Source organism: Streptomyces sp. NPDC029526 (genome assembly GCF_040637405.1).
In the GTDB taxonomy this organism is placed as follows: Bacteria; Actinomycetota; Actinomycetes; order Streptomycetales; family Streptomycetaceae; genus Streptomyces.
The window spans coordinates 1-57,671 of record NZ_JBEZWE010000007.1; the positions used below are offsets into that span (position 1 = coordinate 1).

At 72.8% G+C, this 57,671-nt stretch carries 44 protein-coding genes, 1 tRNA gene and 1 rRNA gene (1 of these 46 running past the window's edge); 31 read left to right on the forward strand and 15 right to left on the reverse strand.

The genetic code is table 11. The features are described from left to right. From rrf to AB0F01_RS17740, 3 genes are all read left to right on the forward strand, one after another. Positions 1-92, forward strand: a 5S ribosomal RNA gene (gene rrf, locus AB0F01_RS17730); the annotation flags it as partial. 114 nt (positions 93-206) lie between these two features. After that, positions 207-869 (forward strand): DegT/DnrJ/EryC1/StrS family aminotransferase, encoded by a 663-nt coding sequence (locus AB0F01_RS17735; protein WP_362096630.1) that lies wholly within the window; start codon positions 207-209, stop codon positions 867-869. A gap of 109 nt (positions 870-978) precedes the next feature. Beyond that, positions 979-1,051: transfer RNA gene (locus AB0F01_RS17740), tRNA-Thr, on the forward strand. A 165-nt stretch (positions 1,052-1,216) separates the two neighbouring features. Here AB0F01_RS17740 and AB0F01_RS17745 read toward each other — a convergent pair. Continuing rightward, complete coding sequence (locus AB0F01_RS17745; protein ID WP_362096072.1) at positions 1,217-3,970, reverse strand: SpoIIE family protein phosphatase; 2,754 nt, start codon at positions 3,968-3,970, stop codon at positions 1,217-1,219. A 413-nt stretch (positions 3,971-4,383) separates the two neighbouring features. Between AB0F01_RS17745 and AB0F01_RS17750 the strand changes: the two genes are divergently transcribed. The 10 genes from AB0F01_RS17750 (at position 4,384) to AB0F01_RS17795 (ending at position 19,395) form a co-directional block, all read left to right on the forward strand. Beyond that, a complete protein-coding gene (locus tag AB0F01_RS17750) occupies positions 4,384-9,846 on the forward strand; it encodes a HAMP domain-containing protein (protein ID WP_362096075.1) in 5,463 nt (1,820 codons plus the stop codon). Positions 9,847-10,185: 339 nt separating this feature from the next. Beyond that, complete coding sequence (locus tag AB0F01_RS17755) at positions 10,186-10,863, forward strand: response regulator (RefSeq protein WP_362096078.1); 678 nt, start codon at positions 10,186-10,188, stop codon at positions 10,861-10,863. 182 nt (positions 10,864-11,045) lie between these two features. Beyond that, a complete protein-coding gene (locus tag AB0F01_RS17760; protein ID WP_362096081.1) occupies positions 11,046-13,793 on the forward strand; it encodes a DNA translocase FtsK in 2,748 nt (915 codons plus the stop codon). 251 nt (positions 13,794-14,044) lie between these two features. Continuing rightward, entirely contained in the window at positions 14,045-14,872 is an 828-nt protein-coding gene (locus AB0F01_RS17765; protein ID WP_362096083.1) for a helix-turn-helix domain-containing protein, read from the forward strand. 93 nt (positions 14,873-14,965) lie between these two features. Then, positions 14,966-16,441, forward strand: coding sequence for a 30S ribosomal protein S12 methylthiotransferase RimO (gene rimO, locus AB0F01_RS17770; RefSeq protein WP_362096086.1), 1,476 nt, complete (start codon positions 14,966-14,968; stop codon positions 16,439-16,441). Then, positions 16,438-17,277, forward strand: coding sequence for a CDP-diacylglycerol--glycerol-3-phosphate 3-phosphatidyltransferase (gene pgsA / locus AB0F01_RS17775; protein ID WP_362096089.1), 840 nt, complete (start codon positions 16,438-16,440; stop codon positions 17,275-17,277). Before rimO ends, pgsA begins: the two co-directional genes overlap by 4 nt. Further along, a complete protein-coding gene (locus AB0F01_RS17780; RefSeq protein WP_362096092.1) occupies positions 17,274-17,819 on the forward strand; it encodes a CinA family protein in 546 nt (181 codons plus the stop codon). Before pgsA ends, AB0F01_RS17780 begins: the two co-directional genes overlap by 4 nt. Before the next feature lie 109 nt (positions 17,820-17,928). Beyond that, positions 17,929-18,309 (forward strand): helix-turn-helix transcriptional regulator, encoded by a 381-nt coding sequence (locus AB0F01_RS17785; protein ID WP_164347000.1) that lies wholly within the window; start codon positions 17,929-17,931, stop codon positions 18,307-18,309. Between the two features lie 197 nt (positions 18,310-18,506). After that, positions 18,507-18,977, forward strand: a complete 471-nt coding sequence (locus AB0F01_RS17790; protein ID WP_362096633.1) for a DNA starvation/stationary phase protection protein — start codon at positions 18,507-18,509, stop codon at positions 18,975-18,977. 100 nt (positions 18,978-19,077) lie between these two features. Further along, positions 19,078-19,395: a hypothetical protein gene (locus AB0F01_RS17795; RefSeq protein ID WP_362096095.1), complete on the forward strand. Its 318-nt coding sequence runs from the start codon at positions 19,078-19,080 to the stop codon at positions 19,393-19,395. Positions 19,396-19,664: 269 nt separating this feature from the next. On the opposite strand, the gene AB0F01_RS17800 is transcribed toward AB0F01_RS17795, so the two are convergent. After that, entirely contained in the window at positions 19,665-20,465 is an 801-nt protein-coding gene (locus AB0F01_RS17800) for a DNA-formamidopyrimidine glycosylase family protein (protein WP_362096098.1), read from the reverse strand. A gap of 40 nt (positions 20,466-20,505) precedes the next feature. Then, positions 20,506-25,413, reverse strand: a complete 4,908-nt coding sequence (locus AB0F01_RS17805; protein ID WP_362096101.1) for an ATP-dependent helicase — start codon at positions 25,411-25,413, stop codon at positions 20,506-20,508. A gap of 168 nt (positions 25,414-25,581) precedes the next feature. Between AB0F01_RS17805 and AB0F01_RS17810 the strand changes: the two genes are divergently transcribed. From AB0F01_RS17810 to AB0F01_RS17820, 3 genes are read left to right on the forward strand one after another with little or no spacing between them, the layout of a single operon-like run. After that, on the forward strand, positions 25,582-26,556 hold the full coding sequence (locus AB0F01_RS17810; RefSeq protein ID WP_362096104.1) for an AraC family transcriptional regulator: 975 nt from the start codon (positions 25,582-25,584) through the stop codon (positions 26,554-26,556). Further along, positions 26,529-27,314 carry an AzlC family ABC transporter permease gene (locus AB0F01_RS17815; protein ID WP_362096107.1) on the forward strand — a complete coding sequence of 262 codons (786 nt, stop codon included), beginning with the start codon at positions 26,529-26,531 and terminating at the stop codon, positions 27,312-27,314. The genes AB0F01_RS17810 and AB0F01_RS17815 overlap by 28 nt, the downstream gene beginning before the upstream one ends. Next, positions 27,311-27,622: an AzlD domain-containing protein gene (locus tag AB0F01_RS17820; RefSeq protein WP_362096109.1), complete on the forward strand. Its 312-nt coding sequence runs from the start codon at positions 27,311-27,313 to the stop codon at positions 27,620-27,622. The genes AB0F01_RS17815 and AB0F01_RS17820 overlap by 4 nt, the downstream gene beginning before the upstream one ends. 244 nt (positions 27,623-27,866) lie before the next feature. Here the strand turns inward: AB0F01_RS17820 and AB0F01_RS17825 are convergent, their stop codons facing one another. Then, the gene (locus AB0F01_RS17825; RefSeq protein ID WP_362096111.1) at positions 27,867-28,826 is read right to left on the reverse strand and encodes a hypothetical protein; all 960 of its coding nucleotides are present in this window, start codon (positions 28,824-28,826) and stop codon (positions 27,867-27,869) included. A 79-nt stretch (positions 28,827-28,905) separates the two neighbouring features. Here AB0F01_RS17825 and AB0F01_RS17830 point away from each other — a divergent pair, with 79 nt between their 5' ends. The 4 genes from AB0F01_RS17830 to recX all read left to right on the forward strand — a co-directional run bounded on the left by AB0F01_RS17830 (position 28,906) and on the right by recX (position 33,043). Beyond that, positions 28,906-29,100 carry a DUF3046 domain-containing protein gene (locus tag AB0F01_RS17830; protein WP_362096114.1) on the forward strand — a complete coding sequence of 65 codons (195 nt, stop codon included), beginning with the start codon at positions 28,906-28,908 and terminating at the stop codon, positions 29,098-29,100. 185 nt (positions 29,101-29,285) lie between these two features. Continuing rightward, on the forward strand, positions 29,286-30,455 hold the full coding sequence (locus AB0F01_RS17835) for an AI-2E family transporter (protein WP_362096636.1): 1,170 nt from the start codon (positions 29,286-29,288) through the stop codon (positions 30,453-30,455). A gap of 593 nt (positions 30,456-31,048) precedes the next feature. Next, positions 31,049-32,170: a recombinase RecA gene (gene recA / locus AB0F01_RS17840; RefSeq protein WP_362096116.1), complete on the forward strand. Its 1,122-nt coding sequence runs from the start codon at positions 31,049-31,051 to the stop codon at positions 32,168-32,170. Between the two features lie 3 nt (positions 32,171-32,173). Beyond that, positions 32,174-33,043, forward strand: coding sequence for a recombination regulator RecX (recX, locus tag AB0F01_RS17845; protein WP_362096118.1), 870 nt, complete (start codon positions 32,174-32,176; stop codon positions 33,041-33,043). Positions 33,044-33,272: 229 nt separating this feature from the next. On the opposite strand, the gene AB0F01_RS17850 is transcribed toward recX, so the two are convergent. The 8 genes from AB0F01_RS17850 to AB0F01_RS17885 form a co-directional block, all read right to left on the reverse strand. Further along, on the reverse strand, positions 33,273-33,683 hold the full coding sequence (locus tag AB0F01_RS17850; RefSeq protein WP_362096639.1) for a rhodanese-like domain-containing protein: 411 nt from the start codon (positions 33,681-33,683) through the stop codon (positions 33,273-33,275). 38 nt (positions 33,684-33,721) lie between these two features. Then, positions 33,722-34,435, reverse strand: coding sequence for a cysteine dioxygenase (locus AB0F01_RS17855; RefSeq protein ID WP_362096121.1), 714 nt, complete (start codon positions 34,433-34,435; stop codon positions 33,722-33,724). Between the two features lie 88 nt (positions 34,436-34,523). Next, entirely contained in the window at positions 34,524-34,667 is a 144-nt protein-coding gene (locus AB0F01_RS17860) for a putative leader peptide (RefSeq protein ID WP_362096124.1), read from the reverse strand. Positions 34,668-34,989: 322 nt separating this feature from the next. Continuing rightward, complete coding sequence (locus tag AB0F01_RS17865) at positions 34,990-36,636, reverse strand: FAD-dependent monooxygenase (RefSeq protein ID WP_362096127.1); 1,647 nt, start codon at positions 36,634-36,636, stop codon at positions 34,990-34,992. 253 nt (positions 36,637-36,889) lie between these two features. Next, a complete protein-coding gene (locus AB0F01_RS17870) occupies positions 36,890-37,801 on the reverse strand; it encodes an amino acid ABC transporter permease (RefSeq protein WP_362096129.1) in 912 nt (303 codons plus the stop codon). After that, positions 37,798-38,475, reverse strand: coding sequence for an amino acid ABC transporter permease (locus tag AB0F01_RS17875; RefSeq protein ID WP_362096132.1), 678 nt, complete (start codon positions 38,473-38,475; stop codon positions 37,798-37,800). Before AB0F01_RS17875 ends, AB0F01_RS17870 begins: the two co-directional genes overlap by 4 nt. A gap of 132 nt (positions 38,476-38,607) precedes the next feature. After that, the gene (locus AB0F01_RS17880; protein ID WP_362096134.1) at positions 38,608-39,456 is read right to left on the reverse strand and encodes a glutamate ABC transporter substrate-binding protein; all 849 of its coding nucleotides are present in this window, start codon (positions 39,454-39,456) and stop codon (positions 38,608-38,610) included. Positions 39,457-39,539: 83 nt separating this feature from the next. Next, a complete protein-coding gene (locus tag AB0F01_RS17885) occupies positions 39,540-40,316 on the reverse strand; it encodes an amino acid ABC transporter ATP-binding protein (RefSeq protein WP_362096137.1) in 777 nt (258 codons plus the stop codon). A 286-nt stretch (positions 40,317-40,602) separates the two neighbouring features. On the opposite strand from AB0F01_RS17885, the gene AB0F01_RS17890 reads away from it, so the two are divergent. After that, positions 40,603-41,289, forward strand: coding sequence for a response regulator transcription factor (locus AB0F01_RS17890; RefSeq protein WP_362096139.1), 687 nt, complete (start codon positions 40,603-40,605; stop codon positions 41,287-41,289). Between the two features lie 9 nt (positions 41,290-41,298). Continuing rightward, entirely contained in the window at positions 41,299-42,735 is a 1,437-nt protein-coding gene (locus tag AB0F01_RS17895) for a HAMP domain-containing sensor histidine kinase (RefSeq protein WP_362096141.1), read from the forward strand. On the opposite strand, the gene AB0F01_RS17900 is transcribed toward AB0F01_RS17895, so the two are convergent. Continuing rightward, positions 42,714-43,709 carry a TAXI family TRAP transporter solute-binding subunit gene (locus AB0F01_RS17900; RefSeq protein ID WP_362096144.1) on the reverse strand — a complete coding sequence of 332 codons (996 nt, stop codon included), beginning with the start codon at positions 43,707-43,709 and terminating at the stop codon, positions 42,714-42,716. The two genes, AB0F01_RS17895 and AB0F01_RS17900, sit on opposite strands and share 22 nt — an antisense overlap. Before the next feature lie 351 nt (positions 43,710-44,060). Here AB0F01_RS17900 and AB0F01_RS17905 point away from each other — a divergent pair, with 351 nt between their 5' ends. The 4 genes from AB0F01_RS17905 (at position 44,061) to AB0F01_RS17920 (ending at position 49,835) form a co-directional block, all read left to right on the forward strand. Continuing rightward, on the forward strand, positions 44,061-46,037 hold the full coding sequence (locus tag AB0F01_RS17905; RefSeq protein WP_362096146.1) for a cellulase family glycosylhydrolase: 1,977 nt from the start codon (positions 44,061-44,063) through the stop codon (positions 46,035-46,037). 118 nt (positions 46,038-46,155) lie between these two features. Next, entirely contained in the window at positions 46,156-47,133 is a 978-nt protein-coding gene (locus AB0F01_RS17910) for an NAD(P)H-binding protein (protein WP_362096149.1), read from the forward strand. Positions 47,134-47,364: 231 nt separating this feature from the next. Continuing rightward, entirely contained in the window at positions 47,365-48,891 is a 1,527-nt protein-coding gene (gene miaB / locus AB0F01_RS17915; protein WP_362096152.1) for a tRNA (N6-isopentenyl adenosine(37)-C2)-methylthiotransferase MiaB, read from the forward strand. A 191-nt stretch (positions 48,892-49,082) separates the two neighbouring features. Continuing rightward, on the forward strand, positions 49,083-49,835 hold the full coding sequence (locus tag AB0F01_RS17920) for a class III extradiol dioxygenase subunit B-like domain-containing protein (protein WP_362096155.1): 753 nt from the start codon (positions 49,083-49,085) through the stop codon (positions 49,833-49,835). 325 nt (positions 49,836-50,160) lie between these two features. Here the strand turns inward: AB0F01_RS17920 and AB0F01_RS17925 are convergent, their stop codons facing one another. After that, positions 50,161-50,433, reverse strand: coding sequence for an antitoxin (locus AB0F01_RS17925; protein WP_362096158.1), 273 nt, complete (start codon positions 50,431-50,433; stop codon positions 50,161-50,163). Between the two features lie 23 nt (positions 50,434-50,456). Beyond that, a complete protein-coding gene (locus tag AB0F01_RS17930; protein ID WP_362096160.1) occupies positions 50,457-50,792 on the reverse strand; it encodes a hypothetical protein in 336 nt (111 codons plus the stop codon). Positions 50,793-50,931: 139 nt separating this feature from the next. On the opposite strand from AB0F01_RS17930, the gene miaA reads away from it, so the two are divergent. The 5 genes from miaA to AB0F01_RS17955 all read left to right on the forward strand — a co-directional run. Beyond that, positions 50,932-51,870 carry a tRNA (adenosine(37)-N6)-dimethylallyltransferase MiaA gene (miaA, locus tag AB0F01_RS17935; protein ID WP_362096162.1) on the forward strand — a complete coding sequence of 313 codons (939 nt, stop codon included), beginning with the start codon at positions 50,932-50,934 and terminating at the stop codon, positions 51,868-51,870. 108 nt (positions 51,871-51,978) lie between these two features. Next, positions 51,979-52,482 carry a hypothetical protein gene (locus AB0F01_RS17940; RefSeq protein ID WP_362096642.1) on the forward strand — a complete coding sequence of 168 codons (504 nt, stop codon included), beginning with the start codon at positions 51,979-51,981 and terminating at the stop codon, positions 52,480-52,482. A 53-nt stretch (positions 52,483-52,535) separates the two neighbouring features. Next, positions 52,536-53,414: a diaminopimelate epimerase gene (gene dapF / locus AB0F01_RS17945; RefSeq protein WP_362096165.1), complete on the forward strand. Its 879-nt coding sequence runs from the start codon at positions 52,536-52,538 to the stop codon at positions 53,412-53,414. Between the two features lie 291 nt (positions 53,415-53,705). Further along, positions 53,706-55,922, forward strand: coding sequence for an HD domain-containing protein (locus AB0F01_RS17950; RefSeq protein ID WP_362096168.1), 2,217 nt, complete (start codon positions 53,706-53,708; stop codon positions 55,920-55,922). Between the two features lie 410 nt (positions 55,923-56,332). Beyond that, a protein-coding gene (locus AB0F01_RS17955; RefSeq protein ID WP_362096170.1) for a M1 family metallopeptidase crosses the window boundary here: on the forward strand, positions 56,333-57,671 show its 5' portion. 188 nt of this gene lie beyond the right edge of the window; 1,339 of the gene's 1,527 nt are visible here — the first part of the coding sequence; the start codon lies at positions 56,333-56,335; its stop codon lies off the right edge, out of view.

Genomic DNA, 57,671 nt, shown 5'->3' on the forward strand with positions numbered 1-57,671 from the left:
CGCCCGGTTACATTCCGAACCCGGAAGCTAAGCCTTACAGCGCCGATGGTACTGCAGGGGGGACCCTGTGGGAGAGTAGGACGCCGCCGAACAATACGTGACAGGGTTGGACCCGAAACTTCGGTTTCGGGTCCAACCCTTTTTTGTTGCCTGTCACTTGGAGTTCACGTCGCCCGACGAGCATCCGCCTCATGGGTATTGCCGCACTGCTCAGAGCCGCCGGCGTCGGTATCGGTGACGAGGTCGTCGTACCGGCCTTCGGGAACGTGGAGATCGCCGAGGCCGTGACCGCGATCGGCGCGATGCCGGTGTTCGCCGACATAGATCCGGTGACGTACGGACTGTCCCCGGCTGCCGTGGCGGACGCCCTGACTGCCAGGAGCGCCGCCGTGGTTGCCGTGCACCGCTTCGGCAGGCCCGCCGACCTGGCGCGACTGCGGACCGTCGGGGAGCGGCACGGGCTGTTCGTCCTCGAGCACCACGAGGGCTGTGCGCCACAGCACGACATAGCCAAGCGCCGTGAACGAGCCGCCTGGCTCGACGCCAGACTCAGGGGCGTGGCGACACCGGACGGAGCTGCAGGGCACACCTATGAGCAGTACGTCGTCCGAGTGCCCGGCAACGGCCGGCCCGACCGGGACGCCTTTGCACGTGCCGTACGGGCCAGGGGTGTCGAGTGTTCGGTGCCCGTCAGGACACCCGTGCACCGGCTGCCCGGGTTCCGCCGGTGCGTGTCCCTGCCCGAGACCGAGCGGGCCGCCGACGAGACGCTGGCGCTTCCGGTGCACGCGGCGCTCACCAAGCGGGACATGCAACGCATGGCCTCCGCGTGCAACGCTCTCGGCGGACTCCTCCAGCCAGCTTCCTGAAGCCTCAAAAGGCCGGTCCGAAGGCTGGCCCGAATGCTGGTTGGGAGCACGGTCCCGTTCGGGGTATGATCTATTCCGTTGCCGCGGGGAACAGCCCGGCCGGTAACAGGCCCCTATAGCTCAGTCGGTAGAGCGTCTCCATGGTAAGGAGAAGGTCAACGGTTCGATTCCGTTTGGGGGCTCGGACGAAAGGCCCCGCCCAGATTCGGGCGGGGCCTTTCTCATGTCCGTGACCGTGAGCGCGAGCCGGCTCGCCACGGTCCGCTCCGGGCCCGGTGGAACGACACGGGGTGCGGGACCGGCGCTGCGACGCGGGGGAGCGCCGGAGGTCCTGCGCCTTCCGGCTCTCAGTCCGTGTGCAGCCCCGGAACGCGCATCGCGAGGATCGCCATGTCGTCAGAGGGGGCGTCCGAGGCGAAGCGCTCCACGGCACGCATGATGCGGGCCGCGACGGCACCGGCGGTGAGGCCCGTACACGTCGTCAGGACGTCGGCGAGTCCGTCGTCGCCCAGCATCCGGGAGCCCTCCCGGCGTTCGGTGACCCCGTCCGTGACGCAGAGCAGGACGTCGCCCGGATCGAGGACGACCGTCTGCTCGTAGAGCTCCAGGTCCTCCAGCACCCCGAGGAGCGGCTGGGGTTCGGCGGCCGGTTCCACGGTGCCGTCCTGCCGCAGGCGCAGCGGGAGCGGGTGGCCGGCGCAGACGACCTTCAGTTCGGCGCTGCCGTCCTCCTGGGGGCGCAACTCGCCGTAGAGGAGCGTGAGGAAGCGGCTGCGGGCGCCCTCGTCGAGGATCGCGGAGTTGAGCCGCTCCAGGACGGCCGGGCCGCTGAGGCCCTCGCGGGCGAGCAGGCGCAGGGCATGCCGGGCGAGACCGGTGACCGCCGCCGCGTTGGGCCCCGTGCCGCAGACATCGCCGATGGCGAACCCGTAGGCACCGTCGCTGATCGGGAACAGGTCGTAGAAGTCGCCGCCGACCTCGTTGCCCTCGCCGGCCGCGCGGTAGATGACCTCGACCTCGACGCCGTCCACCAGCGGGAGTTCCGGCGGGAGCAGGCTGCGCTGGAGCGACTGGCTGATCGCGGTCCGCTCCGAGTAGAGCCGGGCGTTGTCCAGCGCCAGGGCGGCCCTGCGGGAGAGGTCCTCGGCGAGTTCCAGGATCTCCTGGCGGAAGTGTTCGTCGGTGGGCTTGCCGAGGGTCAGTATGCCGATGACCCGGTTGCGGGCGACCAGCGGCAGCACGACGATCTCCCCGCCGACCGCGGAGGCGGTGGCGAGGGTGGGGCCGATGCCCGGGGTGACGCGGTGGTCGGGGCCGCTCAGGCCGAGGCTGCGCATGGAGGTGCGCAGGGCCGCCTGGTGGGCCACCTCACCGGGGGCCGACCACACGCGGGCGCCGGGCGTGGGCACCGGGTCGGGCGGGGGGATCTTCGACAGCAGGGACTTGATGCCGTCGATCTGCTCCTCGTCCTCGTGCAGGACGTAGGACAGGTACGGCTCGGAGGACTGGTCGGCGATCGTGTAGACGGCGCACCAGGTGGCGAGGGTGGGCACCGTCATCTGGGCCATGAGGGCCAGGGTCTGGTCCCGGTCGAGGGTGCCGGCGAGCAGGTCGGACGCCTCGACGAGGAAGCTCAGGGAGCCGCGGCGCAGCCGTTCCAGTTCGCCCAGCCGGGCGGACTCGACGGCGAGGGCGATCCGGTCGGCCGCGAACTGCAGGCGCAGCGCCTCTTCGTTGGAGTAGCGGCCGGGTGCCTCGGCGGCGACCCCGAGGGAACCGGTGAGGCGGCCCTCGACCTTGAGCGGGACGGTGACGACGGAGCGCATGCCGGTGCCGTTGAGGAGGGGGACCGGGCCGTGGACGGCGGTCAGGTCGTCGTGGACGGCGGGCATGCGGGCGGAGCCGTAGCGGCCGGGGCCGGCTTCGACGGGTACGCGGGCGAAGCGCTGGCGGGCGGAGGGCAGGCCGGTGGAGGCGCGGACCTCCAGTTCCGTCTCGTCGTCGGTGGCGAGCAGCAGGAAGGCGGCGTCGCCGTCGAGCATGTCACGGGCGCGTTCGACCGTGCGCTGGAGGAGGCCGTCGAGGTCGTCGGGGGCGGGGGAGCCGATGAAGACCTCGAACGGGTCGGTGTTCTGGCCTTCGCCGGAGGAGCCGGCGCCGTCGGAGGACGGGGAGCGCAGCGGTGTCTGGAGGACCGCGCGTTCGTGGTCCCGGACGAGCAGGCACACGGTGGAGGGCTCGCCGTCGGTGTCGCGGACGCGCAGGTGGGAGGCGTACACGGGCAGGACGCGGCCGTGGGCGCCGCGGATGCCGTAGCTGCCCTCCCAGCGGGAGAGCTGGAGTGCCTCGGCGATGCCGGTGCCGGTGCCGGGGGTGTGCGGCCAGGCCGCGAGGTCGGTGAGGGGCTTGCCGGTGACCTGCTCGGCCGGGTAGCCGAAGAGTTCCTCCGCGTCCTCGTTCCAGGAGGTGATCGTGCCGGCCCGGTCGATCTGCAGCACCGCGACCCGGACCCGTCCGTCGGCGAGGGGCAGCAGGTCGGGCGGCAGGGCGGGTCCGGCCGCGCGGGTGCCGACGGGGCGTTCCGGGAGGTCCAGCTGGAACCAGACGGTCTTGTGGGCGGGGGTGTACTCCACGCCCCAGCGGGAGGCCAGGGCCGCGCACAGCTGGAGGCCGCGCCCGCCCTCCCGGTCGAGACTGCCCATGGTGGCGAGGGAGCCCTGGACGGGGACCTCGCGTTCCGGATACCGGTCGGCGACCTCGATGCGGACGCCGTCGTCCCCGCGCAGGCAGAGCAGGTCGGCGGAGGTGCCGGCGTGCACCACGGCGTTGGTCACCAGTTCGCTGGTGAGAACGACGGCGTCGTCGACGATGTCCCCGAAGCCCCAGCCCTGCAGGGTGTCGCGGACGAAGGCGCGGGCGCCGGCGACCGAGCGCCCGACGGGCTCGAAGGTGGCGGCCGCGCGCGCGGTGATCACAGAACTCCTCGACCGGTTCTCGACGGGCATGACTCCGTGGCCGACCGGCTCCTGCCGCTGTCGCGGCAGCTCACCCTTCGGCTGTGGCTCCGGGGGGTGTTCCCCCGGGATCAGTCCGGTGGTCATTGGTGCGGCCGCCCCTCCGATGCCCGCTCGTCTTCGTCCACCGCCCAGGCCGGACGGACCGGCGCGGCTGGACAGCCGCATGCAAGGTTACTTACCTTCGCGGGTCAAGCGGATGCCGGTCTGCTGTGTTTTCGTCCGGAGGCGTCTGCCGTCCGGGGTTGTGTGCGGACGGTGTGCGAAGCTGCCGAACTGTTATGGCCTGGTTCGGTGGGGGTGAAACACTGGGCAGGCTAGTCGTGAAGGTCCGGGCAGGCGGAGGGGGCTCCGTCCCGGATGGGCAGCAGCCCGTCGGGGGCCGCCCCGCGGTGCCGGGCGGACATCGCAGTAGTACAGAAATGCGCAGTAGTAACCGGTGCACCGTGCGGTGATACCGGGGCACAGCGTTAACGGTCTACCCCTGCGGGAGGGACACAGTGGAGTCTGGCGCAGCGACGCGGAGCACGAAGACGCGCGCGAAGGGCGGACCGTCCTCCAGTGGACCGGGCAAGAAGCGGTCCGGGACCACCGTGGTGGACACCGCGGCCCTGAACCGGCTCCTGGTGGCTCTGGTGGCGATGCGCGACGGCAATTTCCGCAAGCGGCTCACGGTGTCCGGCGACGGCGTGATGTCGGAGATCGCGGCGGTCTTCAACGAGGTGGCCGACCGCAATCTGCACCTGACGGGTGAGCTCGCCCGGGTGCGGCGGATGGTCGGGCGTGAGGGCAAGCTCACGGAGCGGCTGGAGACGGGGGCCTGCGAGGGCTCCTGGGCGACGGCGATCGACCACTCGAACGCGCTGGTGGACGACCTGGTGCGCCCGGTGTCCGAGGTGAGCCGGGTGCTGTCGGCGGTGGCCGAGGGCGATCTGTCGCCGCGGATGGAGCTGCGGACGCAGGCGCAGGACGGCAGCGGTCATCCGCTGCGCGGGGAGTTCCTGAAGGTCGCCCGGACCGTGAACAACCTCGTCGACCAGCTGTCGACGTTCACCGACGAGGTCACGCGGGTGGCCAGCGAGGTGGGCACCGAGGGCAAGCTGGGCGGTCAGGCGCGGGTGCGCGGCATGTCCGGCTCGTGGAAGGACCTGACGGACTCGGTCAACACCATGGCGGAGCGGCTGACCGCACAGGTGCGGGACATCGCCCTGGTGACGACGGCGGTCGCGCGCGGTGATCTGTCGCGCAAGGTGACCGTGCACGTCGAGGGCGAGATGCTGGAGCTGAAGAACACCGTCAACACGATGGTGGACCAGCTCTCCGCGTTCTCCTCCGAGGTGACCCGGGTGGCCCGCGAGGTGGGTACCGAGGGCGCGCTGGGCGGTCAGGCGCAGGTGCCCGGGGTGGACGGGGTGTGGAAGGAACTCACCGATTCGGTGAACACCATGGCCGGGAACCTGACGGCCCAGGTGCGGGGGATCGCCGAGGTGACGACGGCGGTCGCCAACGGTGACCTGTCCCGGAAGGTGACCGTTCCGGCCCGGGGCGAGGTGGCCCAGCTCGCCGAGACGATCAACCAGATGACCGAGACGCTGCGGATCTTCGCGGACGAGGTCACGCGGGTCGCCAACGAGGTCGGGGCCGAGGGGCGGCTGGGCGGCCAGGCGAACGTGCCGGGCGCGGCGGGGACGTGGAAGGACCTGACGGACTCCGTCAACACGGTGTTCCGGAACCTCACCACGCAGGTGCGGGACATCGCCGCGGTGACGACGGCGGTCGCCAACGGTGACCTGTCGCAGAAGGTCACGGTGGACGTGGCCGGCGAGATGCTGGAGCTGAAGAACACCGTCAACACGATGGTGGACCAGCTGTCGTCCTTCGGTGCCGAGGTCACGCGGGTGGCGCGGGAGATCGGCGTGGAGGGTGAGCTGGGCGGGCAGGCCCAGGTGCCGGGCGCGGCGGGGACGTGGAAGGACCTGACGGACTCCGTCAACACGGCGTTCCGCAACCTCACCGGACAGGTGAGGAACATCGCGCAGGTGACGACGGCGGTCGCCAACGGTGACCTGTCGCAGAAGGTCACGGTCGACGTCTCCGGCGAGATGCTCCAGCTGAAGAACACCGTGAACACGATGGTGGACCAGCTGTCGTCCTTCGCGGACCAGGTCACCAGGATGGCCAGGGACGTGGGGACCGAGGGCCGGCTGGGCGGTCAGGCCCGGGTCGACGGCGTCTCGGGCACCTGGAAGGAACTGACCGACTCCGTCAACTCGATGGCGGGCAACCTGACCTCCCAGGTGCGCAACATCGCGCAGGTGACGACGGCCGTCGCGCGCGGTGACCTGTCGCAGAAGATCGACGTGGACGCGCGCGGGGAGATCCTGGAGCTGAAGAACACCATCAACACGATGGTGGACCAGCTGTCGTCGTTCGCCGACCAGGTCACGCGGGTGGCCCGGGAGGTGGGCACGGAGGGCCGTCTCGGCGGTCAGGCGCAGGTGCCCGGGGTCGCCGGGGTGTGGCGGGACCTGACGGACTCGGTGAATGGCATGGCGTCGAACCTGACCGGCCAGGTGCGCAACATCGCGCAGGTGGCGACGGCGGTGGCGCGCGGTGACCTGTCGCAGAAGATCACCGTGGACGCGCGCGGGGAGATCCTGGAGCTCAAGAACACCCTGAACACGATGGTGGACCAGCTGTCGTCGTTCGCGGAGGAGGTCACCCGGGTGGCCCGGGAGGTGGGCACCGAGGGCATTCTCGGTGGCCAGGCCGAGGTGCAGGGGGTCTCCGGCACCTGGAAGGACCTCACGCAGTCGGTGAACGGCATGGCGAACAACCTGACCCTGCAGGTGCGCAACATCGCCGAGGTCACCACCGCGGTCGCCAAGGGCGACCTCTCCAAGAAGATCACCGTCGACGCCAAGGGCGAGATCCTCGAGCTGGTCACCACCGTGAACACGATGGTCGACCAGCTGTCGTCGTTCGCCGAGCAGGTGACCCGGGTGGCCCGCGAGGTGGGCACCGAGGGCATCCTGGGCGGTCAGGCGCACGTGCCGGGTGTGACGGGCATCTGGAAGGACCTCAGCGACAACGTCAACCTGATGGCGAAGAACCTCACCACTCAGGTGCGGAACATCTCCCAGGTGTCGGCCGCGGTCGCCAACGGTGACCTGACGCGGCAGGTGAGCATCGAGGCGCGCGGTGAGGTGGCGCAGCTCGCCGACACCATCAACATCATGGTGAAGACGCTGAGCGCGTTCGCCGAGCAGGTCACCAAGGTGGCGCGCGAGGTGGGCACGGACGGCATCCTGGGTGGTCAGGCGCACGTCCCGGGGGTGGCCGGCACCTGGAAGGACCTCACCGAGTCCGTGAACCAGATGGCGTCGAACCTGACCGGTCAGGTCCGCAACATCGCGATGGTGACCACCGCCATCGCCAAGGGCGACCTGACCAAGAAGATCGACATCGACGCGCGCGGTGAGATCCTGGAGCTGAAGACCACCATCAACACCATGGTGGACCAGCTGTCCTCCTTCGCCGAGGAGGTGACCCGGGTGGCCCGTGAGGTGGGCACCGAGGGTCAGCTCGGCGGCCAGGCGCGGGTGCGGGACGTGGACGGCACCTGGCGCGACCTGACGGAGTCGGTGAACGAGATGGCCGGGAACCTGACCCGGCAGGTGCGGGCCATCGCGCGGGTGGCGACCGCGGTGACCCGGGGCGATCTGAACCTGAAGATCGACGTGGACGCGTCCGGGGAGATCCAGGAGCTCCAGGACTACATCAACAAGATGATCGCCAACCTGCGCGACACCACGATCGCCAACAAGGAGCAGGACTGGCTCAAGGGCAACCTCGCCCGGATCTCCGCGCTGATGCAGGGCCGCCGGGACCTGGAGGACGTGGCCTCGCTGATCATGAGCGAGCTGACGCCGGTGGTCTCCGCGCAGCACGGCGCGTTCTTCCTGGCGATGCCGCTGGTGGACGGCGAGGACCTGCACTCCGCCGACGACGACCAGTTCGAGTTGCGGATGCTCGGTTCGTACGGGTACTCCATGGGCTCCATGCCGACGTCGTTCCGTCCGGGTGAGGGGCTGGTCGGCACGGCGGCCACGGAGAAGCGCACGATCCTCGTGGAGAACGCGCCCAGCGGCTACCTGAAGATCTCCTCGGGGCTCGGGGAGGCGCCGCCCGCGCAGGTGATCGTGCTGCCGGTGCTGTTCGAGGGGCAGGTGCTCGGCGTCGTCGAGCTGGCCTCCTTCACGCCGTTCACGCACATCCAGAAGGACTTCCTCAACCAGATCGCCGAGATGATCGCGACCAGCGTCAACACCATTTCGGTCAACACCAAGACGGAGCGGCTGCTGCGCCAGTCGCAGGAGCTGACCGAGCAACTGCGGGAGCGTTCGGCGGAGTTGGAGCAGCGGCAGAAGGCGCTCCAGGCGTCCAACGCCGAACTGGAGGAGAAGGCCGAGCTGCTGGCCCGGCAGAACCGCGACATCGAGGTGAAGAACACCGAGATCGAGGAGGCGCGCCAGGTCCTGGAGGAGCGTGCGGAACAGCTCGCGGTGTCGATGCGCTACAAGAGCGAGTTCCTGGCCAACATGTCGCACGAGCTGCGCACCCCGCTCAACTCGCTGCTGATCCTGGCCAAGCTGCTCGCCGACAACGCCGAGGGCAACCTCTCGCCGAAGCAGGTGGAGTTCGCCGAGACCATCCACGGGGCCGGTTCCGACCTGCTCCAGCTCATCAACGACATCCTCGACCTGTCGAAGGTCGAGGCGGGCAAGATGGACGTCTCGCCGACCCGGATCGCGCTCGTCCAGCTGGTCGACTACGTGGAGGCCACCTTCCGGCCGTTGACCGCGGAGAAGGGCCTGGACCTGTCCGTGCGGGTGTCCCCGGAGCTGCCGGCCACCCTGCACACCGACGAGCAGCGGCTGTTGCAGGTGCTGCGCAACCTGCTGTCGAACGCGGTGAAGTTCACCGATTCCGGGTCGGTGGAGCTGGTCATCCGGCCCGCGCGTGACGACGTCCCGCAGCGGATCCGGGAGCAGTTGCTGGAGACCGGGTCGCTGACCGATCCGCACGCCGACCTGATCGCGTTCTCGGTGACCGACACGGGCATCGGCATCGCGGCGAGCAAGATGCGGGTCATCTTCGAGGCGTTCAAGCAGGCGGACGGCACGACCAGCCGGAAGTACGGCGGGACGGGGCTCGGGCTGTCGATCTCCCGGGAGATCGCGCAGCTGCTCGGCGGTGAGATCCACGCGCAGAGCGAGCCGGGCCGCGGCTCCACCTTCACGCTGTACCTGCCGCTGCACCCCGGTGAGCTGCCGCCCAACGGCTACCAGCACGCGCTGCCCGCCCTGGAGGCCGGTGAGCCGGTGACGTCGCCGGGCCCGGAGGCGGCGGCCGACGCGCCGGGCGGGACCGTGGTGCGCCCGGATCCGGCGGAGGCCCCGGCCGCGCTGTTCCGGCGGCGCCGCCGCAACACGCCGGCGCTGGAGTCGTCGGCTCCCGAGCCGCAGCCGGAGCAGTGGGCGGGCGTGGAGCAGGAGCCGGCGCCCCGGCCGTCGCGGGGCATCCGCTTCGGCGGGCAGAAGGTGCTGATCGTCGACGACGACATCCGCAACGTGTTCGCGCTGACCAGCGTGCTGGAGCAGCACGGCCTGTCGGTGCTGTACGCGGAGAACGGCCGGGAGGGCATCGAGGTGCTGGAGCAGCACGACGACGTGGCGGTCGTGCTGATGGACATCATGATGCCGGAGATGGACGGCTACGCGACCACCACCGCGATCCGGCGGATGCCGCAGTTCGCGGGGCTGCCGATCATCGCGCTGACGGCGAAGGCGATGAAGGGCGACCGGGAGAAGGCGATCGAGTCGGGTGCCTCGGACTACGTGACGAAGCCGGTCGACCCCGACCACCTGCTGTCGGTGATGGAGCAGTGGATGGGGAGCTGAGCGCGGGCGGGCCGGCGGTGCCGGGGCGGTGGGGCCGTCGGCCGTGCGGTGTGCGACCGTGGGGGAGGCGCCGGTGTGCGTTCCGCAGCCGCCCACGCGGTGTGCGGGAAGCCGTGTAGAAGGGCCCGATCCGGGGAACCTTCTGGTCTCCCGCCGCGTTTCCGGTGTGTGCACAGTGACATCACGGTGACAGGGTGTGGCGACGGGCGGGGTGCGGCTACGATGACCGGCACAAGGACGGGCGGCGCAAGGGAGCCGTCCCTCGGGGTGGCACCTGCCGGTGCCGTCCCAGGTCCTGCGAGTAGGGGAGGCCCCACGCCGGGGCGAGGAGGGCGGGCCATGGTGCAGAAGGCCAAGATCCTCCTGGTCGATGACCGGCCGGAGAATCTGCTGGCGCTGGAGGCGATCCTTTCGGCGCTCGATCAGACGCTGGTGCGGGCATCGTCCGGGGAGGAAGCGCTCAAGGCGCTGCTCACGGACGATTTCGCGGTCATTCTGCTGGACGTCCAGATGCCGGGCATGGACGGGTTCGAGACCGCGGCGCACATCAAGCGACGGGAGCGGACCCGGGACATCCCGATCATCTTCCTGACGGCGATCAACCACGGGCCCCATCACACCTTCCGCGGCTACGCGGCGGGGGCGGTCGACTACATCTCCAAGCCGTTCGACCCGTGGGTGCTGCGTGCGAAGGTGTCGGTCTTCGTCGAGCTGTACATGAAGAACTGCCAGCTGCGCGAGCAGGCGGCCCTGCTGCGGCTGCAGTTGGAGGGCGACGAGAAGAACGCCGACCGCCCGAAGGAGCCGGCGGGTCTGCTCGCCGAGCTCTCGGCGCGGCTCGCCGCCGTCGAGGAGCAGGCCGAGGCGCTCACCAAGCAGCTCAACGACGAGGCGACGGACGCCGCCGCGGTGGCCACGGCCGCGCACCTGGAGCGGAAGCTCACAGGGCTGCGGCGCGCCCTCGACGCGCTGGAGCCGGGCGCCGGAAACGCCTCCTCCGTCTCCTCGCAGAACTGAACCGGGGGCGCGGGCCGCACAACCACCGCCGTGCGCGCAGGCGTTGCGCGTCCCGCGGGCCCTGCCGGGCCTGACGCGCCGTCAACCGCCGCGTCACCTTCACGCCCCAACAGGTGCGACACGAACGGGTGAAGCAGTGGGCACACGTGTCCCCGGGCGTCTCCGGCGGTAACCTCACACCCATGGCCTCACGTCCCTCCGCAGCCAAGAAGCCGCCCGCGAAGAAGGCGGCCGCTTCCGCGAAGGCTCCGGCGAAGAAGGCCGCGGCCAAGAAGGCCCCCGCGAAGAAGGCGCCCGCGCGCAAGGCTCCGGCGAAGAAGCCCGCCCCCGCCCCGAACCCGACCAACGGTGTCTACCGCCTCGTCCGCGCGATCTGGCTCGGCCTGGCGCACGCCGTCGGTGCTGTGTTCCGCGGCATAGGGACGGGCGCCAGGAACCTCGACCCGGCCCACCGCAAGGACGGGCTGGCCCTGCTGCTGCTCGCCATCGCCCTGATCGTCGCCGCCGGCACCTGGGCCGACCTGGAGGGGCCGGTCGGCGACCTGCTGGAGATCCTGGTGACCGGCGCCTTCGGCCGGCTCGACCTGCTGGTCCCGATCCTGGTGACGGTCATCGCCGTGCGCCTCATCCGGCACCCGGAGAAGCCGGAGGCCAACGGCCGGATCGTGATCGGCCTGTCGGCTCTCGTCATCGGCGTCCTCGGCCAGATCCACATCGGGTGCGGATCGCCCGCCCGCAGCGAGGGCATGCAGGCCATACGGGACGCAGGCGGCCTCATCGGCTGGGCGGCGGCCACGCCCCTGTCGTCCACCATGACCGATGTCCTCGCCGTCCCCCTGCTGGTGCTGCTCACGGTGTTCGGGCTGCTCGTGGTCACCGCCACCCCCGTCAACGCCATCCCGCAGCGGCTGCGGCTGCTCGGCGTGAAGCTGGGCCTGGTGAACGACCCCGAGCCGGAGGACTTCGGCGAGGACGACCAGCGCTACGAGGAGCAGTGGCGCGAGGCGCTGCCCGCGAGCCGCCGCAGGCGGGGACCCGCCCCCGAGGGTCCCGACGCGTACGACCCCGACGCGGCCCAGCAGCAGGCGCTGACCCGGCGCCGGGGCCGCACCCGCCGGTCCGCGGTGCCGCAGCCCGACATGGACCGTCCCCAGGACGCCGTCGACGTGGCCGCCGCGGCGGCCGCCGCCCTCGACGGCGCCGTGCTGCACGGCATGCCGCCCTCCCCGGTCGTCGCCGACCTCACCCAGGGCGTGCGCGTCGGGGACGCCGAGCCCACCACCCCGACGCCCGTTCCGGCCGCCCGGCCGCAGCAGGACGCCTCCCGTCCCGGGAAGGCCCAGCAGGAGCCGAAGGCCGACCGGCCGCCGGCCGGTGTGCTGGACATGACCAAGGCGCCGCCCGCCGAGCCCCGGGACCTGCCCGCCCGCGCCGAGCAGCTCCAGCTCTCCGGCGACATCACCTACGCGCTGCCCTCCCTCGACCTGCTGACCCGGGGTGGGCCCGGCAAGTCGCGCAGCGCGGCCAACGACGCCATAGTGGACGCGCTGCGCAAGGTGTTCACCGAGTTCAAGGTGGACGCCGCCGTCACCGGATTCACCCGCGGCCCCACGGTCACCCGCTACGTCGTCGAACTGGGCCCGGCCGTCAAGGTCGAGCGGGTCACCGCCCTCACCAAGAACATCGCCTACGCCGTCGCCAGCCCCGACGTGCGGATCATCAGCCCCATCCCCGGCAAGTCCGCGGTCGGCATCGAGATCCCCAACACCGACCGCGAGATGGTGAACCTGGGCGACGTGCTGCGGCTCGCGGAGTCCGCCGAGGACGACGACCCGATGCTGGTGGCCTTCGGCAAGGACGTCGAGGGCGGGTACGTGATGGACTCGCTGGCGAAGATGCCGCACATGCTGGTGGCCGGCGCCACCGGCTCCGGCAAGTCGTCCTGCATCAACTGTCTGATCACCTCGATCATGATGCGGGCGACCCCGGAGGACGTCCGCATGATCCTCGTCGACCCCAAGCGCGTCGAGCTGACCGCCTACGAGGGCATCCCGCACCTGATCACGCCGATCATCACCAACCCCAAGCGGGCGGCCGAGGCGCTGCAGTGGGTCGTGCGCGAGATGGACCTGCGCTACGACGACCTCGCGGCCTACGGCTACCGGCACATCGACGACTTCAACCGCGCGGTCCGCGAGGGCAAGGTCAAGCCGCCCGAGGGCAGCGAGCGAGAACTGCAGCCCTACCCGTACCTGCTGGTGATCGTGGACGAGCTGGCCGACCTGATGATGGTCGCCCCGCGGGACGTCGAGGACGCCATCGTGCGCATCACGCAGCTCGCGCGGGCGGCCGGCATCCACCTGGTGCTCGCCACCCAGCGGCCCTCCGTCGACGTCGTCACCGGCCTGATCAAGGCGAACGTGCCCTCGCGGCTCGCGTTCGCCACCTCCTCCCTCGCCGACTCGCGCGTCATCCTCGACCAGCCCGGCGCCGAGAAGCTGATCGGCAAGGGCGACGGACTGTTCCTGCCGATGGGGGCCAACAAGCCGACCCGGCTGCAGGGCGCCTTCGTCACCGAGGAGGAGGTCTCGGCCGTCGTCCAGCACTGCAAGGACCAGATGGCGCCCGTCTTCCGGGAGGACGTCGTCGTCGGGACCAAGCAGAAGAAGGAGATCGACGAGGACATCGGCGACGACCTCGACCTGCTGTGCCAGGCGGCGGAACTGGTGGTCTCCACCCAGTTCGGGTCGACGTCCATGCTCCAGCGCAAGCTGCGCGTCGGCTTCGCCAAGGCCGGCCGGCTCATGGACCTCATGGAGTCCCGGAACATCGTCGGACCGAGCGAAGGCTCCAAGGCTCGTGACGTTCTTGTGAAGCCTGACGAGCTGGATGGCGTGCTCGCGCTGATCCGGGGGGAGTCTGAAGGGTAGGCAGACGGACCACGGTCGTCACCCCGGCACGGCCGGGTGGAGGATCGTGACTCACCCGTAAGGGATCCGTGAGCAACCGTTTCCCTGTGACGTACGTCAAGTTGAGGGAAGAACCAACAGCAGGAGCGCCGTCGGGATGTCGGGCCATTCCGATGGCGTACAAAGTCCGACCGCCCGGTTGCCCCACCCTCTCGTACCCCTCCTAGACTGAACCTCCAGCACAGGCGGCTACACGCTCGAAAGGCGCCCCCGTGTCCATCGGCAACTCCCCTGAAGACGAGCGTCCGTTCGAAGACGTATCCGAGGAAGCCCGCCCCTCCGTCGGCCGTGCCCTGCAGCAGGCCCGCATCGCCGCCGGGCTCACCGTCGACGACGTCAGCACCGCCACCCGCGTGCGGATCGCCATCGTGCACGCCATCGAGGCGGACGACTTCGCGCCCTGCGGCGGCGACGTCTACGCCCGCGGGCACATCCGGACCCTGGCCCGCGCCGTCGGCCTCGACCCGGCTCCGCTGATCGCACAGTTCGAGAGCGAGCACGGTGCGCCGTCGGCGCCGACCCCCGCCGCCCCGTTGTTCGAGGCGGAACGCATCCGTCCCGAGCGCCGGGGACCCAACTGGACCGCCGCCATGGTCGCCGCGATCGTCGCGGTGATCGGCTTCGTCGGCTTCACCATGGTCGGCGGCGACGACGGCGGCAAGGCCGACGTGGCGGACGACACCACGCCCAGCACCTCGCCCTCGCCCACCCCCAAGTCCAAGAAGCCCGCCGCTCCCGAGCCCGAACCCTCCGACAGCGCGATCGCCGCCGCGCCCCAGGACAAGGTGACGGTCCGGGTCAGCGCCACCGACGGACGCAGCTGGATCTCCGCCAAGGACCACAACGGCCGGCTGCTCTTCGACGGCCTGCTCAAGCAGGGCGATTCCAAGACGTTCCAGGACAGTTCGAAGATCAACCTGGTGCTCGGCGACGCCGGTGCGATCGACCTGTTCGTCAACGGCAAGAAGATCGAGGACGACTTCCAGCCGGGCGCCGTGGAGCGCCTGACCTACACCAAGGGCGACCCCCAGGCCGGATAGCCGGCCCGGGGGAGCGCCCCGCCGACGGACCCGGCCGGCAGCGGCCAACCCCGTCGGCGGGGGGCGACGCCGGGACGAAGTAGTCTTGAGCCCATGCCTGAACGCCGTACCGTCGCACTCGTCACCCTTGGCTGCGCCCGTAACGAGGTGGACTCGGAGGAGCTCGCAGGCCGTTTGGAGGCGGACGGCTGGCAGCTCGTGGAGAACGCCGAGGCCGCCGACGTCGCGGTCGTGAACACCTGTGGCTTCGTCGAGGCGGCCAAGAAGGACTCCGTCGACGCCCTCCTGGAGGCCAACGACCTCAAGGGCCACGGGAGAACGCAGGCCGTCGTCGCGGTGGGCTGCATGGCCGAGCGATACGGCAAGGAACTCGCCGACGCCCTCCCCGAGGCGGACGGCGTGCTCGGCTTCGACGACTACGCCGACATCTCCGACCGCCTCCAGACCATCCTGAACGGCGGCATCCACGCCTCCCACACCCCGCGCGACCGGCGCAAGCTGCTGCCGATCAGCCCGGCCGAGCGGCAGGACTCCGCCGCCGCCGTCGCGCTCCCGGGCCACGCACCGGCCGACCTCCCCGACGGCCTCGCGCCCGCTTCTGGCCCCCGGGCGCCCCTGCGCCGCCGGCTGGACGGGGCACCGGTGGCCTCGGTGAAGCTCGCGTCGGGCTGCGACCGGCGCTGCTCCTTCTGCGCCATCCCCTCCTTCCGCGGCTCCTTCATCTCCCGCCGCCCCAGCGACGTGCTCAACGAGACCCGCTGGCTGGCCGAGCAGGGCGTGAAGGAGATCATGCTGGTCTCCGAGAACAACACCTCCTACGGCAAGGACCTCGGCGACATCCGCCTGCTGGAGTCGCTGCTGCCCGAGCTGGCGGAGGTCGACGGCCTGGAGCGGGTGCGGGTCAGCTACCTCCAGCCCGCCGAGATGCGCCCGGGGCTGATCGACGTGCTGACCTCCACCCCGAAGGTCGCCCCCTACTTCGACCTGTCCTTCCAGCACTCCGCGCCCGGCGTGCTGCGCGCCATGCGCCGCTTCGGTGACACCGACCGCTTCCTGGAGCTGCTCGACACCATCCGGAGCAAGGCGCCCCAGGCGGGCGTGCGCTCCAACTTCATCGTCGGCTTCCCCGGCGAGTCCGCGGCCGACCTGGCCGAGCTGGAGCGTTTCCTCAACCACGCGCGCCTGGACGCCATCGGCGTCTTCGGCTACTCCGACGAGGAAGGCACCGAGGCGGCGACGTACGACCGCAAGCTGGACGAGGACGTCGTCGCCGAGCGGCTCGCGCGGGTCTCCCGGCTGGCCGAGGAACTGGTCTCGCAGCGCGCCGAGGAGCGCGTCGGCGAGACCGTGCACGTGCTGGTGGAGTCCGTCGACGAGGAGGAGGGTGTGTACGGCCGTGCCGCGCACCAGGCTCCGGAGACGGACGGCCAGGTGCTGCTCACGAGCGGCGAGGGTGTGCGGGTCGGCCGTATGGTCGAGGCGAAGGTGGTGGGCACCGAGGGTGTCGACCTGGTGGCCGAGCCGCTGTTCCAGGGCTCGCTCGCACACATCGAGGAGGCGGGCAGATGACGGGCGCCCCGGCATCCGCGGCAGGCGGCCCCTCCGGCGCGAGGAGGCCGGCGGCGGCGAATGCCGCCCCGGGAGCGGTCCCGGGGCCGGTGGCCGGACGTCCGGTGGCCCGCAGGGCCGGGGACGCGGCACCGGGGACCGACCGGCTGCCGGGCGGCGGGGCGAGCGCCTCCGGCGCGGCCGACCGCCCGGCCGACGACGCCGGCACGCGCGCCCGCGGCGGGAAGATCACCGCGGCGGCCGTGAACCAGGCCAGTGTCTGGAACATCGCCAACCTGCTGACCATGCTCCGGCTGCTGCTGGTCCCGGCCTTCGTCATGCTGATGCTGGCCGACGGCGGCTACGACCCGGCCTGGCGGTCGCTCGCCTGGGCGGCCTTCGCGATCGCCATGATCACCGACCTGTTCGACGGTCATCTGGCCCGCACCTACAACCTGGTCACCGACTTCGGGAAGATCGCCGACCCCATCGCCGACAAGGCGATCATGGGGGCGGCGCTGATCTGTCTCTCGGCGCTGGGTGATCTGCCGTGGTGGGTCACCGGCGTCATCCTCGGCCGGGAACTCGGCATCACCCTGCTGCGTTTCCTGGTCATCCGCTACGGGGTCATCCCGGCCAGCCGCGGCGGCAAGCTGAAGACGCTCACCCAGGGCGTGGCCGTCGGCATGTACGTCCTGGCGCTGACGGGGCCGCTGGCGACGCTGCGCTTCTGGGTGATGGCCGCGGCCGTGGTGTTGACCGTCGCCACCGGCCTGGACTACGTGCGCCAAGCGGTGATCCTGCGCAGGCGGGGAATGGCCGAGCGCCGTGCGTCGTTGGAGGAGAAGGAAGCGTGAGTTCGACGGCCGCCCAGGTGGTGCGACTCCTCACAGTGAACGGCGGGACGCTGGCCGTGGCCGAGTCGCTGACGGGCGGCCTGGTGGCGGCGGAGATCACCGCCGTCCCCGGGGCATCCCGGGTCTTCCGGGGGTCGGTGACGGCCTACGCCACCGACCTGAAGCACCGACTGCTCGGCGTCGACGACGCCCTGCTGGCAGCGCGCGGTGCCGTGGATCCGCAGGTCGCGGCGGGCATGGCAGCGGGTGTGCGCAGGGCGCTGGGCGCCGACTGGGGCATCGCCACGACCGGAGTGGCGGGCCCCGATCCTCAGGACGGGCAGGAGGTCGGGACGGTGTTCGTGGCCGTCCACGGACCCTCCGGGACCGGTTCTGATTCCCTCGCCGACGGAAAAGTGGAGCGACTGCGGTTGAACGGCGGCCGCGCGGAAATTCGTATGGAGAGTGTACGCAGCGTACTCGCACTGCTCCTGAGGGAGCTTGCGGACGAACAGACCGGAAATGAGCGGGCACAGGATACGGAACGGAACGGGGGGTTTTGATGTTTGCAGCCCAGAGTGAACACGACATCGCTCCCCGCACGGCCGCGGCGCGAGGCGGTACGGTGGGGCGAGAAGGATGCGGCTACACGGTCCGAGGAGGGAGCCACCGATGATTCTGCTCCGTCGCCTGCTGGGTGACGTGCTGCGTCGGCAGCGCCAGCGCCAGGGCCGTACTCTGCGCGAAGTCTCCTCGTCCGCCCGAGTCTCACTCGGCTATCTCTCCGAGGTGGAGCGGGGGCAGAAGGAGGCTTCCTCCGAGCTGCTCTCCGCCATCTGCGACGCGCTGGACGTACGGATGTCCGAGCTCATGCGGGAAGTGAGCGACGAGCTCGCCCTCGCGGAGCTGGCCCAGTCTGCTGCAGCGACCCCCAGCGAGCCCGTCACCACGCCGGTGCGTCCGATGCTCGGCTCCGTATCGGTGACCGGTGTGCCGCCGGAACGGGTGACCATCAAGGCGCCCGCCGAAGCGGTGGACGTCGTCGCCGCCTGACCGCGGTGGCGCACGCCCGTGGGGCGTGACGCTCAGAGATGCCCCGGTAGGGGCCTTTCCGGGACTTCCGGGAAGGTGCCGCCGGGGTTTTCGCTTGTCCGGACCCGCCCGCGGCGGCCCGAGTGTGCGTTTGCCGGTATGCCGGGTGGCGGTCATCGTTGAGGGAGAAGACGGTGGGGGTGACCCCGGAGGTGCGGATGTACGTCGTGAAGAGTCCGTTGTCCGATGCCAACCTGAAGACCGTGTCCGAGGCGCTGCAGGGTGCGCTCGTCGACCTGGTGGACCTGTCGCTGGTGGCCAAGCAGATCCACTGGAACGTCGTCGGGCCGCGGTTCCGCTCGGTGCACCTCCAGCTCGACGAGGTGGTCACGGTCGCCCGCACCCATTCCGACACGGTCGCGGAACGCGCCGCGGCGCTCGGTGTCTCGCCCGACGGGCGGGCCGCCACGGTCGCGGTCGGCAGCGGAATCGGGGTGACGCCGGAGGGCTGGGTCGACGACTCGGCCGCCGTGGGCGCGCTGGTGGACGCGCTGGGCGCGGTGATCGCCCGGATGCGGGAACGGGTGGCGTCGACCGAGGAGGCGGATCCGGTGAGCCAGGACATCCTCATCGCCGTGACCGCGGACCTCGAGAAGCAGCGCTGGATGTTCCAGGCCGGGAACGGCTGAGCGGGACCCCCTCCGGCCCCGCCGTGGACCCGCGGCGGCGCCACGGACGCGCCGGCGGACCCGCGGGCGGGCGGCGTGCTCCGGGTGGGAGGTGGCGGCCGTGACCGGGCACATAGTGCGCCGGGGGGCCGCCGCGGGGCTGGGCGTCCTGTGGTGCTGGGCGGTGGCCCGGCTGGTGTTCGCGCCCGACGCGGGCGTCCTGGAGGGTGCCGTCGCGGCCGGTGGCTGGGGGCTGAGCGTGTTGCCGGTGCACTGCGTGCCGAAGGCGGACGCGGAGGGTGCCCTCCCGGCCGGACGATGGCGGCGGGCCTGGAACGCCGGGAGGCGCGGGGGCCCCGCGGCGGGCGGTGCGGAGTGGGGAGGTACCCGTTCCGGCGAGGGAGCAGCCGGTGACGGGAGACCGTGGCGGGGCCGGTGACGCGAGAGCGGGGTGGGGCCGGCGACGGGAGACCGTGGTGAGCCCGGTGACGGGAGACCGTGGGGACGGACGTCGCACCTCGGCCCGAGCTTCCGTAGCGGGCGGCCGGCCGGATCGGCGGTTGTGACCGCGGTGGCTGTCGGCGGGGTACCACGAGTCGGGGTCCACGTGAGGTCGTGAGCCGTGTTGCCGGCCGCGGAAGCCCGGCGTCGCGGTGTGAGCGGCGTGCAGGTGCGCCTTCGGCGCCCCCTGACAGGCCGTCGGTTGCGTCAGCCGGTCGGGGCCGGGCCGGGTTGGCAGACGGGGCACCAGTAGGTGGGGCGCTCGCGGGAGCCGTCGCCCTGCTCCGCGACCCGGATCGGGGTGCCGCAGCGTCGGCAGGGACGGCGCCGGCGGCCGTACACGTACAGGTCCTCGCCCCGTCGGCCGGTGGTGGTGCGGACCGGGCGTTCGCGGTTGTACTCCAGCAGCTCCCGCGCGAGGCGGACCAGCCGGGCGGCGCGGTCGGCGGGGAGCTGCCCGGCGGGCAGCCACGGGGTGACACCGAGCAGGAAGCACAGCTCGCTCTTGTACACGTTGCCGATGCCGGCGAGGTTGCGCTGGTCCAGCAGAGCCTCGCCCAGCGGTCGGTCCGGGTCCTTGAGCAGGTTGGCCAGCGCCACGTCGGGGTCCCAGTCGGGGCCGAGGAGGTCCGGCCCGAGGTGGCCCACGACCCGCTCCTCCTCGGCGGTGCGCAGCAGCTCCAGTACGGGCAGGCGGTAGCCGACGGCCGCGCGGTCGGCGTTGGCCAGGATCGCCCGGATCTGGTGGGCCGGGCCCCCGTTCCAGCGCTGCCCGGGCTCGAACACCCGCCAGGAGCCGTCCATCCGCAGGTGCGAGTGCAGGGTCAGACCGCCCTCGATCCGGGTCAGCAGGTGCTTGCCGCGCGCGGTGACGTCCAGGACCGTCCGGCCGGTGAGGTCGGCGGTGGCGAAGCGGGGCACGCGCAGGTCGCTGCGGACCAGCACCCGGCCGGCCAGGGCGGTGTCCAGTCGTTTCGCGGCCTGCAGGACCGTGTCTCCTTCGGGCATGGGTCCAGAGTGGCACGCCGGTCGCCGCCCCTGCCGCCGGTCAGGGGCGCAGGCGCAGCCCGCGGGGCGTGGCGATGAAGCCGGCGCCCTCCAGGAGCGGGCCGAGCGGGGAGGTCAGGGACGGGGCGCCGTTGACGCGCTCGACCGTGACCGTGCCGAGGGAGCCCGCCCGGGCGGCCTCCGCCAGGGCCCGCGCGGCGGCCGGCAGACGGGGATCGTCGGCCGGCTCACCGCCCGGGTCGGCGGGCCAGGCCAGCAGGGTCTTGCCGCCCCGTTCCATGTAGAGGGTCAGCTCCCCGTCGACCAGCACCACCAGCGCACCGGCCTTGCGGCCCGGTTTGTGGCCGGCGCCGTCCGGCGGCTCGGGCCAGCCCAGGGCCGCCCCGTAGGCGTTCGCTGGGTCCGCGGCGGCGAGGACCACGGCCCGGGACGCTGTGTCCGGCCCGGTGCGACGGCCGGCGAACGGGTCGTACGAGGAGCGCCCGCCGTCCTGCCAGGGTGGTGGGGCCGGCTGCCGGGGGCGGTCGCGCGGGGAGACGTAGTCACCGGGAGCCGGGCGGTCGACCCCGTCGGATTCGGGCTCCCAGGGGCCGGGCCCGGCCGGGAATCCGGGCGGGCCGGCGGTGGCCGGGAACGCGTCGTGGGCGCCGACGGCCCCCGGAGCGGCGAACGGGTCCGGGCCGGGGGGCGCGGGGGCGGCGTCGCCCCGGTCGCGGGCGTTGGCCGCCGCGCGGAGGCGGTCGACCGCGCCGTCCATCGCGAACTGGGCGGCGCCGAGCCCTTCCACCACGTATCCGCGCCGCGCCTGCCCGGTCTCCTCGAAGGCGGCCAGGATGCGGTAGACCGCCGAGAAGCCGCCCTCGACGCCCTCCGCGCCGACGGCGCCGCGGGTCACCACGCCGTGCCGGTCCAGCAGGGTGCGGGCCAGCGCGTGGGCGCGCACCGTGGGGTCCGGTTCGCGGTCCGGCAGCAGGGACCAGCGGCCGCCGACGGTGGGCGGGCCGGTGCGCGCGCTGCTGCGGGCGGCGGCGGTGAGCGAGCCGTAGCGCCCGCGCGGGACCTGGCGCTTGGCGCGGTGGGCCGTGGAGCCGGCGGTGCGGCCGGAGCCCAGCAGGGCGCGCAGGGGACCGAGCGTGTCGTTGGTCAGCCGCCCCGACCAGGCCAGGTCCCACAGGGCGTCGGCCAGTTGCGGGTCGGTGGCCTCGGGGTGCGTGGTGGCACGGACCTGGTCGGCGATCTGGCGGAAGAACAGGCCGTAGCCGCCGGCGAGGGTGGTCAGCACGGATTCGTGGAGCGCGGTGAGCTCCAGCGGGTGCGGCGGCGGCAACAGCAGGGGAGCCGCGTCCGCCAGGAGGAGCGAGACCCAGCCGTCCTTCCCCGGCAGCGAACCGGCGCCGGCCCACACCACCTCGCCCGCGGCGGTCAGCTCGTCCAGCATCGCCGGGGTGTAACCCGCCACGCGGGACGGCAGCACCAGCTTCTCCAGCGCGGACGCGGGCACCGAAGCCCCCTGCAACTGCTCCACCGCGCGCGCCAGGCCGTCGACGCCGCGCAGGGCGTGCCCCTTGCCGATGTGCTGCCACTGGGGGAGGAACTGGGCCAGCGCCTGCGGCGGCACCGGTTCCAGCTCGTGCCGCAGGGCGGCCAGGGACCGGCGGCGGAGCCTGCGCAGCACGGCCGCGTCGCACCACTCCTGGCCGATGCCGGCCGGATGGAACTCGCCCTGCACGATGCGGCCCGCCGCCGAGAGCCGCTGGAGCGCACCCTCGGTGACGGCCACCCCCAGGCCGAAGCGGGCCGCCGCGGTGGCGGAGGTGAACGGGCCGTGGGTGCGCGCGTACCGGGCGAGGAGGTCGCCGAGGGGGTCCCGGACCGGTTCGGTGAACGCCTCCGGCACCCCGACCGGCAGCGCCGTGCCCAGGGCGTCCCGCAGCCGTCCGGCGTCCTCGATCGCCGCCCAGTGGTCCGCCCCGGCCACGCGCACCCGGATGGCGCGCCGCGCGGACGCCAGTTCCCGCGCCCACTGCGGCTCGGCGCCCCGTTCGGCCAGCTCGGCATCGGTGAGCGGCCCGAGCATCCGCAGCAGGTCGGCGACGCCCTCGACGTCCTTCACCCGCCGGTCCTCGGTGCGCCACTGCAGCTCGCGCTCCAGCTCGGCCAGGACGTCGGCGTCGAGCAGTTCGCGCAGCTCCGCCTGTCCGAGCAGCTCGGCCAGCAGCCGGGAGTCCAGCGACAGGGCGGCGGCGCGGCGCTCGGCGAGCGGCGAGTCGCCCTCGTAGAGGAACTGCGCCACGTACCCGAACAGCAGGGAGCGGGCGAAGGGGGACGGCTCGGGCGTGGTCACCTCCACCAGCCGCACCGTACGCGCCTCCAGGTCGCCCATCAGCTCCACGAGCCCGGGCACGTCGAAGACGTCCTGGAGGCACTCGCGGACCGCTTCGAGGACGATCGGGAACGAGCCGAACTCACCGGCCACCTGCAGCAGCTGGGAGGCGCGCTGCCGCTGCTGCCACAGGGGCGTGCGGCGGCCAGGGTTGCGGCGCGGCAGCAGCAGCGCCCGGGCCGCGCACTCCCGGAACCGGGACGCGAACAGCGCCGACCCGCCCACCTGGTCGGTGACGACCTGGTCGACCTCGCCCTTGTCGAAGACGACGTCCGCAGCGCCGACGGGCGCCTGGTCCGCGTCGTACGCGGTGCCCGCCCGCGCCGGTTCCTGGTCGAGGAGGTCCAGGCCCATCAGGTCGGCGTCCGGCAGCCGCAGCACGATGCCGTCGTCGGCGTGCATCACCTGGGCGTCCATGCCGTACCGCTCGGACAGGCGCGCACCCAGCGCGAGCGCCCACGGGGCGTGCACCTGGGCGCCGAACGGGGAGTGCACGACGACCCGCCAGTCGCCCAGCTCGTCACGGAAGCGTTCCACGACGATGGTGCGGTCGTCCGGGACGTGGCCGCACGCCTCGCGCTGCTCGGCGAGGTATGCCAGGACGTTGTCCGCGGCCCAGGCGTCCAGCCCCGCCGCGACCAGCCGCAGGCGGGCGTCCTCCGCGGACAGCGACCCCACCTCGCGCAGGAACGCGCCCACCGCGCGGCCCAGCTCCAGCGGGCGGCCCAGCTGGTCGCCCTTCCAGAAGGGGAGCCGCCCGGGGACCCCCGGAGCGGGGGAGACCAGCACGCGGTCGCGGGTGATGTCCTCGATGCGCCAGGAGCTGGTGCCCAGGGTGAACACGTCGCCCACCCGGGACTCGTAGACCATCTCCTCGTCCAGCTCACCGACCCGGCCGCCGCCCTTCTTGGGGTCGGCGCCCGCCAGGAACACCCCGAACAGGCCCCGGTCGGGGATGGTGCCCCCGGAGGTGACGGCGAGGCGCTGTGCGCCCGGGCGGCCGGTGATCTCACCCGTCACCCGGTCCCACACCACCCGCGGGCGCAGCTCGGCGAACGCGTCGGACGGATAGCGGCCGGCCAGCATGTCCAGGACGCCCGTGAACGCCGACTCCGGCAGGGACGCGAACGGCGCCGCCCTGCGGACCAGGGCGAGAAGGTCGTCGAACTGCCAGGTGTCCATGGCCGTCATGGCGACGATCTGCTGGGCGAGGACGTCCAGCGGGTTGGCCGGGACCCGCAGCGACTCGATGGAACCGGAACGCATCCGCTCGGTGACCACGGCCGCCTGGACCAGGTCGCCCCGGTACTTGGGGAACACCACGCCCGTGGACACCGCGCCCACCTGGTGGCCCGCGCGTCCGACCCGCTGGAGCCCGGAGGCCACCGACGGCGGCGACTCCACCTGCACCACGAGGTCCACGGCGCCCATGTCGATGCCGAGTTCGAGGCTGGAGGTGGCGACCACGGCCGGCAGCCGGCCCGCCTTCAGGTCCTCCTCGACCTGGGCGCGCTGCTCCTTGGACACCGAGCCGTGGTGGGCCCGCGCGATGACCGCCGGCGCGCCCTGGGCGGCTCCCGAACCGCCCATCAGATCCGCGGGGGAGTGCTGCTCGTCCAGCGGCTCCCCGGTGGCCCGCTCGTAGGCGATCTCGTTGAGCCGGTTGCACAGGCGCTCGGCCAGGCGGCGGGAGTTCGCGAAGACGATGGTCGACCGGTGGGCCTGGACCAGATCGGTGATGCGCTCCTCGACGTGCGGCCAGATCGACGGCCGCTCGGCGCCCTCCGAGCCGTCGGCGACGGGAGAGCCGCCCAGCTCGCCCAGGTCCTCCACCGGGACCACCACGGACAGGTCGAACTCCTTGCCCGACTCCGGCTGGACGGTCTCCACCCGGCGGCCCGGGGAGAGGAACCGGGCCACCTCGTCGACCGGGCGGACCGTCGCCGACAGGCCGATGCGGCGGGCCGGCTCCGGCAGCAGCTCGTCGAGCCGCTCCAGCGACAGCGCCAGGTGCGCGCCGCGCTTGGTGCCCGCGACCGCGTGGACCTCGTCCAGGATCACCGTCTCCACACCCGACAGTGCGTCGCGGGCGGCCGACGTCAGCATGAGGAACAGGGACTCCGGCGTGGTGATCAGGATGTCCGGCGGGCGCGTGGACAGCGCGCGGCGCTCGGCGGGCGGGGTGTCACCGGAACGGATACCGACCTTCACCTCGGGCTCGGGCATGCCGCGGCGCACCGCCTCCTGCCGGATGCCGGTCAGCGGGCTCCGCAGATTGCGCTCGACGTCGACGGCCAGGGCCTTGAGCGGCGAGACGTAGAGCACCCGGCAGCGCTTCCTGGGATCCGCGGGCGGCGGCGTGGACGCCAGCTGGTCCAGGGCGGCGAGGAACGCGGCCAGCGTTTTGCCGGAGCCGGTGGGGGCGACGACCAGCACGTCCGACCCCTCGTGGATGGCCCGCCACGCCCCGGCCTGCGCCGCGGTGGGCGCGGAGAACGCCCCCGAGAACCAGCCACGGGTCGCGGGGGAGAAGCCGTCCAGGGCGTGATGCGGAGAGCCGACCATGCGTCCATCCTGCACCCGGGCACCGACAATGGCCCTGAGCTGCCCGGACGGCACGCTGCGCGCCCGCGCGGCGGGCACGGCGCAGACCTGGACGGAGCGCCCGAGGGGTCGTGACCACGGCACGGGGGGCCCGCGCGGTCGTGGCCGCGATGGCGTGACAATGTCGGTATGGCCGAAACGGGCAGGGAGCGCGCACGACACTGGCAGTACGACGAACTGCCCGGTGTCGACCTGCTGCGTGCCCGGTACATCCGCAAGACGTTCGTCCGACACACCCACGAGCACTTCGTGATCGCCGCCATCGCCGACGGCGTGGAGGTCTTCCACCACGGCGACGGCGACCAGTACGCCGGTGCCGGGTCCCTCGCCCTCGTCAATCCGGACACCCCGCACACCGGCCGTGCGGGCGTCCCCGAGGGGTGGCGGTACGGCGCCGTCTACCCCTCGCCCGAGGTGGTCGGCGCCATCGCCGCCGAGACCACCACGCTGCGCGGCACGCCCGGCTTCGTGACCCCGGTCCTGGACGACCCCTACACGGTGCGCCTGGTCCACCGGGTGCTGCGGGCCACCGACGAGGGCAACGCGCTCGCCGCCGACACCCTCCTGAAGGTCGTCGTGACCCGCCTGCTGCGGCGCAACGGCGGCAACCTCCCCCGCCGGGAGGTGCGGACCGCGGGCGCCCGGACCGCGGCCCGCGCGCGGGCCCTGCTGGAGGAGCGGATGGCCGCGCCCCCGACGTTGCAGCGGCTGGCCGCCGAACTCGGGACCAGCCCGTTCGCCCTGCTGCGGGCGTTCCGGGACGCCTACGGCATGCCGCCGCACACCTGGCTCACCGACGCCCGGGTGCGGCGCGCCCGGCGGCTGCTGGACGCGGGGACGGCGCCCTCCCAGGCCGCCGTGGAGGTCGGCTTCACCGACCAGCCGCACCTGAACCGGCACTTCAGCCGCATGATCGGCGTCCCGCCGGGCGCCTACCAGCGCGAGCGGCTGAACGCCGGACGGAACGAACCGGCCGGACGGAACGAGCAGACCGGACGGAACGGGACGCCCGGGCTGCGAAGCGGGCGCAAGAACGTACAAGACGCACCGCCCGGCCTCGTCCTACCGTCCGGCGTGTGGCAGCAGAACAGACAGTGGCAGTGAACCCTCCGGACACCGCGGAGGAGAAACCCGACAGCGCCGTCGTCCGGGACGCCCTCGGCGTCGGCGTCGCGGTCGGACTCTCCGGCTTCGCCTTCGGCGTGACCTCGGCGGGCAGCGGGCTCACCCTGCTCCAGACCTGCGTCCTGAGCCTGCTGGTGTTCACCGGGGCCTCGCAGTTCGCGCTGGTGGGGGCCATCGCGGCGGGCGGCAGCCCGTTCACGGCCGCCGCCGGGGCGTTCTTCCTGGGCGTGCGCAACGCCTTCTACGGACTGCGCCTGTCCCAGCTGCTGGCCCTCCCGCGCGCGGTGCGGCCGTTCGCCGCCCAGTGGGTCATCGACGAGACGACCGCCGTCTCCCTCGCCCAGCCCACCCGGCGCAGCGCCCGCCTGGGCTTCGTGGTGACCGGTCTGAGCCTGTACGTGCTGTGGAACCTCACCACGCTGCTCGGCGCCCTCGGTGCCGAGGCCATCGGCGACACCGCCGCGTGGGGCCTGGACGCGGCCGGCCCCGCGGTGTTCCTGGCGCTGCTCGCACCGATGCTGCGCACCACCACCGAACGCCTGGTGGCCGGGCTCGCCGTCCTGCTGGGGCTGGGTCTGCTGCCCGTCCTGCCGGCCGGGGTGCCGGTCCTGGTGGCCGCCCTCGCCGCGCCGGCCGTGCTGTGGGCGCGGGGCCGGGCCCTGGGCGCCCGGAACCGCCGGGCGCCGGACGCACCGCGAGCCGGTGCGCCGGACGAGGTGTCGGAGGAGGACCGTTGAACATCTGGATCGCCATCGGCGTGACCGTCCTCGGCTGCTACGCCGTCAAGCTGGCCGGTCTCATGGTCCCGGCCGGTGTCCTCGAACGGCCCCTCGTGCGGCGTCTCGCGGCACTCGTCCCGGTCGCCCTGCTCGCCGCCCTCACCGCCCAGCAGACGTTCGGCGACGGGCAGGCCCTCGTACTGGACGCGCGGGCGGCGGGGCTGGGCGCGGCGGCCGTGGCCCTGGTCCTGCGGGCTCCCTTCCTGGTCGTGGTGGCGGCGGCCGTCGTGGTGACGGCGGGCGTGCGGGCCGTGGGGGGCGGCTGAGGCGCGGGGAGCGTGGGCAGGGCTTTGGGGGCTTGGGGGCTTCGGGCGGCTTCGGGGGCGGGGGCTGTGGGGAGGCCGGGGGGTCAGACCCATCGATTCCATGGGGCCCATGGGCCCCGGCGGCCCCACCGGTCCGGTCGGGGCTCTCAGCCCTATAGGTCCTGTCGGTTCGGTGGGAGCGGCCCGGATTCCCGCGCCTCGACGCGCCCCGGAGCACACTCCGGGGCGTGCCCAAGGGCTCCCGTCAGCCGACGAAGCGCCCGTACGCCCGGAGGGTGCGCAATGCGTCGATCGTCACCAGGGGACCGGACTCCAGGGCGGGCGCCGGCGCCCAGGGGCGCCACCGGACCGGCCAGCCGCCGTCCTCCTGCTGTTCGGCCGCCAGGAAGTCGAGCGACCGCTCCATCTCCGCGTCCGTGAACCACGCCCGGGCGAGCGAGCGCGGGGTGGGCGCGTAGTCGTGCGGGAAGTGGTGCTCCCCGGGGGCGTAGCCGGGAGCGACCGGGCAGCTGTCGCGGTCGTCCGGATCGAGCACCGCGAGCCGCTGCCCGCGCACCAGCCGGCCGAGCCGGTCGGCCGCGGCCCGCGCGCGGGGACGGTCCGGGACGGAGTCCAGGAAGGACACGGCGGCCCGCACCTCGTAGGGGTGGGACTCCGTCAGGTTCTCGACGGCGTGCCAGCAGAAGTCGGTGGCGCGGAACAGCCAGGCGTGCCACACCTCGTTGCGGTGCAGCAGACCCACCACCGGCCCGGTGGCGAGCAGCTCGCTGGGCGGGTCGTCCACCACCGGCACGAAGGGTGCCGTCGGGTAGCTGCGCTGGACGGGGTGGACGGCCGGGAGCGCACCGTCCGCGGTGGAGACCGACGTCAGGTAGCGGCACACCTGCTCCGCGCGCCGGCCGCCGCAGCGGTCCACGGCGTCCAGCACGCGCAGGGCGTGGGCGGTGTGCAGCGGCTGGCTGACCGGACCGCGCAGATCGGGCTCCAGGGCGTGCCCGTAGCCGCCGTCGGGATTGCGGTAGGCGTCCAGGGCGGTCTCCACCGGGTCGGCGCTCCCGCCCCGGAAGTCGTGGGCGAACAGGCGCTGTTCGAGCACGCGGGCGGTCAGCCAGACGAACCGCTCGGCCCGCGCGAGCGGGGTGCGCGTCCGGGACATGGGGGGTGCCGGGGACGGCGGGGCTGCGGAAGCTCTCGTGTCGGCCATGGGTCCGACCGTAGAGCGCGGAGCGGCTCCGGACGGTGGCCCCGGCCGTGGGGCACCCCGCAGGCGGGATACTGGTGGCATGCGGTTGACGGTCTTCTGGCAGCGGATGGCGGAGCACTTCGGTGCGGGCTACGCCGACACCTTCGCGCGCGACCACGTCATGGCCGAGCTGGGCGGGCGCACGGTGCACGAGGCACTGGCGGCCGGCTGGGACGCCAAGGACGTCTGGCACGTCGTCTGCTCGGTGATGGACGTCCCCCGGGAAAAGCGCTGATCGTCACAGTGACCGCAGGACGGCAGACGGCTGTCGGTACGGTGGGCGAAACTTGATCCGTGGCACCCACTGACGAGGCCGGGCAGGCAGCCCCGCACCCCCCGACGCTCGGCGCACCCACCCCTGCCGACCCTCCGGGCGGGCCCCCTCCGGCCGACCCCGTGGCCGGGCGGCCGGGCTCGGGCATGCCGCGCTGGCTGCCGCGTGCCATGGTGCTCGCGCTCGCCCTCATCGCCGTGTTCCAGCTGGGCAGCTGGGCCTTCCACGAGCTGACCGGCCTGCTGATCAACATCCTCATCGCGTTCTTCCTCGCGCTCGCCGTCGAACCGGCGGTGAGCTGGATGGCGGGGCGCGGGGTGCGCCGGGGCCTGGGGACGTTCCTGGTGTTCCTCGGCGTGCTGGTCGCGGCGGCGGGATTCGTCACCCTGCTCGGGTCGATGCTCGCGGGACAGATCATCAAGATCGTCGAGGACTTCCCGGAGTACCTCGACTCCGTGATCAACTGGATCAACGGCCACTTCCACACCGAACTGCGGCGCGTGGACATCCAGGAGGGGCTGCTGCGGTCCGACTGGCTGCGCAACTACGTGCAGAACAGCGCCACCGGTGTCCTCGACGTCTCCGCGCAGGTGCTCGGCGGGCTGTTCCAGCTGCTGACCATCGCGCTGTTCTCGTTCTACTTCGCCGCCGATGGGCCCCGCCTGCGCCGCACCATCTGCTCCGTCCTGCCGCCCGCCCGGCAGGCCGAGGTGCTGCGCGCCTGGGAGATCGCCGTCAACAAGACCGGCGGCTACCTCTACTCGCGCGGTCTCATGGCCCTGATCTCGGGGGGCGCGCACTACATACTGCTGGAGTTCCTCGAGGTGCCCTACGCGCCGGTGCTGGCGGTGTGGGTGGGCCTGGTGTCGCAGTTCATCCCGACCATCGGCACCTACCTCGCGGGCGCCCTGCCCATGCTGATCGCCTTCACGGTCAACCCCTGGTACACGCTCTGGGTGCTGATCTTCGTGGTGATCTACCAGCAGTTCGAGAACTACGTGCTGCAGCCCAAGCTGACCTCGAAGACGGTCGACATCCACCCGGCGGTCGCCTTCGGCTCCGTCATCGTGGGGACCTCCCTGCTGGGTGCCGTCGGGGCCCTGATCGCCATCCCCGCCATCGCCACGCTCCAGGCGTTCCTGGGCGCGTACGTGAAGCGGTACGACGTCACCGACGACCCGCGCGTGCACGGTCACCGGGGGGCGGACGCCGGACGCGGGGTCGTCCGCGGTGTCGGACGGCTGTGGAGACGCCGCCCGGGGGCCGCACTCCCCGGCGAGGACGACCGCGACGGGTCGTCCTCGCCGGATGCCTGAGCGGCCGGGCTTGCGCGGTCGGGCCTGCGCGGCCCGGCTAGCGCGGCCGGGCAGGGCAGGGCCGGGACGACGGGCGGCGCTGCGGGCTTGAGCAGCGGGCGGGCTGCGCATTGCGGCTGCAGGCTGCAGCCTGCGGGCTTGAGTGCTGAGCCTGACGCCGGATCGGGGCGCAGGGGCGGGAGTCCGCGCCGGCGTGTGCTGTGGGGCGGGCGCGGTGCCCGGTCCCGGGGCGCCAGGTCCTGGGGCGCCCGCGGCGGCCCTCCGTGTCGCCTTCCCGCGGCGCGCCGGCCGCTTCGACGGGTCCGCGTCCGCCGCCCGCGACGGGCTCTGCGGCAGCTGGGCGAGGGCTGTGAGGGGCGTGAACACGCGTGAACACCGCTCCGCGACACGACCCGGGTGCGCTTGACACCGAAATCGAACATCTATTCTTATGGGGGTGCCGGTGGGGCTCGACGGCGGGTGTTCTGATCCGATTCGGACGGATATGCACCCCGGTTGTCCACAGGCGGGACGTGCGTCGGGGCGCATTGTCAGTGGCAGGCGCTAGCGTCTTTGACGTGAAGCGATCGACTCAAGCAAATCGGGTGGAACCCATGGCAGGAACCGACCGCGAGAAGGCGCTCGACGCCGCTCTCGCACAGATCGAACGGCAATTCGGCAAGGGCGCGGTCATGCGCATGGGCGACCGGACGAAGGAGCCCATCGAGGTCATCCCGACCGGGTCGACCGCGCTCGACGTCGCCCTCGGCGTCGGTGGCCTGCCGCGCGGCCGCGTGGTGGAGATCTACGGACCGGAGTCCTCCGGCAAGACGACCCTGACCCTGCACGCGGTGGCCAACGCGCAGAAGGCCGGCGGCCAGGTCGCCTTCGTGGACGCCGAGCACGCCCTCGACCCCGAGTACGCCAAGAAGCTCGGCGTCGACATCGACAACCTGATCCTGTCGCAGCCGGACAACGGCGAGCAGGCGCTGGAAATCGTGGACATGCTGGTCCGCTCGGGCGCCCTCGACCTCATCGTCATCGACTCCGTCGCCGCGCTCGTCCCGCGGGCGGAGATCGAGGGCGAGATGGGCGACAGCCACGTGGGTCTCCAGGCCCGCCTGATGAGCCAGGCGCTGCGCAAGATCACCAGCGCGCTCAACCAGTCCAAGACCACCGCGATCTTCATCAACCAGCTCCGCGAGAAGATCGGCGTGATGTTCGGGTCCCCCGAGACCACGACCGGTGGCCGCGCCCTGAAGTTCTACGCCTCCGTGCGGATCGACATCCGCCGGATCGAGACGCTCAAGGACGGCACCGAGGCGGTCGGCAACCGGACCCGCTGCAAGGTCGTCAAGAACAAGGTGGCGCCGCCCTTCAAGCAGGCCGAGTTCGACATCCTCTACGGGCAGGGCATCAGCCGCGAGGGCGGTCTGATCGACATGGGCGTGGAGCACGGCTTCGTCCGCAAGGCCGGTGCCTGGTACACCTACGAGGGCGACCAGCTGGGCCAGGGCAAGGAGAACGCCCGCAACTTCCTCAAGGACAACCCCGACCTCGCCAACGAGATCGAGCGGAAGATCAAGGAGAAGCTGGGCGTCGGCGTGCGGCCCGAGGAGCCTGCCGCCGAGGCCGGCACGGACGCCGCCGAAGCCGCGGCTCCGGCCGCACCCGCCGCCGTGCCCGCTCCCACGGCCAAGGCGGCCAAGTCCAAGGCCGCCGCGGCCAAGAGCTGACCCGTGACCCGGCGGACCGACTGGGCCGAGTACGACATCGCCGCCTCCGAAACCCCCGCGGGGGGAGGACGAGGCGGCGACGGTCCGGTCCCGGACGAGGGCCTGCAACACAGGGGCCGGTCCCTCGGTGCCCCTGCGCGGGGAACCGAGTCGGACGCGGAGCAGGCCGACTGGGACAGGCCGGACGGGCCGTCCGCGCACGGCGACGCCGAAGGGGGCGGGCGGCGCCGGGCGCGCGGCCGACGGGGGGGCGGCCCGCGTGACGGCGGGCCGGGCGGTGGACGCGGCCGCAGACGCCGGACCTTCGGCGACGCGGCCGCGGAGGACGGGGGCATCTCCTCCTCGTCGAGGGCCGAGCGGGAGGAGCCTCCGCGGGACCCGGTCGAGCGGGCCAGGGCCATCTGCCTGCGCCTGCTCACCGGGACCCCGCGTACCCGGAAGCAGCTCGCCGACGCCCTCCGCAAGCGGGAGATCCCGGACGAGGCCGCCGAGGAAGTGCTGTCCCGGTTCGAGGAGGTCGGGCTGATCAACGACAGTGCCTTCGCCGACGCCTGGGTGGAGTCCCGTCACCACGGACGCGGCCTGGCCCGCCGCGCACTCGCGCGGGAACTGCGCACCAAGGGCGTCGATCCGACGCTGATCGACGCCGCCGTCTCCCAGCTCGACTCCGAGCAGGAGGAGACCACCGCCCGCGAGCTGGTCGCTCGGAAGCTGCGCGCCACCCGTGGGCTGGACCGCGACAAGCGGATACGCCGCCTCGCCGGCATGCTCGCCCGCAAGGGCTACCCCGAGGGCCTCGCCCTGCGGGTGGTCCGGCAGGCGCTGGAGGAGGAGGGCGAGGACACGGACTTCCTCGGGGACGCCACCGACTGAGGCCACGGGTACGGCCACCTCAAGCCGGTCCGGGGCGACACCGGTCCGCCGGTCCGTCTCTTCCGGTGCCCGCCCAGCCGTGCGGCCGCCGTGCCCCCCGGTCCCCCGGCGCGCTGCCACGGCACTGCTCCGGCGGGGCGTGGACGCGGCGGAGAGCGGCGACCGGGCCGGGCGCCGTAGCCGACGGCCGGGCCCGCCCGGGGTGCACCCGCAGCCGACGGCGTGCGCACTAACCGCCCGGAGCCACCACCGGCAGGCCCGCCGCCCGCCATGCCTGGAAGCCGCCGACCAGATCGGTGGCCCGGTGCAGCCCCAGCCGGTGCAGTGACTCCGCCGCGAGGCTGGAGGCGTAACCCTCGTTGCAGACCAGGATCACGCGTAGGTCGTGCCCCGTCGCTTCGGGCAGGCGGTGGCTGCCCTGCGGGTCCAGCCGCCACTCCAGCTCGTTGCGCTCGACGAGCACGGCGCCGGGAATCAGCCCGTCGCGTTGCCGGAGGGCGGCGTACCGGATGTCCACCAGCAGGGCCTCGCCGGTGCGGGCGGACTCGGCGGCCGGGTGCGGGCCGACGCGCACGTAGCCGGCCCGTACCCGTTCCAGAAGGTCGTCGATCCCGATGGGTGTGCCCTGGCCTCCGGGCAGCCCGGTCGGGGGCTCGCCGGCCCCGGCGTCGCCGCGGCTCACTGCCAGTCCTCCGGGCGCTCCACCTGCTCCAGACGCAGCACCGGGCCACTGCGGCTGTAGCGCCGGATCCGGGGGAGGGGTGGGTCATAGGCGTGCACGGACACCGCGTGCCGGTCCGGGGACGCGTTGAGCACCTCGTGGACGTGGTGCTGCCCGAAGGCGCGGCCCCGCCCGGCCGGCAGGAGGCGTTCCCGGTCCACGCCGTCGGACAGTTCGAGCGTCCGCCAGCCGTCGGTGGGCAGTCGGGCGGCGAGCGAGTGCTCCGTCAACTCACCCGAGGCGGTCATGAAGGCGCCGATCGAGTCGGCGTGGTCGTGCCATCCGGTGCCGCTGCCCGGCGGCCAGCCGATCAGCCACGCCTCGCTGCCGCCCGGGCCGTCGAGCCGCACCCAGGTGCGGCCGTCGGGGTCGAGGGGAAGGGCGGCGATCAGCTCGCTGTCGGCGGCGACGCGCCGTACGTACGCCAGGAGGTCCGCCTGCGAGGGGGCCGGGGGAACGGGGCGTGCGGGCGGGGTGGGAGAGGCGCCGGGGGAGAGGGAAACCGCGGCGGGGGAGGACGGAGCAGCGGAGGAGGATGGCCCGGCGGAGGAAGGGGGAGAGGTGGGGGAGGAGGAAGACCCGGCCGGGGTGGGGGGTACGGGCGGGGAGGCGGGCGCGGCTGCGGAGGAAGACGCGGGCGGGGAGGAAGACGCGGGCGCGGAGGAAGACATGGGTACCGTCCTGAGGGAGGTTCGCGGGGCGCGCGGGACCGTCGACGCACGGGGCGACGGCCGGCACGGGGAAAAGGGGAAACGCGAATCAACAGGACGGGCGACACACGCAGCCCGCGTAGCGGACGAGGTCCATGTGGACCCTCCGCCAGAGGCGCACGCAGGTGTCGGTCACGGCGGGAGTACACCACGGCACGGGCCGCACGTTCAACTCACGACCGGCAGGTGACATCCGTACCGGTGCCTCTGACGGCAGGTCGGCCCCACCCGCGTGGCCGTGCCACCGGGGCACGCCGGGCAGGGAGAACGGGCGCGCCGGGCAGGGATAGCGGGGCTTCGGAGTCCCGGGCAGCCAGGGCGTACCGGCCCCCGCGCCAGGAGGAGGGAGGACTGGGAAACCGACGACCCGTCCCCGGCCTTCGCGTAACGGCAAGGGGTGCCGACCCGGAGAAGAGCCGGGAGCGCGCGCCCCTCTCGTACGCCGCCGACAGGTGCGCGCCCTCTCGTACGGCGCCGCCGGCAGGTGCACGCCGCTCCGAGTGCGCCGCCGCACGTCAGGGCGAGACGGTCTCCGCCTCCGCTTCCGCCTCGCTCTCCGTGCCGGCCCCCGCTCCGGAGCCCGCGTCCGGGTTCGCCGGACCGCCGAGCACCGTCTCGGCCGCCGCGCGGAGGTCCGCCGGCCGGACCCCGTTCAGCGCCGTGACCAGGTGCCCGTCCGGCCGGATCAGGAGCACGGTGTGCGCGGCCGCCCCCGGGTACTCCTCGGCCACCAGCAGTTCCGCCGGACGTGGCAACGCCGCCACGGCCGCCGCGAGCCGCGGCATGATGCCGGCGGAGACCCAGTGCCGCCGCGCCCAGACACCCGTACCGGGGGCGATCAGCACCACCAGCAGGGCGCCCCGCCCGAGCCGGTTCCGCAGGGGGACGAAGGTGCCGTCCTCCGCCGTCACGACGACGTCCGCGACCGGCGCACCGGGTGCCGTACCGACCGGCACGGCACCCTCCAGGCCCTGGGGCGTCAGCGGCGAGGCGTCGTACGCCCCCGGGGCGCCGACCGGGCCCTGTCCCAGGTGACCGTCCATCAGCAGTGCGTCGTGCCCGCGGCCGGGCACGGGCAGCCGGGACCGCAGTCCGCCGCCGCCGCGCAGCAGCGGCAGCGTCTGGTCGGCCGCCCGCAACCGGGCGGCGACGAGGGCCCGCCGCTCGGTCTGGTAGCTGTTCAGCAGCGCCTCGTGCGGACCGTGATGCCAGGCCAGGGCCAGCTTCCAGGCCAGGTTGTCGGCGTCGCGCAGTCCCTCGTCCAGGCCGTGCGTGCCGAGCGCGCCGAGGAGATGGGCGGCGTCCCCGGCCAGGAACACGCGGTCCGCGCGCCAGCGCCGGGCCAGCCGGTGGTGGACGGTATGCACGCCGGTGTCGAGCAGGTCGTACGGCGGGGTCGGGCCGCCGGTCCAGCCCGCCAGGGTCTCCCGGACGAGCGTCAGGAGCACGTCCGGTGTGACCAGGTCCTTGCCGGGTGGGAGCAGCCAGTCCAGCCGCCAGGTCCCCTCCGGCAGCGGTCGCGCGGTGATCTCCCCGGCGGAGGGTCCGCCGGTGCGCCACGGCGGCTGACGGTGCAGCAGGGCCACGTCGTCCCAGGGCAGGTCGGCCCGCAGGGCCGCCACGGCGTGCCGCTCCACCGCCGTACGGCCCGGGAAGCGGATGTCCTGCAGTTTGCGCACGGTCGAGCGGGGGCCGTCGCAGCCGACGAGATAGCTGCCGCGCCACCAGGTGCCCGCCGGTCCGCGGGTGTGGGCGGTGATGCCTGAAGGTTCCTGCTCCAGCGAGTCCAGGCGGCTGTTCACCGCGATCTCAACCAGCCGTTCGCCGGCCAGGGCCGCCCGCAGGGCGTGCGTCAGCTCGTGCTGGGCGATGTGCAGGGGGGTGGGCTCACCGGTGTCCTCGAAGAGGACCTCGCGCATCACCTGCTTGCGTCGCATCGACCGCCATCCGGCCCAACGCGCGCCGTACTCGTCGAGGGTGACGCCGGTCAGTCTCTCCAGGAGGGCCGCGGTGTCCTCCCGCAGCACGACGGTGCGCGCGGGGCGTGGCTCGTCCTTGCCCGGTCCTTCGTCGAGGACCACGCAGGGCACTTCCTGACGCGCCAGCGCCAGGGCGAGCGTGAGCCCGACGGGCCCCGCTCCGACGATGATCACCGGGTCCACGGCGCTGCGTCCCCTGCTCGAAGTGACGTCCCGGGGGACAGGAATGAACAGGAAAATGGAGCAGGGTGCACGATCACACAACGTATGCAACCCATTGCCGGTGCTTGCGTCAAGTGACCGCAGCGGGTGGCGATCATGAAGGTCGCCGGAGCGTGTCACACCAATGGACTGCTCGGTACGGGCGTGTACCCGGACACGACCGTGGCCCACCGGTCACCGGTGGGCCACGGTCCTCTTCCGTCCGCGGAGGGCGTCAGAGCGTCTTGCCTCCCGCGGCGCCGTCGGGGTTCGCCCCGACCTCTCCCGCGTTGAGGTCGGCGACGTCCTCGGCTCCCAGCACGGCGCCCGTGCTGCGCTTGCTGCTGCGGAGCTTGTTCTCCAGCCAGGAGGCGAAGGAGGTGAGGATGAAGTTGAGCACGATGAAGATGATCGCCACGACGATGAAGCTGGGGACGACGTTGGCGTAGTTCGCCGCCAGCGTGCCGCGCGAGTTCAGCAGCTCGGTGAAGCCGAGCATCACACCACCGAGCGCGGTGTCCTTCACGATCACGACGAGCTGGCTGACGATGGCCGGCAGCATCGCGGTGACGGCCTGGGGCAGCAGGATGCTCTTCATCGTCTGGCTCTTGCGCAGACCGATCGCGTAGCCGGCCTCCGCCTGGCCCTTCGGCAGCGAGAGGATGCCCGCGCGGACGATCTCGGCGAGGACGGAGGCGTTGTAGAGCACCAGACCCGTGACGACCGCGTACAGCGGGCGGTCGGCGCTGCTGACGTCCGTGGACCGCGCGAAGAACTCGTTCGCGAACAACATCAGGAGCAGTACCGGGATGGCGCGGAAGAACTCCACCACCACGGCGGCCGGCCCGCGGACCCACCGGTGGTCCGACAGCCTCGCGATGCCCAGGACGGCACCCAGGGGGAGGGCGATGACCATGGACAGGGCCGCGGCCTTCAGGGTGTCGGCCAGGCCGGGCAGCAGGTAGGTCGTCCAGGCGTTGGCCTCCGTGAACGGCTTCCACAGGGACCATTCCAGCTGTCCCTTGTCGTCCATGACCTGCCACACCCACCACAGCAGCAGTGCCAGGAGGACGAAGAAGACCACGGAGAGGATCACGTTGCGCCGCTTGGCCCGCGGGCCGGGGGCGTCGTAGAGGACGGAGGTCATCGCTTCACCGCCAGGCGCTTGCTGAGCCAGTTGAGGAACAGGCCGGTGGGCAGGGTCAGCACCACGAAGCCGAAGGCGAACACCGCGCCGATGAGGAGCGTCTGAGCCTCGTTCTCGATCATCTCCTTCATCAGGAGCGCGGCTTCCGCCACACCGATCGTGGCCGCGACGGTCGTGTTCTTGGTCAGGGCGATCAGCACGTTGGCCAGCGGGCCGATGACCGAGCGGAAGGCCTGCGGCAGCACGACGAGCCGCAGCACCTGGCTGAAGTTCAGCCCGAGCGCGCGGGCGGCCTCCGCCTGCCCCACGGGCACGGTGTTGATGCCCGAGCGGATCGCCTCGCACACGAACGCCGCCGTGTAGGCGACGAGTCCGAGGACGGCCAGCCGGAAGTACTTGAGCTCGAAGTTGTCCGGTGCGCCCATCGCCAGGCCGAAGATGTCGGCGAGGCCGAGCGAGGTGAAGACGATGATGACCGTCAGCGGGATGTTACGGACGACGTTCACGTACACGGTGGCGAAGCCGCGCATGAGGGGGACCGGGCTGACCCGCATGGCTGCGAGCAGGGTGCCCCACACCAGCGATCCGATGGCCGAGAAGACGGTGAGCTGCACCGTGACCCAGAAGGCGCCCAGTAGGGACGGGTCGTCATAGTTTGAAAGAAAGTCGAACACGATCTCCCGCGCTTCCGGGTGTGTGACGTACGTGGCGGACGTGACGTGCCGCCGCCGGCCAGGTGGGGGGCGGCGGCACGTTCGCGGCTCCCCGCGGAGGGCGCGGGGAGCCTGCGTCGGCGGAGTCCCGCGTTACTGGACGATCTCGCCGATCTTCGGCGCGTCCTCGTTCTTGTAGTTCGCGGGGCCGAAGTTCTTCTCGACGGCCTCCTGCCACGAACCGTCGGAGACCATCTTCTCCAGCGCCTTGTTGACCTTGTCCACGGTCTCGGTGTCGCCCTTCTTGACACCGACGCCGTAGTTCTCGTTGCTGAGCTTCAGGCCGGCCAGCTTGAACTTGCCCTTGTACTGCTCCTGCGCGGCGTAGCCGGCGAGGATCGAGTCGTCGGTGGTCAGCGCGTCCACCTGCCCGTTCTGCAGGGCGGACAGGCACTCGGAGTAACCACCGCGGTTGCTCAGCTGGGCCTTCGGGGCGAAGTCCTTCTTGACGTTCTGCGCCGAAGTGGAGCCGGTGACCGAGCAGAGCTTCTTGTCGTTCAGGTCCGTGGCCTCGGAGATGTCCGAGTCGGACTTGATCAGCAGGTCCTGGTGGGCCAGCAGGTACGGACCCGCGAAGTCGACCTTCTCCTTGCGCTCGTCGGTGATCGAGTACGTCGCCGCGATCAGCTTCACGTCGCCGCGGGAGAGGGCGTTCTCCCGGTCGGCGCTCTTGGTCTCGACCCACTCGATCTGGTCGGGCTCGTAGCCGAGCTCCTTGGCGACGTAGGTGGCGACGTCCACGTCGAAGCCGGAGAAGGAACCGTCCGGCTCCTTCAGGCCCAGACCGGGCTGGTCGTACTTGATGCCGATCTTGATCTTCTCGCCGCCGCCCCCGGAGGACGACGAACCGCTGTCGCCGCCGTCGTCGCCGCCGCACGCGGTGGCGGTCAGGGCGAGGGCGAAGACGACGGCCGAGGCGGCGGTGACCTTGCGGAGCTTCATGGTGCACATCCTTTGGCTGGTGAAGTGATGCGGTCCGGTCGGTGTGGCCGGTGACGCAAGTCGTCGGGGCGCGGAGCGCGCCGTCAGTGGTGCAGGATCTTCGACAGGAAGTCCTTGGCGCGGTCGCTGCGCGGATTGCTGAAGAACTGGTCCGGCGTAGCCTGTTCGACGATGCGACCGTCGGCCATGAAGACCACGCGGTTGGCGGCCGAACGGGCGAAGCCCATCTCGTGGGTCACGACGATCATGGTCATGCCGTCCCGGGCGAGCTGCTGCATGACCTCCAGCACCTCGTTGATCATCTCCGGGTCGAGCGCCGAGGTCGGCTCGTCGAAGAGCATCACCTTGGGTTCCATGGCCAGGGCGCGCGCGATGGCGACGCGCTGCTGCTGACCGCCGGAGAGCTGCGCCGGGTACTTCTCCGCCTGGGCGCCGACGCCCACCCGGTCGAGCAGGGCGCGCGCCCGCTCCTCGGCCTTCTTCTTGTCCGCCTTGCGGACCTTGACCTGTCCCAGCGTCACGTTCTCGAGCACGGTCTTGTGCGCGAAGAGGTTGAAGGACTGGAAGACCATGCCCACGTCGGCGCGCAGCCTGGCGAGCTCCTTGCCCTCGGCCGGCACGGGCTTGCCGTCGATCGTGATCGACCCGGAGTCGATCGTCTCGAGACGGTTGATGGTGCGGCACAGGGTGGACTTCCCGGACCCGGAGGGCCCGATGACCACGACGACTTCACCTCGGGCGATCGTCAGGTCGATGTCCTGGAGTACGTGCAACGCGCCGAAGTGCTTGTTGACGCTCTTCAGGACGACCAGGTCGCCGGTCGCGGCCACATCTTCCTTGGCCACCGATACTTCGGTCATCGCTCTCAGGCTCCGTCCTCCTCGGTTTCGGAGGACAGTAGTAATCGTTCAGACCTGCGTCATTACATCTGAGGGGAATCTGAGCATCACGATCCGATAGCAATCGGACACCTGTCGTAGCACTTGTGAGCAGGGGTGATTTCGTGCGTGTAACGGTACCCAAGCGCAACCGGAACGCTCTTGACGCCGTCCTCATGCATCGGCGTGACTGCAAGGTGCACAACGCGCGTGCACCCGTACTTCTACACGCATCGATCGTACGGCGGATGAACCGAGAGGGGACCGGATGAGACTGCTGCTCGTCGAGGACGACAACCATGTCGCCGCCGCCCTGTCCGCGGTGCTGGCGCGGCACGGTTTCGACGTCACTCACGCGCGCAGCGGCGAGGAGGCACTCCAGGCGCTCGTCCCCGAGGCCGAGGGCTTCGGCGTCGTCCTGCTCGACCTGGGGCTGCCGGACCAGGACGGCTACGAGGTCTGCGGCCGGATCCGTAAGCGCACGAGCACGCCGGTGATCATGGTGACCGCCCGCTCCGACGTGCGCTCCCGCATCCACGGCCTGAACCTCGGCGCCGACGACTACGTGGTCAAGCCGTACGACACGGGCGAGCTGCTGGCGCGCATCCACGCCGTCAGCCGGCGGTCCGTCCAGGAGGAGGTCCCCGGCGGGAGCGAGAGCGAGCTGCGCCTGGGGCCGGTCCGTATCGAGCTGCCCACCCGCCAGGTCACCGTGAACGGCGCGGTGGTGCAGCTGACCCGCAAGGAGTTCGACCTGCTGGCCCTGCTCGCCCAGCGGCCCGGTGTCGTCTTCCGCCGGGAGCAGATCATCAGCGAGGTGTGGCGCACCTCCTGGGAGGGCACCGGACGCACCCTGGAGGTGCACGTGGCCTCGCTGCGCTCGAAGCTGCGGATGCCGGCCCTCATCGAGACCGTGCGCGGCGTCGGGTACCGGCTCGTCGCGCCCGCGCCGTAGCGGGGCCGGGTGCACACGCGTCTGCTCCCGCTGCTCATCGTCCTGATGGCGGCGGTCCTGCTGGCCCTGGGCGTGCCGCTCGCCGTGAGCCTGGCCGGTGCGCAGCAGCAGAAGGTCATCGTGGACCGGATCGACGACACGGCGCGGTTCGCGGCGCTGGCCCAGTTCGTCACCGAGCCCACCGACCCGGTCGCGGGGGACGTCAACGAGCGCCAGGAGACCCTCGGCCGGGAGCTGCGCAGCTACTACGAGGTCTACGGCATCAAGGCCGGGGTCTTCTACCTCAACGACTCACCCATGGCGCACGCGCCGGCCGACTGGTTCCTGCCCCGCACGGGCGAGGTCCGCGACGCCTTCCAGGAGGCGCTGCTCAGCCGCCGCAGCCACGACCCCGAGCAGGTGTGGCCCTGGCAGCGGCGCACCCTGGTGGTGGCCTCGCCGGTGATCCGGGACGGTGACGTGGCCGCGGTGGTGGTCACCGACTCGCCCACCGGGCAGATGCGCTCCCGCATCCTGCAGGGCTGGCTGCTGATCGCGGCGGGCGAGGCGGCGGCGATGCTGCTGGCCGTCGGCGCCGCCCTGCGGCTGACCGGCTGGGTGCTGCGGCCGGTCCGGGTCCTGGACGCCACCACGCACGACATCGCCACCGGGCGGCTGAAGTCCCGCGTGGCGGTGGCCGGCGGGCCGCCGGAGCTGCGGCGGCTGGCCCGGTCGTTCAACGAGATGGCGGACCACGTGGAGAACGTGCTGGAGCAGCAGCGCGCCTTCGTCGCGGACGCCTCCCACCAGCTGCGCAACCCCCTCTCCGCCCTGCTGCTGCGCATCGAGCTGCTGGCCCTGGAGCTGCCGGAGGGCAACGAGGAGATCGCCTCGGTGCAGGCCGAGGGCAAGCGGCTGGCCCAGGTCCTGGACGACCTGCTCGGGCTGGCACTGGCCGAGCACAGCGAGCCCCAGCTGCAGGTCACCGACGTCGGCGCGCTGGCCGCCGAACGGGTGGCCGCCTGGGCGCCGACCGCCGAGGCGAAGGGGGTGCGCCTGGTCGGCACCTGCCCGCCGACCACCGCGTGGGCGGACCCGGTCGCGCTCTCCAGCGCCCTGGACGCGGTGATCGACAACGCCGTGAAGTTCACGCCGGCGGACGGAGCCGTCGAGGTGTCCGTCACCTCCGGCCGGGACACCTCCTCCGTCGTCGTCACCGACTCCGGGCCCGGGCTGACCGACGAGGAGCTGACCCGGGTCGGCGACCGGTTCTGGCGCAGCGGCCGGCACCAGAACGTCAACGGCTCCGGTCTCGGCCTGTCCATCTCACGCGCCCTGCTCACGGCGTCCGGCGGCTCGATCACGTACGGCCACCACACCCCGCACGGGCTGCGCGTCACGGTGACCGTGCCGCGGGACGGGTCCGATGCCGGGCAGGACCCGCCTCAGGGCTTGACGGACCGGTAGTAGCGGCGGGCGCCCTCGTGCAGCCGGAGGGGGTCGGTGTAGATGGCGGTCCGCACGTCGACCAGCTGGGCCGAGTGCACGTCCGCGCCGATGTTGTCCCGGCTCTGGAGGACGATGCGGGTCAGCCACTCGGTGATCCGCGGATCCACGTCGGTACGGGTGATCAGCAGGTTGGAGACGGCCATGGTCGGGACCGGGGCACCGTACTGGCTGCCGGGATAGGCGGACTCGGGCATGTTGGTGGCCCGGTAGTGGCGGGTGGCACCGCCCTTGCGGTGCAGTTCCGTGACCAGGCTCGTCTCGATCGGCACGAAGCGCAGCGCCGAGTCCTCGGCCAGGTCCTTCAGGCCGTCGGTGGGCAGGCCGCCCGACCAGAAGAAGGCGTCCAGGTCGCGCCCGAGGCGTTCCGGCCCGATGTCGATGCCCTCGGACGACGGCCGGATGTCGGACTCCGGGTCGATGCCGGCCGCCTCCAGGACGCGGTTGGCGATGAGCCGGACACCGGACTTGGGCGGCCCTATGGCGACCCGCTTGCCGCGCAGGTCGGAGACGGTGCGGATGTCCGAGTCGGGGGAGACCACCAGCTGCACGTAGTCGTCGTAGAGGCGGGCCACCCCGCGCAGCCGGTCCGCGCCCGGTCCGCCGCGCAGCCGGTACGTCTCCACCGCGTCGGCGGCGGCGATCGCGTAGTCGGCACGGCCGGTCGCGACCCGCCGGAGGTTCTCCTGCGAGCCGTCACTGGTCTGCAGGCGGATGTCGAGGTCCGGGAGGTTCCTGCCGAGCGCGGTACGCAGCAACTCGCCGTACTTCTGGTAGACGCCGGCGCGGGTGCCCGTGCTCATGGTCACGGTGCCGCCGGGCGGCTCCTCGGCCCAGGGCTTCTGCCACCACAGCAGCAGTCCGAGCACGAGGAGGGCGGCGACCGCGCCCCGCAGGGCCCGGCGCCTGCCGATCCGGGACAGCGCGTGGAGCATGCGGCGATCCTGCCAGCCGACCGGCCCCGCTGACCAGGGCGGTGCCGGGCGACCGGCCTCGCCGACCGGGGCGGGACGCACGGGACCGGAGGCTCACGGTGGTGCGCGGGCGCGGCCGGGTCGTGCGCCGCTTCGACGGGAGGGTGCTGAAGGGCGAGCGCTACCGGGCGGCGGACGGGGCGGCGGTGCTGCGGCGCCAGGGGTGGGAACCGGACGAACGGCGGCTGACGGGGCCGGTTCGCCGTGCGGATGTCTGGACCTCTGTCGGCCCGCCCGCCATCATGACGGATCCATGACAACGATGGCATCGGGCTCCCGGTGCCGTCGCATCCGGCAGCGAGGGCGGTCACCGTGCGCGGACTTCTCGTCAGGGCCTCACTCGCCGCGGCCCTCCTCGCGGCGCCCCTGTCCCCGGCCACCGCGTCGGCGGCGGTGCCGGAACCCCGGGACGTGACCGCCGCGCCGCCCCCGGCCCCCGACACGGTCGCCGCCGCGTCGTCCTCCGCACCGCGCGCGGTCACCGACGCCGAGGCCGGCTGGACCCCGCCGCTCAGCACGCGAGGCCGCTGGATCGTGGACGCCGACGGCAACCGCTTCAAGCTCCGCTCCGGGAACTGGCACGGTGCCAGCGGCACCTGGACCGGCTCCGGCAGCCGGGACGACGACGCCAACCACCACGCGGGCGAGAACGCGGGCCGCATCCCCCTCGGCCTGGACCGCGCCCCGATCGCCGAGATCATCGCGGGCTTCCGGGAGATCGGGATCAACAGCGTCCGGCTGCCCTTCTCCAACGAGATGGTCCACGACAGCGTGCCCGTCACCGACGACGCCGTCGCCGCCAATCCCTCCCTGCGCGGCCGGACCCCGCTCCAGGTGTACGACACGGTGGTGCGCGAACTGACCGCCGCCGGGCTCGCGGTGATCCTCAACAACCACACCAACACCACCCGTTGGTGCTGCGGCGTCGACGGCAACGAACGCTGGAACGCGAGCGTCACCACCGAGCAGTGGGAGGACGACTGGCTGTTCATGACCCGCCGGTACCGGGACAACGACCGCGTGGTGGGCGCCGACCTGTACAACGAGGTGCGCCGCTCCGTCTGGGACGACCCGAACTGGGGGCTCGGCGACCGGCACGACTGGTTCGCCGCCTCGCAGCGCGTCGCCGACCGCATCCTCACCGAGGCCGACCCCGACCTGCTGATCGTGGTCGAGGGCATCAACTGGACCGGCCTCCCCGTCGACGGCCTCCCGCACGAACGGCCCACCCTGGAACCGGCCCGCCACCTCTCCCACACCCTCGTCGACTCCGGAAAACTGGTCTACTCGGCCCACTTCTACGGCTACACCGGCCCCCGCCACACCGGCGCCACCGGCCTGGGCGAGACCAGCGACCCCCGCTACCAGGACCTGACCCCGGCCGAACTGGCCGACGTCGTGAACCGGCAGGCCCTGTTCGTCGCCGCCGAGACCGACCGGCACTTCACCGCCCCCGTCTGGATCAGTGAGTTCGGCGTCGGGGGCCGCGAGGAGACCGCCGCCGCACCCCGCGCCTGGTTCGAGAACTTCGTCGACCACCTGATCCGCGGCGACGCCGACTTCGCGTACTGGCCCCTGGTCGGCCGGCACGACAACCGCCGGGGCAACGGCTGGGCCCTGCTGCACTGGGACGCGGCCGGCCAGCGCATGGGCGTGTACGACGGAGACGACTGGCGGGCCGCCGCCTGGAACCGCCTGGTGCGGGCCGAGGGCCGAACCGGCCCGGTGCCCCCGGCCGCCGACTGGTCCATGCTCAGCCCCGACCACGGGGACTTCGTCCAGTCCCGCCGGATGCGGGCACGGCCCGACTTCGACCCCGGTGCGCGCAAGGCCGTCTGCCCGGACGGACAGCGGCTGCTCGGCCTGGGCCACACGGGCCGCCGCGGCCTGTGCTCGGACGTGACCGCCGGGGACCTCGCCGCGAGGGGCGGCGGACACCGCGTCGTCGTCGACGAGCGGTACGTGGAAGCGGGCGGCGACTGGGCCGGCGGCTACACCAAGCTGCAGTGCCCCGACGGGTACTTCATGGCGGGGTACGCGGTGCGCGGCGCGGCCGTCTCCTCCGCCCTCTGTTTCGAAGCAGCCCCGGGCCGGCTCGGCGGGAACGGCCGCACGGTGTGGTTCGACCGCGGTGACAACCGGGGTCCGGCCCCCAAGGGCGGCGACTTCGCCCACGGCCACTACAAGGGCCAGTGCGCCGACGGGGAGTACCTGGCCGGGGTCGCCTACACCGGTCGCCTGGGCTCCTGGCGGACCCCGGACGCGCTGTACTGCCGCGCCCTGCGCTGACCTCCGTCCGCAGCCCGCCGCCCGGCCGCCCGGCCGCCCACGGAGGATGAGACGGTCGCGCATGCGTCCGATCCGGTGGACCATGGAGCGTCCCACGCCCGCCGACTTGACTGGCGGCATGAACGACAACATGAGCCATCAAGCGCAGGCCACCACATCCACCCCCGCACCCACCCCCGCATCCGAACCCGCACCCGCGCTCGCGTCCGCCTCCGCGCCCGCGTCCGCCTCCGCGCCCGCGTCCGCCTCCGCACCTGGACCCGCATCCGCGCCCGCGTCCGTCTCCGCTCCCGGACCCGTTCTCGTCATCGGCGGCACCGGCAAGACCGGCCGACGGGTCGTCGACCGCCTCCGGGCACTCGGCCGCCCCGCGCGCGTGGGCTCCCGTAGCAGCGCGACTCCCTTCGTCTGGGAGGACGAGGACACCTGGCGGGCCGCGCTGGACGGGGTCTCCGCCGCGTACGTGACCTACTACCCGGACCTGGCGTTCCCCGGGGCGAAGGAGGCTATCGGCCGGTTCGCCGCCTTCGCCGTGGCCCAAGGCGTGCGCCGGCTGGTGCTGCTCTCCGGCCGGGGCGAGGAGGGCGCCGTCGCCGCCGAGGACGCCCTCAAGGCGTCGGGCTGCGACTGGACCGTCGTCCGGGCGAACTGGTTCGCCCAGAACTTCAGCGAGAGCATCTTCCTCGAACCGGTCCGCACCGGCGAACTGGCGCTGCCCGCCGGGGACGCCGTCGAACCCTTCGTGGACGCCGGCGACATCGCCGACGTCGTGGTCGCGGCCCTCACCGACGACCGTCACACCGGCCGGACGTACGAACTGTCCGGACCCCGCCTCCTGAGCTTCCACGACGTGGCCCGCGACCTGTCGGCCGCCACCGGCCGGACCATCACCTACGTCCCCGTCGGAGCGGACGACTACCGCGCGGCACTGCGGGCGGCGGGCGAGCCGGAGGAGTTCGCGGACCTCTTCACCCTGATCACCGACGGCCGGAACGCCAGTGTCGTGCACGGCGTCCGGGAGGTGCTGGGACGCGAGCCCAAGGACTTCTCGGCCTACGCCGACGAGGCCGCGGCCACCGGCGTCTGGGACGTCTGATCACCGTCACGCCGTCGCGGCCCCCTCCGGTCCGGGGCGGGCCTCGGCGGTCCTCGGGCGGGCCGCGACGGTCCTCGGGCGGGCCGCGACGGTCCTCGGGCGGGCCGCGACGGTCCTCGGGCGGGCCGCGACGGTCCTCGGGCGGGCCGCTCGCCGGGCCCTGAACTCCGCCGCGAGGACCGGAGGGGAGGACGGGGGCGGAGGGCTTCGCGGAGCGCCTACCCTTGAGCAATGACCAGCAGCAGCGACCGGAGCACGGCAGTGGACGTTTCATCCTCCAAGACGTACGAGATCCGCACCTATGGGTGCCAGATGAACGTCCACGACTCCGAGCGATTGGCCGGGCTGCTGGAGGACGCGGGCTACGTCCGCGCCCCGGGAGGCGCCGACGGGGAGGCGGACGTCGTCGTCTTCAACACCTGCGCCGTCCGGGAGAACGCCGACAACAAGCTCTACGGCAACCTCGGCCACCTCGCCCCCAAGAAGGCGAGCCGGCCCGGCATGCAGATCGCGGTCGGCGGCTGCCTCGCCCAGAAGGACCGCGACACCATCGTGAAGCGGGCCCCCTGGGTGGACGTCGTCTTCGGCACGCACAACATCGGCAAGCTGCCCGTCCTGCTGGAACGCGCCCGCGTCCAGGAGGAGGCCCAGGTCGAGATCGCCGAGTCGCTGGAGGCGTTCCCCTCTACGCTCCCGACCCGCCGCGAGAGCGCCTACGCGGCCTGGGTGTCGATCTCCGTCGGCTGCAACAACACCTGCACCTTCTGCATCGTCCCGGCGCTGCGCGGCAAGGAGAAGGACCGCCGCCCCGGCGACATCCTCGCCGAGATCGAGGCCCTGGTCGCCGACGGCGTCTCCGAGATCACGCTGCTCGGCCAGAACGTCAACGCCTACGGCTCCGACATCGGCGACCGCGAGGCGTTCAGCAAGCTCCTGCGGGCCTGCGGGACGATCGACGGCCTGGAGCGCGTCCGCTTCACCTCCCCGCACCCGCGGGACTTCACCGACGACGTCATCGCCGCCATGGCCGAGACGCCGAACGTGATGCCCCAGCTGCACATGCCCCTGCAGTCCGGCTCGGACACGGTACTGAAGGCCATGCGCCGCTCGTACCGGCAGGAGCGGTACCTGGGGATCATCGACAAGGTCCGGGCCGCCATCCCGCACGCCGCGATCAGCACCGACATCATCGTGGGCTTCCCCGGCGAGACCGAGGAGGACTTCGAGCAGACCCTGCACGTGGTGCGCGAGGCCCGCTTCGCGCAGGCGTTCACCTTCCAGTACTCCAAGCGCCCGGGCACCCCCGCGGCCGAGATGGACGGCCAGATCCCCAAGAAGGTCGTGCAGGAGCGCTACGAGCGACTGGTGGCCCTCCAGGAGGAGATTTCCTGGGAGGAGAACAGGAAGCAGGTCGGCCGGACCGTCGAGCTGATGGTCGCGGAGGGCGAGGGCCGCAAGGACGACACCACCCACCGCCTCTCCGGCCGTGCCCCGGACAACCGCCTGGTGCACTTCACCAAGCCGGACGCCGAGGTGCGCCCCGGTGACGTGGTCACCGTCGAGATCACCTACGCCGCCCCGCACCACCTCCTCGCCGAGGGCCCCGTCCTGGACGTGCGGCGCACGCGCGCCGGCGACGCCTGGGAGAGGCGCACCGCGGAGAAGAGCGCCCAGCCGGCCGGCGTCATGCTCGGGCTGCCGAAGATCGGGGTCCCCGAGCCGCTGCCGGCCGCGACCGGCGGCTGCGGCGGCCACTGACCCGGACCCGGCTGCGGGGCAGAGCCGTCGCCGGCCGGCCGGCGGCAGGCCGGTCCGCGGCGCCCGCCCACGCGGGCACGGTCCCGGCGGCCGGTCGGCGACGGCTCTCCCGAGCAGGAGGAGGCACCGGGGGAGTGGGCCACGGGCGTGCGGTGGGCCGCGCCGCCGGGGCGCGGGCTACGCTGCCGATCATGCTTGTCGCCGCCGCCGTCTGCCCCTGCCCGCCGCTGCTCCTGCCCGAGATCGCCGCGGGCGCCGCCCCCGAACTGGACACCGCGCGCGCCGCCTGCGCGGACGCGATCGGAGTGCTCGCCGCGGCCCGCCCCGACCTGCTCGTGGTGGTGGGTCCCACGGACGGCCCCACGGACAGCGCCGGCCCGGAGATCTACCCCGCTGGCACGGCGGGGACCTTCCGCGGCTTCGGCGTCGACCTCGACGTGCGGCTCGGGACCTCCGCGGACGCCGACGCGGGTACCGGCGGGCCGGACGCTGCCGGGGGGAGGGAACTCCCGCCCGCGCTGGCCGTGGGGGCCTGGCTGCTGGCCCGCAGCGGATGGACGGGAGCCCCGGTCGAGGGACTCGGCGTGGGCGAACCCCTCACCGCGCAGCGGTGCTCGGACCGGGGACGCGAGCTCGGCGCCCGGGCGGAGCGGGTGGCGCTCCTGGTGATGGGCGACGCCAGCGCGTGCCGCACGCTCAAGGCGCCCGGGTACCTCGACGAGCGGGCCGCGCCCTTCGACGCCGGGGTGGCGCGGGCGATGGAGGCGGCCGACACGGCCGCCCTGCGGGCCCTGGACCCCGGCCTGGCCCGGGAACTGAAGGTGTCCGGACGAGCCCCCTGGCAGGTGCTGGCGGGTGCGGCGGAGGGCGCCGGCCTGGAGGGCGCGCTGCTGTACGAGGACGCCCCTTACGGGGTGGGCTACCTGGTGGCCACCTGGTCCTGACGCGGACCGTCCGGACGCCTTCACGACGCGACGGCGTGATGGACCGTCCGGACGCCGGCAGAACGTGACGACGCGATGATGCGATCCGTACCGCCCGCGGGCCCCCTGTGACCCCCGGCCCCCGGCCCGCCACCGCACAGCCGACCCGGCCGCCCCGCACCGCCGGCTTCCGGGGGCGCGCCGCACCGCCGCCTGAGGAAGCGCCGCCCCGGCGGCGGACCACACGGTTCGACGCCCGGAGCGCCGCGACGCCGGAACGGGCGCCGCGACGCCGGACGGCCGGAGGCATGCGTGCCTCCGGCCGTCCGGCGTCGTACGGCTCCGCTCAGGAAGCGGGCGGCGGCCCCGCGGGCGGCGTGGCGCCGCCCGTGCCCTGGCTGCCGGGGTCGTCCTTCTGCGCGAGCCGGTCCACCGCGCCCTTGGCCTTGCCGGTGCCCGTCTGGATCCGGTCGCTGTACTTGCCCTTGGTCCGCTGGTCGACGGTCTTCGCGGCCTTGTCCAGGCCGCTCTGGATCTTGTCCCCGTGCTGTTGGGCGAGGTCGGAGACCTTGCCCTTCGCCGGGCCCAGTTTCGCCTTCAGATTGTCCAGGAGACCCATGGTTCACCTTCCGTCGCGGACGTCTACGTGCGGGCGCCCTCACCGGCGTCGCTGCCGGCCGCCTCGGCGGACTGCTGCTTCGGGATCCCGATGCCGTCGGAGCCGCCGGCGGACCCGGAGGCCCGGCCGTCGTCCGCCGGTTCCGGAGCGGAGGCGGAGCGCTCCGCCTCCGGGGCCGGCTCCGCGGTGTCCTCGGCCGCCCCGTCGGCTGCCGTCTCGCCCGCCGGCCGCTCGCCGGTCTCCGTTCCGTCGTCCGCCGGGGCCCCGGCGGACGACCGGGCCTCCTCCGACTCCGCGGTCGAGGCGGCCTCGGCCGTTCCGGCCTTGGTTCTCCGAAGAAGCCGTGCAAAAACGCCCATGTCAACTCCATACGGTACTCGTGCGGGCGGCGTCCCGCGTCGTGGCGCGTGGTCGCGCGCTGCAACGGGAACGACCCCGCCCGGGCCCCGTCACGTAACTCGTTCGAGGGCCGGGCGGGAGGTTTGGGAGACTGGATCGGTGAGCAGCGCAGCCCCCACCCCCCGCGTCATCGCCGTCGTCGGCCCCACGGCGGCCGGAAAGTCCGATCTGGGCGTTTATCTGGCGCAACAGCTGGGCGGTGAGGTCGTCAACGCAGACTCGATGCAGCTCTACCGAGGGATGGACATCGGCACCGCCAAGCTGACGCCCGAGGAGCGCGGCGGAGTGCCGCACCACCTGCTGGACATCTGGGACGTCACCGTCACCGCCTCCGTCGCCGAGTACCAGCGCCTCGCGCGGCGACGGATCGACGCCCTGCTCGCCGAGGGGCGCTGGCCCGTCCTGGTGGGCGGCTCCGGGCTGTACGTCCGGGGGGCCGTCGACAACCTGGAGTTCCCCGGCACGGACCCCGAGGTCAGGGCCCGGCTGGAGGAGGAACTCACGCTGCGCGGCTCCGGCGCGCTGCACGCCCGGCTCGCCGCCGCCGACCCCGAGGCCGCCCGGGCCATCCTGCCGAGCAACGGCCGCCGGATCGTCCGCGCCCTCGAAGTGATCGAGATCACCGGCCGGCCGTTCACCGCCAACCTCCCGGGTCACGACGCGGTCTACGACACCCTCCAGATCGGCGTCGACGTGGCCCGGCCCGAGCTGGACGAGCGCATCGCCCGCCGGGTCGACCGCATGTGGGAGGCCGGACTGGTCGAGGAAGTGCGCGCACTGGAGGCGCAGGGGTTGCGCGAGGGGCGTACGGCGTCGCGCGCGCTCGGCTACCAGCAGGTGCTCGCGGCACTCGCGGGCGAGTGCACCCTCGACGAGGCACGGTCGGAGACCGTGCGCGCCACCAAACGCTTCGCGCGCCGTCAGGATTCATGGTTCAGGCGCGACCCGCGGGTGCACTGGTTGAGTGGGGCCGCGGAGAACCTGGGGGAACTTCCGCAGCTCGCGCTGTCGTTGGTCGAACGACCGGTTACAGCCTGATCACGTCCTGGCATCGGGACGCCCAGGCCGTCATCCGGGCCTGTGACGGCGTGCCATCATCGAGCTTCGATCGACCAAGTGGAGTCCAAGTTGGGAGGGCGCGTGGCGATGGAGGCCGGCCCTCGCGACACCGCACACGGCACCGAGCACCTCACCACCGAGCGGGGTGACCGGGAGCAGGAAACCGACCGTCTCAGCCCCGACGGGCCGGAGGAGACGCAGGGCGGTGTGACCGACGACGGCCCGGAGCCGGACGAGATGTTCGCGGGCGGCGACGAGGTCGAGGTCGAGCTGCGCCCGCAGCGCCGGCTGCGCCTGTGGCAGCTCGCCCCCATCGTCGGCCTGGCCGCGGTCGGCTCCCTGATGTTCGCCTTCCCGCTCGCCTTCGACTTCGGCGACAGCGGGGCCGTGATCGCCATGCTGGGCCTGTTGATCTGCTCCTGCTCCGCGGGGTGGGGCATGATGGCCGCCCGCCGGGTGGGGCACACCTGGCCCGGCCTGCCCTCCCGGGGCTCCGGACGCCGGCCCGACTGGCGGGTCGTCGGGGCCTACGCCGTGCTGGTCGTCGGCGTGGTGGCGCTGGCCGTCTGGCGGGTCGCCCGGCTCCGCTGACCCCGGCCGGACGGCGGTGAACGCACCGGAGCACCACCCCGTACGATCGAGGAATGAGCACGCGGACCGCCTTCCTCAAGGGGCACGGCACCGAGAACGACTTCGTGATCGTCCCGGACCCCGAGAACACCGTCGATCTGCCCCCGGCCGCCGTCGCCGCCCTGTGCGACCGCCGCGCGGGCATCGGCGGCGACGGACTGCTGCACGTCGTGCGGTCCGCCGCCCACCCGGAGGCGCGTGCCCTGGAGGACGAGGCCGAGTGGTTCATGGACTACCGCAACGGTGACGGCTCGATCGCCGAGATGTGCGGCAACGGCGTGCGGGTCTTCGCGCGCTACCTCCAGCACGCCGGGTACGCGGCCGAGGGCGACCTCGCCATCGCCACCCGCGGGGGCGTGAAGACCGTGCACCTGGCCAAGGACGGCGACGTCACCGTCGGCATGGGCCGGGCCCTGCTCCCCGAGGGGGAGGTCACGGTGCGGGTCGGCGACCGGAGCTGGCCCGCCCGCAACGTGAACATGGGCAACCCCCACGCCGTCGCCTTCGTCGAGGACCTGGCGCACGCCGGCGACCTGCTGGCACCGCCCCCCGTCGGCCCGGCCGGCGCCTACCCGGACGGGGTGAACGTCGAGTTCGTGGCCGACCGCGGTCCGCGCCACGTGGCGATGCGGGTGCACGAGCGCGGCGTGGGGGAGACCCGGTCCTGCGGCACCGGCGCCTGTGCCGTCGCCGTGGCCGCCGCCCGCCGGGACGGAGCCGACCCCACGGTCACCGGAACCCCCGCCACCTACACCGTGGACGTGCCCGGAGGGACGCTGGTGATCACCGAGCGGCCCGACGGGGAGATCGAGATGACCGGACCGGCGGTGATCGTCGCCGAGGGCTGGATCGAGCCCGACTGGCTGGAGAAGGCGCTCGGCCGAGGACGGTGACGGCTTGACATCCCAGAGGCGTGAGCGTCTCCCGGCATCCTTCGCGGGGCCGGGAGCCGAGTCCGGCTTCGGGATCAAGGTCAGCCGGTTTTCCGGTGGCGTGAAAACGTCGCCGCGCCGTCCATCGCTCGAATGGGTGATCCGTTTCACGCTCCGCCGGAGCCGGCCGGTCGCGCATGCTGGGCTCGGTAGCATCAAGCACCGGCCCGGACGGGAGGACGCCCAGCGTCCCCCGAGCCCGAGTCCGCCCTGGGACGCCCCGTCCGCCGGTCCATGCAGCCGGAGGTGCCCATGAATGCCGAGGCCGTCGATCCCGCGACGCCGGGTGGCGCGACAACGGGTCACGACACACCGGCGGGACCGCGCAGGAAGACCCGCCCCCGGCTCGACCTGCGCCGGCTCGGCCGCGCCGCGCTCCTCGGCCCCGCCACCCGTGGCCGGCTCCCCGACGCCATCGGCCACGTCGTCGAGGCCCACCGCGCCCACCACCCCGACGCCGACCTCGACCCGCTGCGCCGCGCCTACCTCCTGGCCGAGTCCTCGCACCGCGGCCAGATGCGCAAGAGCGGCGAGCCGTACATCACGCATCCGCTCGCCGTGACCCTGATCCTCGCCGAACTCGGCGCGGAGACCACCACGTTGACCGCCTCGCTGCTCCACGACACGGTCGAGGACACCGATGTGACGCTGGATCAGGTGCGCGAGCAGTTCGGCGAGGAGGTCCGCTACCTCGTCGACGGCGTCACCAAGCTGGAGAAGGTCGACTACGGCGCCGCGGCCGAGCCCGAGACCTTCCGCAAGATGCTGGTCGCCACGGGCAACGACGTGCGTGTGATGTCGATCAAACTCGCCGACCGGCTGCACAACATGCGCACGCTGGGCGTGATGCGTCCCGCCAAGCAGGAACGCATCGCCAAGGTCACCCGCGACGTCCTCATCCCGCTCGCCGAACGGCTCGGCGTGCAGGCGCTCAAGACGGAACTCGAGGACCTGGTCTTCGCCATCCTGCACCCCGAGGAGTACGAACACACCCGCGGGCTGATCCTGACCAACGCGGACCGCTCCGACGACCCGCTCGCCGAGGTCGCCGACGACGTCCGCGCGGTGCTCCGCGAGGCGGACATCACCGCCGAGGTCCTCATCAGGCCCCGCCACTTCCTCTCCGTGCACCGGGTCTCCCGCAAGCGGGGCCGGCTGCGCGGCGCCGACTTCGGCCGCGTCCTGGTCCTGGTCGGCGAGGACGCCGACTGCTACGGCGTGCTGGGCGAACTGCACACCTGCATGACGCCCGTGGTCTCGGAGTTCAAGGACTTCATCGCCGTCCCCAAGTTCAACCTGTACCAGTCGCTGCACACCGCCGTCGCCCGGGAGGACGGCCAGGTCGTCGAGGTCCTCATCCGCACGCACCAGATGCACAAGGTGGCCGAGGCCGGTGTCGTCGCCCTGGGCAACCCCTACGCGGCGCCCCCGGAGGAGCAGTCCGCGCCCGACGGCGAACGCGCCGACCCGACCCGCCCCGGCTGGCTCTCCCGCCTGCTGGACTGGCAGCGGGCCGCCCCCGACCCCGACACCTTCTGGTCCACCCTCCGCGAGGACCTGTCCCAGGACCGCGAGATCACCGTCTTCCGCCCCGACGGCGGCACCCTCGGCCTGCCCGACGGAGCCACCTGCGTGGACGCCGCGTACGCGCAGTACGGCGAGGACGCCCACGCCTGCATCGGCGCCCGGGTCAACGGCCGCCTCGCCACCCTCGGCACCGTGCTGAAGGACGGCGACACGGTGCAGCTGCTCATGGGCCAGGACCCCGCGTCCGAACCGTCCCGGGAATGGCTCGACCACGCCCAGACGCCCGCCGCGCGGATCGCCATCCAACGCCGGCTGGCCGCCCGCCCCGCCGAGGAGCACGGCACCGCGACCGAACCCCCGGCCGGCCACCACCGGCCCGGCGCGCCCGAGCCCGCCCCGGAGACCCCTTCCGGAGCGTCCGCGGAGCGCCCCCCGGCGGCCCGCGCCGAGGTCCTGGCCGACCGCCCCGCCGCGTCCGTGCGGCTCGCCCGCTGCTGCACACCCGTCCCGCCGGACGAGATCACCGGCTTCGCGGTACGCGGGGGCGTGGTCACCGTGCACCGGGCCGGGTGCTCCGCCGTCACGCGCATGAAGGAAGCGGGACGGGAGGAGGTCGGCGTGCGCTGGGGCGAGGGCGCCGAATGCCGGGTCACCCTGGTCGCCGAATCGTTCGTCCGGCCCCACCTGCTCGCCGACCTCACCGAGGCCATGGCCGTCGAGGGCGCCGAGATCGTCTCCGCGACCGTCGAGCCTCCCACCCAGCAGCAGGTGCGGCACACCTACACGGTGCACCTGCCGGACGCCGCCCAGCTGCCCGCCCTGATGCGCGCCATGCGCAAGGTCGCCGGGGTGTACGACGTCAGCCGGGCCCAGCCGCAGCCCTCCGGCGCCCGGCACGGGCCCGGGCAACCGGCACATCCGGGGGGCACTCCCGTGACGTGAGCGCGGCTCAGGCGCTTCCACACGCGGGGTGCGGGTGGGTCCGGCGTGCCGTGCCTGCGCCCCGCGCCCCCTCGTACGGACCGCGCCCGCCGCCTTCATCGGCTGACCACCGCCTGCCACGGGTCCGGGCCGCAGGGCGCCGCGGGCGCTGCGCAGGCTTGTCTCGTGCAGGCTCGTCTCGGGCAGGCCTGTCTCGTGCAGGCCCGTCCCGTGCAGGGCCGTCTCGTGCAGGCCCGTTCCACGCCGGCCCCTCCCGTCGAGCAGAACGGCACCGAGACCTACCCGCTGCCGCCCCGTGTCGGCCTGCCCTGCGTCGAGCCCCGGTCGTCGTGGCGCCCGCCCGCACCCGATCGGGTGCGTAGGGAGCGCGCCGTCGCCGCGGGGCGGACGCGCGCTGATAGCCGTGGGGCATGCCGCTCACCCCCACCCACCGGGCCCCCCAAGGCCGCCCCCTCCCCACCACCGCCCCGCGCGCCCGCCGGAGGCGCACGGCCGCCGCGCTGCTGGCCTCGGCCGTCTCCGTCTGCCTGGTCGCGGCGAGCGCCCCGGCCGTCCCGCTGGGCCTCGGCGACCGCCTCTTCCCCCACCTCGGCAACCCCGGTTACGACGTGGCGGCGTACGACCTGCGACTGGACTACTCCGGCCGCAACGACGCGCCGCTGCGCGCGGTCACCACCATCGACGCCCGGACCACCGCGGACCTCGACCGGATCAACCTCGACTTCGCCCACGGAACCGTCCACTCCGTCGAGGTGGACGGCGAACCCGCCGCCTTCACCGGCGTCGGCGAGGACCTGGTGATCACCCCGGAGGACGATGTGGACCGGGGCGAGTGGATCCGGATCACCGTGCGGCACACCAGCGACCCGGTGAGCCCGGGCGACCGCGAGGGAGGATGGGTACGCACCGCCGACGGCCTCGCGATGGCCAACCAGGCCGACGCCGCGCACCTGGTGTTCCCCTGCAACGACCACCCCTCCGACAAGGCGCTGTTCACGTTCCGGATCACCGCCCCCGACGGCCACACCGCGGTCGCCAACGGTCTGCGGACCCGCGTCGACCGTGCGGGGGGCGAGACCACCTGGACCTACCGGACCCGGCACCCCATGGCCACCGAACTCGCCCAGGTGTCCATCGGCCGGTCCACCGTGGTCCACCGCGAAGGCCCCCACGGACTGCCCCTGCGGGACGTGGTGCCCACGCAGCAGCGCGAGAAGCTGGAACCGTGGCTGGCGAAGACCCCCGGCCAGATCTCCTGGATGGAGGACCGGGTCGGCCGCTACCCCTTCGAGACGTACGGACTGCTCCTGGCCGAGGCGTCCACCGGCTTCGCGCTCGAGACCCAGACCCTCTCCCTCTTCGAGCGGGACCTCTTCACCGACCCGGCCTACCCGGCGTGGTACGTCGAGTCGATCATGGTGCACGAGTTGGCCCACCAGTGGTTCGGCAACAGCGTCAGCCCCGGCACCTGGTCCGACCTCTGGCTCGGCGAGGGGCACGCCACCTGGTACGAGGCCCTCTACGCCGAGGAGAAGGCGGGACGGTCGATGGAGGCCCGGATGAAGGCCGCCTACGAGGCGTCCGACCGGTGGCGCACCACCGGCGGACCGCCCGCCGCGCCCGAGCCCCCGGACGCCGGACGCAAGATCGGCATCTTCCGGCCGAACGTCTACGACGGAGCCGCCCTCGTGCTCTACGCCCTGCGCCAGGAGATCGGACGTAGCGCGTTCGACCGCCTGCAGCGCGCCT

What these genes read in the sequence shown, in the direction of transcription:
- AB0F01_RS17745 (WP_362096072.1), bottom strand. Translation starts at nt 3,970, where the DNA reads ATGACCACCGGACTGATCCCGGGGGAACACCCCCCGGAGCCACAGCCG.
- AB0F01_RS17755 (WP_362096078.1), top strand. Translation starts at nt 10,186, where the DNA reads ATGGTGCAGAAGGCCAAGATCCTCCTGGTCGATGACCGGCCGGAGAAT.
- AB0F01_RS17760 (WP_362096081.1), top strand. Translation starts at nt 11,046, where the DNA reads ATGGCCTCACGTCCCTCCGCAGCCAAGAAGCCGCCCGCGAAGAAGGCG.
- rimO (WP_362096086.1), top strand. Translation starts at nt 14,966, where the DNA reads ATGCCTGAACGCCGTACCGTCGCACTCGTCACCCTTGGCTGCGCCCGT.
- pgsA (WP_362096089.1), top strand. Translation starts at nt 16,438, where the DNA reads ATGACGGGCGCCCCGGCATCCGCGGCAGGCGGCCCCTCCGGCGCGAGG.
- AB0F01_RS17785 (WP_164347000.1), top strand. Translation starts at nt 17,929, where the DNA reads ATGATTCTGCTCCGTCGCCTGCTGGGTGACGTGCTGCGTCGGCAGCGC.
- AB0F01_RS17790 (WP_362096633.1), top strand. Translation starts at nt 18,507, where the DNA reads ATGTACGTCGTGAAGAGTCCGTTGTCCGATGCCAACCTGAAGACCGTG.
- AB0F01_RS17800 (WP_362096098.1), bottom strand. Translation starts at nt 20,465, where the DNA reads ATGCCCGAAGGAGACACGGTCCTGCAGGCCGCGAAACGACTGGACACC.
- AB0F01_RS17805 (WP_362096101.1), bottom strand. Translation starts at nt 25,413, where the DNA reads ATGGTCGGCTCTCCGCATCACGCCCTGGACGGCTTCTCCCCCGCGACC.
- AB0F01_RS17810 (WP_362096104.1), top strand. Translation starts at nt 25,582, where the DNA reads ATGGCCGAAACGGGCAGGGAGCGCGCACGACACTGGCAGTACGACGAA.
- AB0F01_RS17825 (WP_362096111.1), bottom strand. Translation starts at nt 28,826, where the DNA reads ATGGCCGACACGAGAGCTTCCGCAGCCCCGCCGTCCCCGGCACCCCCC.
- AB0F01_RS17830 (WP_362096114.1), top strand. Translation starts at nt 28,906, where the DNA reads ATGCGGTTGACGGTCTTCTGGCAGCGGATGGCGGAGCACTTCGGTGCG.
- AB0F01_RS17835 (WP_362096636.1), top strand. Translation starts at nt 29,286, where the DNA reads ATGCCGCGCTGGCTGCCGCGTGCCATGGTGCTCGCGCTCGCCCTCATC.
- recA (WP_362096116.1), top strand. Translation starts at nt 31,049, where the DNA reads ATGGCAGGAACCGACCGCGAGAAGGCGCTCGACGCCGCTCTCGCACAG.
- AB0F01_RS17855 (WP_362096121.1), bottom strand. Translation starts at nt 34,435, where the DNA reads ATGTCTTCCTCCGCGCCCGCGTCTTCCTCCCCGCCCGCGTCTTCCTCC.
- AB0F01_RS17860 (WP_362096124.1), bottom strand. Translation starts at nt 34,667, where the DNA reads ATGTCACCTGCCGGTCGTGAGTTGAACGTGCGGCCCGTGCCGTGGTGT.
- AB0F01_RS17870 (WP_362096129.1), bottom strand. Translation starts at nt 37,801, where the DNA reads ATGACCTCCGTCCTCTACGACGCCCCCGGCCCGCGGGCCAAGCGGCGC.
- AB0F01_RS17880 (WP_362096134.1), bottom strand. Translation starts at nt 39,456, where the DNA reads ATGAAGCTCCGCAAGGTCACCGCCGCCTCGGCCGTCGTCTTCGCCCTC.
- AB0F01_RS17885 (WP_362096137.1), bottom strand. Translation starts at nt 40,316, where the DNA reads ATGACCGAAGTATCGGTGGCCAAGGAAGATGTGGCCGCGACCGGCGAC.
- AB0F01_RS17890 (WP_362096139.1), top strand. Translation starts at nt 40,603, where the DNA reads ATGAGACTGCTGCTCGTCGAGGACGACAACCATGTCGCCGCCGCCCTG.
- AB0F01_RS17900 (WP_362096144.1), bottom strand. Translation starts at nt 43,709, where the DNA reads ATGCTCCACGCGCTGTCCCGGATCGGCAGGCGCCGGGCCCTGCGGGGC.
- AB0F01_RS17910 (WP_362096149.1), top strand. Translation starts at nt 46,156, where the DNA reads ATGAACGACAACATGAGCCATCAAGCGCAGGCCACCACATCCACCCCC.
- miaB (WP_362096152.1), top strand. Translation starts at nt 47,365, where the DNA reads ATGACCAGCAGCAGCGACCGGAGCACGGCAGTGGACGTTTCATCCTCC.
- AB0F01_RS17920 (WP_362096155.1), top strand. Translation starts at nt 49,083, where the DNA reads ATGCTTGTCGCCGCCGCCGTCTGCCCCTGCCCGCCGCTGCTCCTGCCC.
- AB0F01_RS17925 (WP_362096158.1), bottom strand. Translation starts at nt 50,433, where the DNA reads ATGGGTCTCCTGGACAATCTGAAGGCGAAACTGGGCCCGGCGAAGGGC.
- AB0F01_RS17930 (WP_362096160.1), bottom strand. Translation starts at nt 50,792, where the DNA reads ATGGGCGTTTTTGCACGGCTTCTTCGGAGAACCAAGGCCGGAACGGCC.
- AB0F01_RS17940 (WP_362096642.1), top strand. Translation starts at nt 51,979, where the DNA reads ATGGAGGCCGGCCCTCGCGACACCGCACACGGCACCGAGCACCTCACC.
- dapF (WP_362096165.1), top strand. Translation starts at nt 52,536, where the DNA reads ATGAGCACGCGGACCGCCTTCCTCAAGGGGCACGGCACCGAGAACGAC.
- AB0F01_RS17950 (WP_362096168.1), top strand. Translation starts at nt 53,706, where the DNA reads ATGAATGCCGAGGCCGTCGATCCCGCGACGCCGGGTGGCGCGACAACG.